We start from the raw sequence: 56297 nt of genomic DNA, 5'->3' as shown, positions 1-56297 counted from the left end.
CCTCGCTGTCTATCGGTACCGTGTTCCACCTCGATTCCATCGCCGAGGAGCGGGCGGAACCCCACGAACTGCTCGACAGCCTGCTCACGCATCCGCTCATGGCCCAGTGGCTCGGCGACGAGTACGACGAGCGCGAGTACAGCGCGAAACTGGTTCCGGACTCGAAGAAGGCGGCACATCCCTCGCCACACAAAGACCGGCTCGTTCTGGTCGGCGACGCCGCCGGCCAGATGCAGGCCCAGGGCCCCATCATCAAGGGAATGAACCACGCGGTCACCGCCGGAGCGCTGGCCGCCGAGGCCTTCGCCGACGCGAGGGCACGAGACGACCCGTCTCAGGCCGGCGACCTGTACGAAAAGAAACTCAACGACGAGGGCGTGATGGACAAACTCCGGCCGACCGGGTACAGGGTGTTCGGACAGCTCGGCGAACTCGGCCCCGTCGACGACCTCTCGAACGCTATCGCCGACTCCGCCGTCGGCCGGTTCGGGGTCCGCGCGGCAGCCGGACTGCTCGAACGGGCCTACTCGTCACCGCGGTTGGTGTCGATGATTCCCGACACCAAACTGCCCTACGTGACGCTCCCGACAGTCATCGCGGAGGAACTGGGTGAGCCCGTAACGGACGAGAACACCGTCTCGCCACCCGACCTGGCCGACCGTATCGGCGACCTGACCTACGACGTGGGCGATCCGCACATCGAACTGGTCGACAAGTCCTTCGAGGCGTCCGGCACCGCTGTCACGGCCTGCCCGGTCAGCGCCGAGGACTTCGGCGGGGGCTGTTACCGCGACGAGATGGTCCAGACCAACGGCAGCGAGGAACACCTCGTGAGCCTCGACACCCAGCCTTGCGTCGAGTGTGGCACCTGTGCCATCGTCGCCGACACCGAGTGGGAACACCCCGCTGGCGGGAAAGGCGTGGAGTTCAATCAGGGGTGACCCGTTCGGTGATGAGTGGCCGGTACGACGACCGCCTTCGGGCGCTCTCCCGCCGAGTGGAGCAGACCCGCGAGTCACTGGACCCTGACCCGCCGGATGAGGAGCGCGCGATGGAACTCCTTCGGGAAGGGTTCGGCCCCACGGTAGCTCTGTACTGTGAGGCCCGGACCGGCGGGTCGTGGGTCCGCTTCTCCGAGGAGGAGTTCAAGCGACTGGAACGGACGATGAACGACTGGCTGGACTGCTATACCGCCTGCTACGGCGTGGAGTTAGCCGGCACCTACAGCGTCAGAACGGCCGCAGAGCTGCTCGTCGATACACACAACGCTCGCGACGTGGCAGTGCTTCTGACCGGCGTTCCGGACCAGTAGTGACCGTTTGCTTAGATATACATGGTTTTTGATAAAGGATTAAGTACTGTGTCGTGGTAGCTAATACCATGGAGTTAACAGAGCCACTGCAGTTCGACCACGAGGATCGACGGGATATCTACGAGTACGTCGAATCACACGGGTCCGTCGAACCGAGAGCGGCCCGGTCGGCGCTGCAGATGGACCCGCGGCCGTTCGGCCATCACGTCGCGATACTCAAACGCGACGGCGTATTAGAGGATATCGACGGGGAACTCCGCGTCGCCTACAACGACACTGTCGAGGAGGAGTTCGAGGCCGACGACATCGAGTTCACCATCCGCCAGGCGCGACAGGAAGACCTGACCGGACTCGTTGGAGCCATCCGGGCCGCAATCGGCGGCGGTGAGTACGTCGACGCGGAGACCGTCGCCGATGTGGTGGACAGCGAGGGTGTGTTGCTCCGACACAACGAACTGGAGTCGCGCATCTTCTTCGTCGCCTGCATCGACGACGACGTGGTCGGGTGGGTTCACCTCAAGCACCCGGAGGTGGAGAAACTCAGCCACACGGCAGAGCTAACGCTGGGTGTGCTTGAACGGTATCGGGGTCACGGCATCGGCTCCCAGTTGCTCGCCCGGGGCACCGAGTGGGCGGCGTCGAACGGCTACGAGAAACTGTACAACTCTGTCCCATCGACGAACGAGGATGCAATCGAGTTCCTCGAAGGCCACGGCTGGGACACCGAAGCTATCCGCGAGGACCACTACAAGTTCGGCGACGAGTACGCCGACGAGGTGATGATGGAGATCGACCTCTAACTCGGCCCCAGCGCCCGAATCGTCGTCCGAGCCAGCTCCCCGTCGACCTGCTGTGGCACAGTTAGCAGAAGCCGGTCGATGACAGCCCTGTCCGCAATTTTATCCCGTTTCTCTTGCGCCTGTTCCGGCGTCCCGGCGATGCCGAGGTCAGCCGTCATTTCGTCAGTGACGAGCTCCGTCGCCTCGCCGCGGTCACCCGCCTGCCAGGCGTCGGCGATGCGCTCCGCTCGGTCCGGATACGTCTCCGCGACCGCCCGGCGGTACCCCTCGCCGTTGCCGACGTAGTAGGCGATGTGCTGCCGGAGTTCTTCGGTGGCTCGCTCGGACTCCTCGTGGACCACTGCCGGCACGTACGGTGCGACGGTGATCTCGCTTGGGTCGCGGTCGGCATCGCGTGCGGTCTCGGCGATATAATCGAACGACGCTTCGAGTTCGGAGAAGGGAACCATGTGTGGGAGCCAGCCGTCGGCGAGTCTGGCGACGACCCGCCTGTTGGCCGGCCCGAGGGCGGCGTGATACACTGGCACGTCACGATCCAGCGGCGGCACGCCGCTGACAGAGACCACCTCGCCATCGTAGGTCACCCGCTCGTCGCTGGTCATGAGTTGCTTGATCATATCGATGGTCTCGTGGGCGCGACGGACCGGCCGCTCGAACTCCATGCTATGCATGTTCTCGATGGACCGGGCTGTACTCGTTCCCAGCCCCAGCACTGCCCGCCCGTCCGAGACCCTGTCGAGGGTCGTCGCTGTCATCGCCAGCACGGCCGGTGACCGCGAGAAGACGTTGAGTATCGCGCTGCCGATCTCGATGTCGTCGGTCCGTGTCGCGATGTCCGTGAGTTCGACGACGGAGCTAGCCCCCCAGAGTTCGTTCAGCCAGACCGAGTCGTAACCGTGGGCTTCGGCTTCGACGGCCAGGTCGATTGTGCTGTGGTCCTCGACGCGTGGCACGACGACTCCCAGATGCATGGTGTGACCGACTGCTGGAAACCTAATAAAGAATCGTGTTGATCCTGCCCTAGCGCTTTATCGCCGCCGCGCTCACTCCTGACCGATCATCCGCTCCTGTTCCTGCCAGTACTCCTCGCGAAGCTCGTACTTCTGGATTTTTCCGGTCGCCGTTTCAGGAAGCGAGTCCCGGAAGTCGATGCCGGCGGGGACCTTGTAGCTCGCGACGCGTTCCCTGAGGAAATCTAGAATATCCTGTTCGGTCGCATCGCTGCCGGCCGTCGGGACGACAATTGCCATCGGCGTCTCGCCCCAGTCCTCGCTCGGAGCCGGAATGACCGCGGCTTTCAGCACATCGGGGTGGTCGTACAGTTCGTCTTCCAGTTCGATCGAGGAGATGTTCTCGCCCCCGGAGATGATGATGTCCTTTCGACGGTCCATGATCTGTATCATCCCGTCGTCGTCCCACGTCGCGAGGTCGCCAGTGTGGAAGTACCCCTCGACGCGGTCGTTGAACGCCTCCTCGGTGATCTCGGGCTTGTTGAGATAGCGGTCCATCACCTGATTGCCCTGCACCACGATCTCACCGATGGTCGCACCGTCGTGTGGCACGTCATCGCCGTCCTCGTCGACGACACGGATGTCGGTACACAGCGCTTCCGAGCCCTGTTTGACTTTGAGTTCACGGCCCCGTTCGGCGATGCGCCGCGGGGAGTTGCTGGTCGTGATGATCGGGGCCGTCTCGGTCAGGCCATAGATGTGGATGATGCGCCAGCCAAACTCGTCTTCGACGCGCTCGATGGTCGCCGTCGCCGGGGCGCTGCCGGCCGTCGCGATCCGTACGTCGCGGTCGCCCTGCGTCACTACGTCGCCATCGTTGGCCCGGTAGTGCTGAATGAGCTTGTTCAGCACCGTCGGCGCGCCACACATGAACGACACGTCGTACTCGCGGACCCGGCGGAAGGTGTCCGCGGCGTCGAAGGTCCGCTGACAGACGTGCGTCCCGCCGGTTCCGGTGATGGCGTAGGTGTGGCCCCAGCCGTTGCAGTGGAACATCGGGAGCGTCCAGAGGTACGTGTCGTCGTCGCGTATCTCCATGTGCTGATTGAGCACCAGCGAGTGCCAGCTTTCGGTCCGATGGGTCCTGACAACGCCCTTCGGGTCCCCCGTCGTGCCGGACGTGTAGTTGATGCTGGCGTCGTCGTCCTCGGTCATGTCCGGCCGGTCCGGTTCGGCTGTCGGCTGTCCGTCGAGGACATCACTGTAGGCGTCCCATTCCCCATCGATACGGTTGGGTTTGTAGCCGATGAACGTCTCTGCAGGGATGTCGTCCCGTACCGGCTGGACTTTCTCCGCGAAGTCGTAGTCGGCGATTACTGTCGCGGCTTCACAGTCGTTCAGAATATACTCGATTTTCGCAGGGTCGAGCCGGTAGTTCAGCGGGACGAACACCGCGCCGAGTTTGTTTGTCGCGTACAGCGTCTCGATGAAGTAGTGTGTGTTCGGCGCGAGGACGGCCACGCGACTCCCCTTCGAGACGCCCCGGTCCGACAGCGCGTGTGCCAACTGGTTGACTCGCTCGTTTACCTCCGCGTACGTGTACTCGGTGCCGTCGTGGGCGACGATTCCGGTCACGTCGTCGTAGATGTCCGCTGCACGGTCGATGAAGTCGGTGGTTAGCATCTCGCGTTTCATGATAACACGCCTCACTTGCCGTATTCAACCCCAATTATTATTATATTTTCTTCGTGAACGTTTGACAGCCCGCCGATCTAGTACCCACGTGTGAACTAAAGAGTCAATTCCGACGACAACGGTCTATGGCCACTCGTCCTCGTGGCCGTCAATCGGCGCTGGGACGACGCCGTCCTTCTGCGTCCAGACGCGAGCGTGGGCCGGACACACGTCTCGGTTCGCGTCCCAGGGGATGTGGAGTTCGACCGCGGCCTCGTTTTCGCAGCCGTCCTCCGCACACTGTGTCATAGAAGCGCGACGGCAATCATGGTGACCAGTATCGACGCGGTCAGCAAGGCCTGGACGACGCCGGAGGCCAGCATTCCGACGGTGGTTACCAGCGCGGCCTTCGCGCTCCCTCTGACGTCCTCCTGCCGATAGAACTCGACGACGAACACCGTCCCGGCGACGCCCAGCAGGATGCCGAGCGGACCGGTAACAAAAAAGAGGACGAGCGCCACCACGCCGGCCAGAACTGCCGTCCAGTTCGACGCCCCGCCGACCCGCGCGGCGACGGCCCCGCCCGCGATGTCGACGGCCCACGTCAGCAGGCCGACTAGCGTCAGCAGGGCCAGGAAGAGCGTTCCGGGTTCAGTCATGCCGCTGGCGACCCAGTACAGATACACGCCGGCGAGTGAGACAAGTGCGCCGGGGACCTGCGGCGTGAGGCTACCGACGACGCCCCCGACCAGCAGGGCGAACGCGAGCACGAACAGCAGCGTTTCGAGGCCGAGCAGGCTCATTGGTGTCTGTCGAGTTCCTCCTGTACCCAAGGGTCGCCGTACAGACGCGTCAACCTTTCGACTATTCCGCCGAGTGTGCGCATACACTCACGCTTGGAAACGAACGCCAGTTCCTCGGCGACAGCCGACCAGGGATGTGCCTGCAAGACCTTTCGGACGAGCAGGCGTTCCTCCCGCGGCGAGAGCGCGGTCGCGTCGGCCGGGTCCGACAGGTGTTGGCGAGTGAGCTGACGGAACGGCTTCGGGTTCGTGTCGAGGACCGACGCGCCGCCGGGGACGCCGGCGACCAGCCGCCACTCCCACTCCGAGAGCGATACCGGCCGCTCGCCGTCGGTCGCTCGAAGCACGGCCCGAACCACGTCAGGGTCACAGTCGTCAAGTGGGTCCGACAGCACTGCGGCGATTCGGTCCTGAAACCATTCCCCGTGACGCGCCGCGAGCGCCACCCCGTCGTCGGAACAGGGGTTGAGCATTACGACGGAGTACTCGCCACTGGTCGCGTTCCGCGAGGTGGCGAGGTGCACAGTGTTGTAGCCGTTGTCCGCCCAGAAACGGACGAGTTCCGGCGTCGCACCGTAGCTGACCCCGAGCCAGTCCACTTGTTCAGCGAACTCCGTTCTGATTTCCGAGAGGAGTTCGGAGCCGAGCCCACGGGACCGGACCGCAGCGTGGGTCGCGATACGGAGGACCCGCTGGCCGACTGGGATTCCGGCGGCTTCGTCACGGAGTTGTGTCGATAGCACGTCCGGAAGCATGTTTCCTCGCACTCGCCTTCCTTCGTACATCGTGGCGCGCGTGTCAGCTGAGAGCCCGCCTTCCTGTGCTAGCAGCGCCACTGCAACGACGTGGCCCTCGTGGGTCAGCGCCCGAACAGCGAGATTGGGTGCGTCGAGCAACCGGGCCAGGTCCGAGGGTTCCGTCCGGTAATGCGCCAGCACGAGCAGGCCGAAGACCTCCCGGAGCAGATGCTCGTCAGCGAGCAGGTCGGCTGCTGAGAGCCGGCGGTACTCGACGGTCTCCGGCGTCGCATCCGTGATAAGCTGATCGACCGGCGGGCGCGCGTCCAGTAACAGCGCCCGGAACGCCCATACTTCGACGGGGTCGGCGTCGCCGTATCGAATCGGCGTCGTCATCGTCACGTCGGCGACGGCGTGGTCGCTTTCCGCGAGTCGATCACGGAACCGGACGGAGAATCCTCGTCCTGCCCCCTCGTAGCCGTGGACGGTCGTCGTGAAGGCAACCGCCGGCGCGTCGAGGAACTGTTCGAGTCGCCGGACCGGCAGGGCCGCGGCCTCGTCGACGATGACCACGTCGGGACCATCCGGAAGCGATGCCGCTTCATCCGGTGGCGCATACCGCACGCAGCCCGCCCCTGCAACGTCGAGCTGCTGGGGGTTCGACGCCCGGTCGCGAGCGAACTCGACGCCGAGCGTCTCCAGAAGATGTCCCGCCCGCGCGAACACCTCGGCGGCGCTCCGGTACTGCGGCGCGGTCACCAGCACGTCTCGCCCCCCGATAGCGAGGTTTCCGGCTGCCAGCCCGGCGGCACTGGATTTCCCTCGGCCCCGGTCGGCCTCGACCACGACCGCCGCACCGTCGTCCCGCAGGGACTCAAACGCCTGGACCGCGTCCCGCTGGTCGTCGGTGAGACACTGAGCGTAGGTCTCGGAGCGGAACCACGCGTCGGTTGGCGCTGTCGGGCTCGAAACCGGGCGGCTCGGTGGCGGGTCCGTCAGGCCGTCCTGCTCGACAGTACCCGTGTCGGCATCGACGATAGCGATACCTCGGTGTGCTCGCAACGTCTCGACGAACCGACGGCGGAAGTGGCCGCTCACGTCTCCGACATCGAACGGCGGGACTGCGAGCGAGGCGTCGAATCCGTCGCGCTCTTCGGGCCACGTCTCCAGCGGCGGCGCGAGGAGGACGTAGAGGCCGCCGCCGTCGACCGCACCGACGGTCCGCCCGACGGCGTCCGGCCGCAGTTCCTCGTGTGCATCGAGGATGACAGCCGTCCGCGTCCGGCCGAGAAGTTCCTCGGCGCGGGACTGCTCGTGATGCTCACAGGCGAGGAACGGCTTCGGGCCGACAACGGTCGTCTCCGCGCTGGGAACAGCCGCCGCGTCGAGCGCTGCTGCCGCTCGCTCCCGCGTCCGGTCGGGGTCGCCCGCCAGAACGAGTAGCCGCCGCTCGTTCGCACGGCTGGCTTCTGCTCGGAGCGAGCGTGCGATATCCATACCGGAGGTGGCGGACGCGCCAGTATGGACCTGACGGTCACGGCGCTCTCCAGGTACGCTTTTTATTCGACCGGACACAGTGGCCGGCATGGCTCCCCTCCAGACCTCGCTCTGTTCCGAAATCGGTATCGACTACCCAGTCGTGCAAGCACCAGTCGGGAGTGTCTCGACACCGTCTCTTGCCGCAGCAGTCGCTGACGCGGGCGGCCTTGGGATGTTGGCGATGTCGTGGCGCGAGGCCGACGCGATCCGCGACGCGTACACGGACGCTGCAAACGCGACTGACGGCGTGGTCGGCGTCAACGTCGTCCTCGACGAGTCGACGGGTGTGCTCTCGCCGTCGGCGTGTCTCGATGCCTGTTTGGACGCGGGCGCGTCGGTCGTCTCATTTTCATTTGGCGATGCCGGGCCGTACATTGACCGGGTCCACGAGGCCGGCGGCACGGCGATGGTCACGGTTGCCAGCGCTGCCGAGGCCAGGGCCGCCGTCGACGCCGGGACCGATGTCGTGGTCGCCCAGGGCCGGGAGGCCGGCGGCCACGTCCAGAGCGACGTGACGACGATGGCGTTGCTCCCGCGGGTAGCTGACGCGGTTCCAGTCCCGGTCGTCGCGGCCGGCGGTCTCGGCGACGGGCGCGGCCTCGCGGCGGCGCTGACGCTGGGTGCTGACGGCGGCTGGTTCGGCACTCGGTTCGTGGCGACCGAGGAATCCGGCGCACACGAGACATATCGGCAACGAATCGTCGACGCGCCCGAGACGGCGACGCGGTTTACCGAACTGTTCGACCGGGGCTGGTCAGACCAGCCACACCGGGTCCTCGAAACCGACGAGGTCCGGCGGCAGGCCGGCTCCTATTCGGACAAAATGGACGACGATAGCGACTCCGAACAGGTCGCACAGATGCCCGATGGCGAGCCGATCAGTCGGCTTGCTGATATGCCCCCGCTTGCGGGGATGACTGGCGATGTCGAGGCCCTGCCACACTACGCCGGCCAGAGCGCCGGCCTTGCACAGGACGTACGGCCCGCTGGTGAGGTGGTGGCCCGTCTCGTCTCGGACGCGCGGGCCGCGCTGGCCGATGCCTCGGCGGCCGCGGAATAGACAGACCCCCCGACAGCACCCGTGTGGCGGGCTGGCACGGGATTTCGGCTTCGAAAGCGCTTTTAGGGCCGGTAGCACAGAATGGGGTACAGCCTGCGCCGAGTTGATGATGCTCCCAGCCTTTTCAGGATACACACCATCACGGTGTGACGGGCCTCGCGGCCCGGACACGGCGGGGGAGCCTGAGCTCGCGCGCAGGAGGTGAACATACAAATGCCAGTATACGTAGATTTCGACGTTCCCGCGGACCTCGAAGACGACGCCCTTGAGGCGCTCGAGGTTGCCCGGGACACAGGCGCAGTAAAGAAGGGTACAAACGAGACGACCAAATCAATCGAGCGCGGCTCCGCCGAGCTCGTCTTTGTCGCTGAAGATGTCCAGCCCGAGGAGATCGTCATGCACATTCCGGAGCTTGCCGACGAGAAGGGCGTTCCCTTCATCTTCGTCGAGCAGCAGGACGACCTCGGTCACGCCGCCGGGCTCGAAGTCGGCTCGGCCGCCGCAGCCGTCACCGACGCCGGTGAGGCTGACGCCGATGTCGAGGACATCGCCGACAAGGTCGAGGAGCTTCGGTGAGGTGACCTCGGATGAGCGCTGAGGAATCCGAAAGCAGCGGTTCCACGCCCGCCGAGGTTATCGAAGTCGTGGGCCGGACGGGGATGCACGGCGAGGCCATGCAGGTCAAGTGCCGCATCCGCGAAGGCGAGAATCAGGGGCGCATCATCACGCGCAACGTTCTCGGCCCGGTCCGCGAAGGTGACGTGCTCCAGCTCCGCGAGACGGCTCGCGAGGCCGACACCATCGGAGGGCAGTAACCATGCCCCGGACACGCGAATGTGACTACTGCGGTACGGACATCGAGCCCGGCACGGGCACGATGTTCGTCCACAAAGACGGCGCGACGACGCACTTCTGTTCTTCGAAGTGCGAGAACAACGCCGACCTAGGCCGCGAGGCCCGCAACCTCGAATGGACCGACACCGCACGCGGTGACGCCGGTGAGGTCGAGGACGAGGTTGAGGATGAAGCCGAAGAAGTGGAAGCGGACGCTGACGAGGCAGACGCCGAAGAGGTTGAGGACGAGGCTGCCGAAGCAGACGCTGAAGAAGCTGATGCCGACGCCGACGAGGCCGAAGACGACGCTGACGAGGAAGCCGAGGAGGCCGAGGCCTGATGTCCGAACACGAGCGTACGTTCGTGATGGTCAAGCCCGACGGCGTCCAGCGCGGCCTCATCGGGGACATCGTCTCCCGCTTCGAGGACCGTGGCCTGAAGATGGTCGGTGGCAAGTTCATGCAGATCGACCAGGAGCTCGCTGAGGAGCACTACGGCGAGCACGAGGACAAGCCATTCTTCGACGGGCTCGTCGACTTCATCACCTCCGGCCCCGTCTTCGCGATGGTCTGGGAAGGTCAGGACGCGACCCGGCAGGTCCGAAACATGATGGGCGAGACGGACCCCGCCGAATCGGCTCCCGGCACCATCCGCGGTGACTACGGGCTCGATCTCGGTCGTAACGTCATTCACGGTTCCGACCACGAAGACGAGGGCGCAAACGAGCGCGAAATCGAGCTGTTCTTCGACGAGGACGAACTCGTCGACTGGGACCAGATCGACTCGTCCTGGCTGTACGAGTAACGTCAGGTCGACCGCTGCGTTTTTTTCGAGCACAACCACCTTGAGGGCGGCGTCCGTACCGCTCAGTATGAGCTTGACGCTCTACCAGCTCGACGGCTGTCCGTACTGCGAGAAGGTCGCCGACCGACTGGACGAACTCGACATCGACTACGACAGCGTCTGGGTCGAGGCGCTGCACTCGAAACGCGACGAGGTGAAGCGGGTCTCAGGCCAGCGGGGCGTCCCGGTTCTGGTCGATGAGGACCGCGGCATCACGATGGCCGAGTCCGAGCGTATTCTTGAATTTATCGAGACGACTTACGCGCCCGAAGCCCAGTCGGCGTAGAGATACCGGGCGGCCGCGCCGAGACTCGCAAATACCAACGGGAAGAAAAACAGCAGGATGAGGAGCCACAGCACCGCCGGTGCGGCCTGTCCCTCGCCCCCGCCATCGAACATGACCGTCCGGACGAACACGAAGCTCCCTGCGAACCCTGTTGCGACATACCCGAAGCCGATGCCGGTCCCGACAAGCGCCGCCTCCTCGAGCAGGCTGTCCGACCGGGTATCGCCGCGATAGCGTTCGAACAGCGCGCCGACGGCGACCAGCGCGACAATCGGAATCAGGAAATAGACGATGGGTGGCACGCTCGCACCCTGTGCGCCGTACAGGACGTTCCGGGCGGCCGAGCCGTACACCTCCGCGTCCGATGCCGTCACCAGCGTCGGCACGTGATGGGCGTTGTACAGCACGAACCCGTACTGGACTAACCGATCCGACAGTTCCGGCAGGTCGATCGACGACGGCCCGACGAGAAACAGCAGTGCGACGAGCAGGTATTCGACAGCCAGCGTCCCGACTGCGACGCCGGCCGCGCGGAGCCACGGAAACGTTCGGAGGCTCTCGGCTAGCAGGTGACTCTCCGGCGGTGGCTGTTCGGCGGTCGCAGTCGGTGGCTCGTCGACCAGCGACTCGTCGACCGATGTTCCGGCCCCGTCGTCGCCCGCCTCGTCGGTCCCGTGTTCAGTCACGTCTAGCCGTATCAACTTCAATGACGGAAAAAAGGGTTCCGGTGGTCGCTACTCCGACTCGAAGTCGAGCGCAGCGCCGTTGATGCAGTACCGCTTCCCGCTCGGCTCCGGTCCGTCGTCGAACACGTGGCCCAGATGACCGCCACACTCGGCACAGACGACTTCCGTTCGCTCCATCCCATGGCTGTTGTCCGCCCGTGTTTCGACGTTGCCTTCCTGATACACGTCCCAGAAGCTCGGCCAGCCGGTTTCTGATTCGAATTTCCTGTCGCTATCGAACAGTTCCGTCCCACAGCCGGCACAGGTGAACACGCCCTCGTCTTCTACGTCGATGAGGTCGCTACTGAACCGCGGTTCTGTTCCAGACTCGCGGAGGATTCGGTACTCCTCGTCGGAGAGTATTTCGCGCCATTCCTCGTCGTTGTCCGGGAGTTCTTCTTCGGATTCACTCATGACATATTGTACGCCCTCCAGCGGTAAAAACGTAGACCTATCTGGTAGCGCTACCCGCGCTGCTGCTCCAACTATATGACATGCAGTGGCCGTCCCCGGCGGCACACAGGGTCTCTGCCAGTGTGGCATCACAACTTCTCGTCGATGTGATCTGCCGTCTTCAGCGCGAGCGCCGCAATCGTGAGTGTCGGATTGTTCGCTCCAGCAGTTGTAAAGACGCTCGAAGACGCGATCCAGAGGTTCGCGAGGTCGTGTGTCCGACATTCTTCGTTCACGACAGTTTCTGCCGGATCCGTACCCATCCGTGTCGTCCCCATGTGGTGTGTGCTCATTCTTCTCCCACTTAGTGTCTCTACCTCGGTGATTTCGGCACCGAGTTCCGTCAGAATCGATTTCTGGACCGATAAACAGTGCTCCATCGTCTCTTGAACGTGGGCTCCGTCAGAGAGATCGATCGACGGTACCGGTCGGCCGTGGTTGTCCGTCTTTGATTTATCGAGCGTGACTCGGTTGTCGGGCCGCGGCAGCATCTCGCCCGCGCCACGTATCGAGAGTGGATACGGCGGCCCCGATGTCGTCGGAAGGTCGAGTGCGTCTCCCAGTTGCATCTCGTTGAGCGGGTCCGTCGCGAGTTCGGCCACCGTATCCGAGGTCGGGTTGCTGACGATGTCGAGCAACCTCGATGGAGATGTCGGTGGGCTTCTGGACTGCGCCCCTCCCGACGTGGACTTCGCAGTGTTGCTAAACGTGAGGTGGTAGCTCCCGGAGCCGGTCTCCTCGTGAGCATAGAACTGATCGCTCCGGCTGGAAACCCAGCCGATATTGCTCTGTCGTGTCGGCTCTTCGAGCGTCCCTGTCGTCGTGACGCTGGGATGGTCCATGAGGTACCGACCGACTGCCCCGCTGGAGTTGGCTAATCCGTCCGGATACACGTCCGAATCCGACAGTAACAGCACCCGTGGTGTCTCGATTCCGCCACACGCGATGACGAAGTGATCGGCTTCTTGCCGGAAGTGACGCCCGTTGGGAGTCGCGTAGACGACGGACTCCACGTAGTCACCTGCTCGGTCGTGCTCCACGGAGAGGGCCTGTACCTGATCAACGATCCGTGCACCCGCTGCCTCGGCCTTCTGGACATGGACTTCGGCGCTGTACTTCGCTCCCGACGGACAGGCGTTGCAGACACCGTATCCGACGCACTCGGAGCGGTCATCGTACTCCTCGGAGTTGATAGCTTTCGGCTGTGACGCCATCGTGATTCCGAGTTCTTCACAGGCTTCGGCAAACAGCGAATCCGAGTAGCTCGGCTCGAACGCCGTCAGCGGATAGGGCTCTTTTCGCGGCGGTCCGTGTGGGTTGTCGTCGGCGCCTGCAACGCCCATCTCCCGTTCGGCACGGACATAGTATGGCCGAAGGTCGGCGTAGCTGATCGGCCAATCCTGTGCCACCCCATACCGCGTGTTCATCTCGAAGTCTTCTTCGTGAAGCCGTGGGGTGTTCGCGTCCCAGTGCAGGGATGTGCCACCGACCGCCTTCACGCGCGTCTCGTTGAGCCGTGCATCGACGTCGCCGGTCGTCGTGTATCTATCCCGTTCGTCGTCGCGCCAGAACGAGTCACGTTCGAAGTTCGGACGTAACCACATCTCCATGCGTCGGTGGTGGTCTGCTGGGGTCAACCGCTCTCCCGCTTCGAGTACCACGACATCGTGCCCGCGGCGTGCAAGCGAGTATGCAGTGACCGCTCCGGCCGGCCCTGCCCCGACGACACAGACGTCGGCCTCTGTCGGGGTTCGGTCGTCTGCGGCCGTCATGGTTCACCGCCCTCCGGTCCTTGCTTGTATGCCTCTCGCCCACCGGGATGCCCGGGCGGATTGTCGACACCAAGCAGCTTGCCACCCATAGGAGACGTAAACAGCACGTACAACAGGTCGCCCACGAGATAAAACCGTACCTGCTCCGCAGTTGTTCCGTCGGCAGTGGGGTGCACTGTCGTCACACCCATCGACTGCAGGACCTGCCGCCGCCGCCCTGCTGAAATGTCAGTAATCCTGCCCCCAAACCGTGCTTTGGCGTGATCGTCGACCGCTTCGATTGCGGTCACGAGCTTGTCAAAATGACCCGGCTCCGGTTCGACCCGTCCAAACACGCGGCTCTCGATGAATGACGGCGTTATCGAGACCGCTGACGGATACACCGCGGTGGCTATCGCGGTTAGCGCTTCGATATGCTCTCCCGATGCTGGGTGAGCGCTAGACCCCGTCACCGAATCGACGGCCACTGACCCGCTGGGCTCGGTGCCATATCCGTAGCCTGCGGCCGCGAATGCCGTGCCACCGAGAGCCGTGAGAAACTGGCGTCTGCTCGGCACACCATCGTCTGATCCGGGCTGGTTTTCAGTCATCGGATGCCCTCGTGCAGATACTTCCAATGCCATGAGCAGTGGACAAGAGCATCTGATCGTGGTAGGTATGCCACCCGAACAGAGCGGCTATCGCAACCGGTGCTGAGAGAACCACTGCCAGTTCACCGTACTTGTACACTCCGAGCAGGGCAGTTGTTACAACGGGCGCTATCGGCGAACCGCGGCCGAGGAAGCCGGTAACGAACGCGCTGAATTCGTTTGCTGTCGGGTACAGCCCCAGGTCGTGGACGAACACATCGAGCACCGAAACGCCAAACAGCCACCCAGCGCCGATGACGAGTACGCCGACAGCCATCACCCCGGTTGACTCCTTCGAGGGTTTTCGTCCGGGCACCTCCGATTCGATCAGCGTGTGGCCACGAGTGTCTGCTCGGCCGATATGTTTGCCGAGACGTTCGATGATTCCAATGGCGACTAGGCCAAACACACTGAGTCCCACAGCCGCGACGACACCCGGAAGGAAGCCAATAGCGGCCGTGTAGAAGCGTTGCGCCCCCAGAACCATCACCAGCCATGCCGCAAACGCTGTTGCGTTGATTCCACCGATCAGTATTACTGCGGCGTAGGCCGGAGCCATCCGGAGCATCGACTTCAGCCCCTGCCTCTTCTGGCCGCTAGAGTGTCCATTAGTGAGCCACACAATCACCCAGGCAAAAGACAGTATCCAGACTGTCGTGCTGACGGTCCAGTACCCGATGATCCCGTGGAAAACATCGTGGATGATGAGCCCAGCGACGCCACCGAGCGGTGCTACGGGACTAATCAGAACGGCCGCTGCGACGAACACGCCACCGATGTACGCCATTGAAATCCCTGTCCGTGTTGCTATCTCGACAATGAGCAACCCGACAACGGCCGCTAGCATAAGTGTCACTTGGACCCCTCTGTCCACCCAAAATTGATTGATTTTCCCCAACACACCCTGAATGGCAATGGGGTTTGTATTGTTAGTTGCAATTTAATCTAAAATACGTCCACAATTGCGGCCCCCTCGAAGCCGGTTCTGCGTCGTATTGAAACATCTCGATGGGATGGTGCCGGGCGAGTTGGACGCGCCGTAGATACTGCTCACGGATCGCGCCGACACGTCAGGTACGATTCGAAAAAACGGTAATTTCGGTTGCCCAGTTGCAGTTCGGTTCCGAACGAACGCGTCGAAGCCAGGGGTGGGATTTGAACCCACGAACTCTCGATTACAAGTCGAGTGCTTGGACCACCCAAGCTCCCCTGGCACGGTTGCATACCTGCGTTGTGTGGGGACCGTTTAGAGAGTATCGTTTTCGGTCGGCTTTTCGAGCTCGATCCGGTGTGGTGCGTAGCCCTGTGCTCGATAGAATTGTCGAGCGGATTCGTTGTCCGCCATCGCCTCCAGCGCGAGGATATCCGCACCGGCCTGGCGGAGTAGTTCTTCCCCCGTATCAAGCAGTTTACTGCCGATTCCCTGGTTCCTGTGGACCGGTTCGACGAAGATGTTCTCGATGATGCCCCGTGTCTCGTCTTGTTCGTACCGGCCGCTGTCGATGGTTACCATGACGAACCCGACGATGTGTTGATCTATACAGGCGATACGGACGTTTTCGGCGACGACGCGCTGTACGACAGTCTCTCGGACCGCAGTCCGGTTCCGATCCCCGAACAGATGTGACCCGTGGGCACGCTGGCTCTCCGCCAGTCGGACCCACAGGTCAACGATGGTGTCCACGTCATCCATCGAGGCGGTGTCGATTTCCACGGTGGTACTCCGTGTCGTACGATGAAAACAGTTCGGCTACGCCGCTGTATCCGTCCGCTGTGAGAGACGGAGACCGGTGGGAGTGGCTCAGACGTCCCGACAGTCCGCACAGAGGAGCTGCCCGTTGAACGACGCCAGATTCCGTGTAAACGTGCTACAGGCGGAACAGATGCCCTGATTATCGAACGAGTCCTCGGCGGCGGACTGCATCCCGTCGGTGGTGGCTTCCTGCCCGGTCGTCGCAACCGTCGAGGGCTGTTCAGCGACATCTGTCGACTCGCTCTCTAACCTTGCAGTCGAGAGGATGTCGTGCTCGGTCAGCGTTCCGAGCGGCTCTCTGTCAGCCGTTACCAGAAGGAACTCGGCGGACCGCGTCGCCATTCGGTCCCGGGCCGCCGGAAGTCCAGCATCGGGGCCGATTGTCGGAATGGATTCACGCATCACGTCGCCGACGGTGGCCGTTTCTGGGTCGCCGCCATCGACGATGTACGCCAGCACGTCCCTGTCCGTCGCGACGCCGACCGGTTCGTTCCCTCGTAACACGAGAATCGGATGCTGGTCCTCTCGGATCAGCAGCTCCGTCGTTTCGAGGAGGTCGTCGGACTCGCTTGCCCCGACGTACTCTCTGTTCATAACCTCCCGCACAGTGACCTCACCGTTCATGCGTATGATTACCACATGGCTGGTCTAAAAGATACCTCCACTACGTTTATATCGTTTGACTCACAAATTACTCAGTTGTCTCGGTTTCGATGGTGACGGCCTCGCCAGTCGCCCGACAGGTCTCTAATGCGTGTTTGGCGTCCATTCCGGCCGTAGCTGCCGTCCGTCCGCGCCCGACACCGACTTTCAACTCCACGTCGACTTCCTCGCGGACGTGGTCGATGGCGTCGTGATAATCCGCTTCGTCCAGGTCTGGACAGACTGCGATGACGTTATCGCCGCCGACGAAAAACGACAGCGAGTCGTGGGCCTCGCGCATATACTTCATGAGTGCCGCGTACCCCTGTTCGATCTGGATGAACGTGTCGAACTCGTTGAGCTGGTCGGTGTACTTCTCGGTGGCGTCGTCGACATCGAAATGCGCGAGTTGTACGTCTGTGGGCTTCCGGAACTGCTCGTCGATCGTCTGGCCGCGTAACACTTCTCGTCGGCCCTTGTCCTGTGCACTCCCGGCCTCCTGTAGCTGCTCCGTCGCCGTTCCCAGCGCAGAGACGGGCGTCGTTCCCGTCGCGACCGAGAGGCTCATCGTCACCGGGTAGCGATTGCCGACGGATTCCTGAATGAGTGCGTGTGCCGCTTCGTCCAGTCCGTTCGTCACGGCGATCATATTGTCGAACCGCGAGAAGAAGATGTAGCCGTCGCGGTTCCCGAACAACTGTGCGAGATCAGCGTACAACCGGGACTGGAGCGTCTGCAAGTCGACTTCACGGCGGGGCTCAGGCGTCACAGTCCACGGCCCGTAGTTGTCAATCTGTATATGGGTGATCTGGGTGTTGGTCACTGTCCATCGTTCGTTTCGAAGCAACGGGTATTGCTCTATCGAAATGTACCGGCAGCGTAGACTGTAGTCCGGTCCGACCGGTGTCGGATCCCGGACATGGGAGCCGATTCAACGGAGCTCAGTCGGTACTGCATCACGTCGCTGAAGCTCGACGGTTCCGATCATCGAATCGTATGCGACGACGTCCGTTGCCGTTAGTTTCGGGAGGTGCTCGGTGAACAGTTCCTCGGTGAGTTCGTCCCTGGCAGTGTCAGGGACTGCCGCTGGCTCGATGTCACGCTTGGCCGCCAGAACCGCCGTCGCGAGGTCTGCTACGACCACTGGTTCACCGCGGTCTGCCAGTATCGAGAGCGCGCGACGGCGAGTGTCGTCCGACAACAGGTCAGCAACAACCTCCTCGGGGAGTCCCTGATCGGCGCGGTCGCCGCTTGAAGATGTCGTCGCCATACGCGACGCTACACCGGCCTCCCACAAGTATGTGTCGTGCCCACACACTACACAATCAAGCCTGTTCGAGTCTGTACGGCCACCAGTCTGCCTCGCGCAGCGCGCGCCCGAGAGATTTGTGGAAGTCCGGGAAGTCCTCGAACTCCTCCTGGTCGACGTACTCGAAGATGTCCGCTACGCTGACGACTGTCTCATAGTCGATCCGAACCGGGTGGTCCCCGTACTGTTCGACGTACTCCTCGGCAGTCAGTGGGAAGTCCTCGTCCTCGTCGACTTTCTTCGCCAGCACAGCGTGGCCGTATTTGCGGCGGCCCTCGCTTCCTTCCTCACCGTCCGGATCGTGTGGCCAATCCATACGCGATTCTCTGGACACTGGCACAAAAAGGGTTTCTCTCCCCGCCTACAGTTCGAAGCCGCTGTCGTTCCGGCTGCCACCCCGTCGGAGGAGCACGATGACGACGCCGAACAGCAGCAACGCACCGAGAAGTCCACCAATGACCAGTACCGTACTGATACCCATGACTGTGGCTGGGAGCGGTCCGAGTCCGCCGTCACCGTCAACCGTGGGTTCGGTCTGGACCGCTGTCTCCGTTCCAGTCGGCTCTGTCTTCGGCTCGGCACCGCCGTTCTCGTCGGTCTGGAGCTGGCTTTCGGTTACCTGAACCTCGCCGGCGTTGACGTCGTTGAAGCCGATCTGGAACGTCCCCGGCGTCGTCACGACCGTCGACAGTGTCACCGTCTGTTCGGTGTCCGCTGGCACAGTCACCGAGGTCTGGTTGACGACTTCACCGTCGACCAGCATCTGCGCGTCATACGTGCCTGGAGAACTGCCGGCGTTTTCGACAGTTCCCCTGACGGTGACACGATGTCCATCTGTCGCCTGTTCGTTGACGACTGACGTTCGTGTGACGGAGAACGACGGCTCGAGTTTCCCAATGGCGTAGGCCGTTGCTCCTGCGGTATCCGCCTCGTAGACGACGCGGTCGGGCTGTTCCGAAGCGACAGTCGTTTCGGCGGCTTTCCAGGATCCGTTGACACGATGATACACGCGGACGTTCTGTGCGGCTATCCCAGCTTGCTGGAGTGTTGACCGGTTCAGTGCAAACTGCATCGACGACGGTTCGACGCCGTCCGACGACCCGACAGTCACCACACCGAACACCGATGCGTCGTCACCGGATGGCACCGAGATGTCTGCCGCACTGGGATCGGTGTACTCCGTCACGTCCTGCGTGAACGCCTCCTGTGACGCGTTGACCGTCCAGGACTGGAGCGCGAACGAGCGGTTCGCTGGCCTCGAGACGTTCATCACGTAGGGTTCGTTCGTCGGGACCATCCCACCGCGTATCTTGAGCTGCCGCGTAGTCTGGTCCATCCGCTTGGTCTCGACTATCGCGGGCTTGACTCTGACTCGTCCGGCCGATTTCCCCGGGCTCTGGACCTTAATCCTGTACGTTCCGGGAGTGTCGAACTTCAGCGCCCGTGTTCGCTCAACTGAGGACCCGGCGTCGACAACTACCCGTTCGGTCGCTCTCGTTGTACCGTTTACTACGTACTCAATGTTCGTCGCACCGCCCGAGCTGCCGGTGTTCTGGACTGTCGCGGTGACGTTCACCGAGTCACCGGCGAGTATCGTATTCGTGTCTTTCGACGCGCCGGACACGAACAGACTCGGTTCAGCAACAGCAGGCCCTGCGGCCGTCACTGCGAGGAGGAGGGCGACGACACACACAGTCAGGAGGCCCGACCAGTGCTGTCTCGGGGACCTATCTTCACGTACCATTACACGGATATAATCCCGACCATCGACATAAAACCGCCTGATTGCCTGAGTCCAGTATACTGTCCCTACGAGTCAGAAAGCGGCGAATTCTGTACCCTCCTTTTGTGCAGTCCTGAACCGGGCCGAATGCCGTGTGGGTCGTGTTCAAACCAGAGTAAGTCGGCCGAACGCACGACGTTGCGTCGGCTACGACTCGCTGGCACCTCATCTCAGTTTGTGCACTCTACAAACAGAATCCAAAACTCGTCTTGTCCGCGCACTCTCCCGTCAAGATTGGTGAGCGGACGGGTCCCATACTCCACTGGGGTAGGGGATGGATTAATGCGGGTGACTTGTATGGGTTGATTAGAGAAGTTGTTCCTATTGGCGTCGCCAGTAGAAGGCAAAGGCAGGGAAACCGGCAGACAATATCAGCATTAAACTAACGCCGACAGTTGACCCAAGGTTCAATTGCGAATATATAACACTCCCTACAACCCCGCCAAGGAATACTAGCCCGAGATACATACTTGTTGTTTGAAACTGTCCCGTATCTCGCTTGCTCCATAAATATACTCCAGACAATGACCCGACGACAATTCCAAATAAATGCCCAAAAACCAGCGCAGAATATAGTAAACCAAGGAATCCGCCGACAATCATTGATATAGGATAACCAATAGTACCGATAAAAGCCTCACCAGTTGACCGAGGCGGCGAAAAGTTCCATGAGCCTTTGTCAACTTCTGTTTTAGGGTTAATCCGAACAGCATCTAACTCGTCCAAAAATTGCCGTTTATATTTTTGTGGAGAAGCAGTTGCGTTCATCCAAATTTCTTTTTCCGCCGTTACCTTTATCGGAATCTCTCCTTCGTCAGTCGGGTCAGAAAAGTCAATATAGATGTTCTCTCCATAACTCCACAGGATTCTTGGAAACGATATATCCGTTTTTCCAACTATCTGGCGTCTACCTTCCTCAATACTCTTGATACCCTCAGTTCTCCAAAGCGCCTCCTTAACTAGTTCTCGTGCCTCATCTAAACCGCAACTAAGTACTAGCCGTGTCACACTCTCTTTTCTATTTTCAAGATGAATAACTTATATCGGTTCTTCGTGGCCCCATTGTGTGTCAGATTCTGCTCACGCTTCAACGCGAAAAAGTTCAGTCTAATTCTAGTAATTATCATGTCTTAGAATGTGGAAAATTTATTTCGTCAAGCCAGCCCCGATTAGCCCCGAGGCTATCGTACCTAGGATTTATCATCATGAATCTAGATTACGTGGGTGTGAACGCTACGGGGAAGGAGCGGCGGCCCACCGAAAACCGCAGTACGCGACGCTATTCACGTAGAAACAAACGGTGAGACTAGGATTTGAACCGGAGCAAGACGATCGCACTCACTGTGTTCGTGCGCTGCGACTTGCAGGGTTCAAATCGCCAGTGCGTACCGATGGCTCCTCGCGTATTCGCTCGGAGCAATACGGTGGGACTGGGATTTGAACCCAGGAATCCGTGAGGATACCTGCTTTCAAGGCAGGCGCAATAGGCCGCTCTGCCATCCCACCGCAGTCAAGCATATTCGGTGGGCCTTCTAAGACCTGTCGGTCTCTCGGACCACGGTCGGATCGCCGTCGTCATCGACAACACGGATTCCGAGGTCATCGAGGAACGTCGCCGTCCGTTGCGGTACGACCCGACCAGCCCGGTTCCGGGCGCGTAGCAGCGGAACCATCGTTTCGAGGTCAGATTGCGTTTCGAGGACGGGCGCTGATGGGAGGAAGTCCACATCGAGACCAGCATCTGCGGCACGCTCGCCGATAGTCTCGACCGCCGGGATGGCGTAGCTGTCCTCGAAATCTATCGGCTCGCCGAAGCCGGCGTAGTAGACGCGGCCGCCCGCAGTGGGGCCGAGCACCACGCCGCTGGACCGGAGTTTCATCGCCGCGCTGTCGATGAGTTGGCGGTTCAACAGTGCTGCTGTCGGTTCGACGGCGGCGACGGTTGCGACATCTTCCCGGTCGAGGAGGTGTGTGACAGTGTTCCCGACCCGACCAGAGAACGTCGAACCGACCTGTACCTCGAATCGGGCGTTGCCCGGTGATTCGAGGGCCGCTGTCACTGGCTCCCGAACCGCGGTCTCGGGGTCGACACCGTTCGGGACTTGGTCCGATGGCCGGTAGTTTACCAACAGCTCGGCACCGCTGATCTCCACCGCACGACAGACGTCGAGCAGCATGGCCTCGTATAGCTCTGCGGCCTCGGCGTCGTCTACGATGCCGCCCGCCAGATCCTGCAACACGAACCCCTCGACTGGTGGATCAGCCAGCACAGTTACCGTAGTCATACTGTCTTCTCGGCCCGACTGTGATTAGTCGCTTGTGTTCCACTGCAGCGACAGAACAATTATAAGATGTGAGCATTATTTGATAACTAAGAGAAACTATATGGAGCAATCTCAGACCTACAGATGCGATGGATGTGGGTCGGAGTACCGTGTTCTTGGTGACTCGCAACCGAAGATCGTGTGTCGTGACTGCGAACGCGAAGCCACGTTGTCCGGGACCGCAGCGGCACAGCGGGCGTACCATGTCGGCTACATGCGGTATCGTGAGGCACGCCGCCAGCTATCCGACGCACTGGCGACCGTCGAAGATGGGGAGATGGCGCTCGCTCGTGGGGGGTTCGACAGTGCCGCAGCGGACTTCGAGGAAAGCGTCGAGGAGTTCACGACGGCTGTTCGTGAAGCGGACGACGACGCGTTGACCGAGTTGTCGGAACGAGCGCGCAAGAAAGCGACCTGTTTCTGGCAAGCTGCCGAGTGGCTCAGCGGTATGACCTACGCCAGCGAACAGGGTGCATCGACACAGGCGAGCCAGTACCGCCACGATGCTGAAAACCGGTTGCAGGCAGCAACGGAGTACGGGACAGTGTCGAGCCCGGACGAGTTGCTCCAGACCGCTGAGGCTGAAGTCCAGTCCGACACCTAATTATCGCCCGCGCCGGCCCTTCGTCTGCCGGTAGTCCTGACCGAGCGTCTCACTGAAGTGCTCTAGAAACGCTGTCCGTTCCTCGTCAGTCTGCTCGTTCGGCGGAATCATCGGGAGGATTTCGAACCCGCGGCCGCGAATCGTCGTCGCGTGTCGCTCCTCGATATCCAGTTCGTCCTCGCTCATCGTTGTGTACTCGAAGGCTAGCTCTTCGAGGGGGCGCTGCCCGACCGGCAGCAGGATTTCGGGGTTTATCATCCGTATCTCACTGTTGAGATACGGCTCGCAGTTGACGACCTCCTCGTCAGTCGCCTCCCTGTCGGGATGGCGACAGCGGGTGACGTAGGTCAGGAAGGTGTTCTGTAGCTGTGGTCTGTCGGCGTCCGGGTCCGAGCACATGTCGACCGCGGCGAGGATGTCGAGCAGTTCGCGCTCGCTTTCCCCGGTGAAGGGGAGACCGGACTCGTCGGCGCCGACTGCGGGTGAGTCGCCGAGAACGATGAACTCTGCACCCACGTCACCGTAGCCATGGACGACGTTCTCGCGCGTTTCACACAGCCCGGGGCAGTTCTGGCACTCCTCGTCCATCCCGAACGGGTTCGATTTGGACTCCTGTTGTGCGTCCATCTTACTCGTCGTCGATAGTTTTCGCGTGGGTGTCCGCGTCCTCCGGATCGTTCTGCGGGCTGGACGGGTGGTAGTCGGTGTCGTACTCGCCCGGCTGGCCGTCGAGCCGGTCGGGGTTGATGCGGCCGCCAAGCAGCATGAAATCGAGCACCGTACAGGCGAGCATGGCCTCCACGACCGGGACCGCCCGCGGCGGCAGGACCGGGTCGTGGCGACCGGTGACGGTGATCTCTTTGCCTTCGTCGGTCTCCCAGTCGACCGTCTTCTGGGTCTTGGGAATCGACACCGGCGCGTGCCACGACACCTCGCCGTAGATGGGCTGCCCGGTGGTGATGCCGCCCTGGATGCCACCGTGGTCGTTCCCGACCGGCGTCGGGTGACCGTCTTCGTCGAACTCCCAGTTTTCAGTGTACTCGCTGCCCCGGGTCGTCCGGGCCTCGCGGCCGATGCCGTACTCGAAGTCGTTGACCGCCGGGATGGAGTACATCGCCTGTCCCAGACGGGACGGGAAGCTATCGAACCGCGGTGCGCCGAGACCGGACGGGACGCCACGACACTCGAAGTAAATCGCGCCGCCGATGGAGTCACCCTCTTTCTGGTGCTGGTCGGCCACGTCGCGCATCTCCTCGGCGGCCGCTGGGTCGGCACAGCGGACTTCGTTTTCCTCGCTGTGTTCGAGCATGTCCTCGAAGGTGACCGGACCGGCTTCTACATCGCCGATCTGGCAGACGTGGGCCTTGATCTGGACGTCGTAGTCGGACTGTTCGAGAACCTGCTTGGCGACGCCGCCGGCGGCGACCCAGTTGACCGTCTCCCGAGCGGAGGACCGGCCGCCGCCGCCCCAGTTTCGGGTTCCGAACTTCGCGGAGTAGGTGTAGTCCCCGTGAGACGGCCGCGGGGCCGTGATGAAGGGCTCGTACTTGCCCGAGCGGGCGTCCTTGTTCTGGATGACCATCCCGATAGGCGTGCCTGTGGTGTAGCCGTCCTGAATCCCGGAGTTGATTGTCACCTTATCCGGTTCGCCCCGGGAAGTGGTGATCATCGACTGTCCGGGCTTGCGCCGGTCGAGGTCTTTCTGTATCTCCTCCTCCGAGAGTTCGACGCCCGCCGGAACGCCAGAGACGGTACAGCCCATCGCCTCCCCGTGAGACTCGCCGTAGGTCGTCATGCGGAACAGACGACCGAACTCGTTGCCGTTCATTACAGTGGTGTCGGGGTTGGGGGCATTTGAACCTTGTAGATGCGCCCCTCAGTCGTCGAGCCACCTGACACGGTCGAGAAACTGCACCGTCTCCGTTGCCTCGATATGTTTCTCGAAGACCGCATCGAACATCTCGCCTGTGTCGTCTTGCCAGGGCTCCCAGGTGTACCGTACCAGCGACGTGTCCGGATACGTCGTGCTGACCGCACTGGCAAAGTCGCCTACTGGGGAGGCAGTACGCCGGCTGCCAACCACCACGCAGTCGAATTCGCGGTCGGCCAGCAGTGTCGTCGCCCGGTCGGTGTTCGATGTCGTTACTAGTTCGACTCCCTCGCGCTCGTCAGCGATATCGGTCTGCAGATCAAGCAACAACTGGTCGTCATCGACGTAGAGGACTGTCGTGGAGTTCGCAGTAGATTGTTCGGAAGCGCTCGTCTGATTCACAACGTGTGTTGTAAATATTCTTCACTGCGTAAAAGCACACCTATCTACGATAGACACAACGTTCTTTCATAACAAAATCTGGCCAAGCGGTAACCTGCTACTCTATTTGCCGACAGCAGCGCCGAGCGATTCGAGCACGTCGAAGAAGTCCGGGAAGGACACGTCGACGTGCTCCGCGCCGGTCACCGTCGTCTCGCCATCGGCGACGAGACCCGCCACGGCCAGTGACATGATGATGCGGTGGTCCGCACGGCCCTCGACGGTCGTGCCGACGAGTTCGCTGTCCGCGCCGTAGACGAACAGTTCGTCCTGGTGTTCCTCCACCTCTGCACCCATCTTCGTGAGTTCCTCGACCATCGCGCTCACGCGGTCAGTCTCCTTGTACCGGACGTGCTCGGCGTCGGTGATCCGCGTGACGCCGTCGGCGGCGGCTCCCAGCGTTGCGATGGTCGGCAGGAGGTCTGGTGTGTCTTCGACACCGACCTCGATGCCAGTCAGTTCGGACTGCGAGACGGTGATTTCGCCGTTTTCCTCGTCCCAGTCGAGGTCGGCACCCATCCGGTCGAGGATGTCGACGATGGCCGCGTCACCCTGCGCGCTCGGGAACGCCGACGTGACGCGCAGGCCGTCCTCGGCGGCGAGCGCGCCGGCTGCGAGCAGATAGCTCATCGACGAGAAGTCCCCGGGAACGTTGTAGTCGCCGCCGGGCGCGTAGGTCTGCCCGCCGTCGACGGTGAACCCGGCGTCGGTCTTCTGGGCCTCGACGCCGAACGCATCCAGCACCTCCAGCGTGATATCGACGTACGGCGACGACTTCAGCTCGGTCGTCAGGTCGATGTCGATGCCGTCCGGCGAGACGGCACCAGCCATCAACAGCGCAGTGATGTACTGCGAAGACACGTCACCGGGGATCTCAACTGCGCCCCCGTCGATGCCGCCGCCAACCACGAGTGGGGCCTGCCCGTTCCGGCGAGTCGACTCGGCGTCGCCGTCCAGTTGCTCGATAGCATCTAGTAGCGGCCCCTGCGGGCGCGACCGGAGGGACTCGTCACCAGTCAGTACCGCGAGGTCGTCCTGCAGTGCGCCCGTGGCGGTGACCAGCCGCATCGTCGTCCCGCTGTTGGCACAGTCGATGACGTCGTCCGGCGTACCCGGCCGGCCGTCGAAGCCCGTGACCTCGACCGTCGAGTCGTCCGCTGCCAGCGAGACGCTGCCGCCGTAAGCCTCGACCGCTCGCATCGTGGCCTTCGTGTCCGCACTCACGAGCGGGTCGTGGACCACTGCGCCGTCCGCGTAGCCCGCGGCCAGCACCGCCCGGTGCGTGTAGCTCTTTGACGGCGGCGCTTGCGTCGTCCCCGCGACCGTCGATTCGGCAATCGTGATGTCCATGCCCGGTCGGTAGCGGGCATTCGACAAGAGACTACCGCTCCCACCCAACCGGGGTGAGAGCAACGACCTTGTGGCTGGCAGCGGTACCACCGCTATGGTCCCAGCGATGGACAGCGCGACCGCTGTCGTCACGGGTGCGAGTAGAGGTATCGGCGAGCAAATAGCCCATGTGGTAGCAGGTGCAGGCGCACATACGGTCATCTGTGCCCGCGATGCCGAGGCGCTTGAGCGGGTCGAAGCTGCTATCCGGGACGCGGGTGGCTCCGTGACTGCGATTCGGACGGACGTACGTGACGAGTACGACGTGGAACGGCTGGTCGAAACTGCCATGCGGGAGGGAGACGCAATACAGTACGTTGTCGCCAACGCCGGCGTCTACCACGGAACCGCCGGTGAGACGCCGCTCACCGAGGAGTCCTACACCGCCTTCGACGACCACATTCGGACGAACGCTCGCGGCGTGTTCTCAACGATCCGTGAAGCGGTCCCACACCTCGGTTCGGACGCCCGCATCGTCGTCCCGACGGGCGTCGTCGCCCGTGAGGGGATGCCCGGATACGGCTCCTACGCCGTTTCAAAAGCTGCTGCGGAGGCTGTTGCTCGCGGGTTCGCGGCCGATCTCGATACGCCGGTCGGTGCGGTCGACCCCGGACAGGTCGCGACGGACCTCTCCGGTGACGGCGGACGCGACCCGGAATCCGTCGCCGAAATGGTTCTCTGGGCCCTCCGGGATGCGGACCCGTCCACACTGGACGGCGGTGTCCTCGACTGGGGTGACTATCGGTCAGCGACGCGGTGACCGCCACCGATGGGTTTATTGGCAACAGACCGGTGAATGTAGATAATGTCTATTAACTCCAGCTCAGTTTTTAATAACACTGGGCGGGTGTCCACTGCCGGTATCGCGAGCGTTGTCGGCCTGGTGGTCCTGTCAGCCGTCGCAGCCGCTGGCGGGGCGAGTAAGGTTCTGGTTATCTCCTGGGTTGCGTTCGTGGCGATGGGACTCGGCGCGTGGTTCGGTGCCCGGGCCGACGAGACGAACCCCTACCGACTGGTCTGGGGCTACGGGCTTGCGAGCGGGGCGATGGTCACGTCGGCGGCCATGTTCCTCGTCCCGCAGGCGATGGGACTGGGCGGCCAGGCCGGCGCAGCGCGAATCGGCGGCGTTGGCATCGCCGCTGGACTGGTCACCGGCTACGGTACCCACACTATCGGCCACCGGCTGACCCACATCGAGACTTCCTTCGACATAACGACGCTCGCCATCGCCGCCCACGCGCTCTCGGCCGGACTGGTCATCGGGCTGGTCTACGCTTCGATGCCGGAACTGGGCATTCTGCTCGGGCTCGCTATCGTCTCACACAAAGGGCCGGCCGGCTACGCTGCCGCCCGGCGGCTCGGACGTAGCGACAAGTCCGCCACGGCACTGTTGCTCCCCGCGGCCGGTGTTGGTCTGACGGCGATCCCGTCCGCACTGCTTCCGATCCCGGAGTCAGCACTCCTCAACGCAGTCATCTTCGGGTTCGCCGCCGGCATCTTCCTCCACGTCGCGATGGACTTCCTGCCCAATTGCGAGGCCGGCAGCGAAATCGACGAGGTCTGTGAACTGCACGACCACTCCCACGACCTGCTCGACGAACTCCGAACGCACGCCGTCGGCTCGACGGTGGTCGGCGCTGCCGTCATTGTGCTGGCGTGGGTCGCTATCTGACGTTCGCGGTCACCGCACGGGGATCGTCACGGAGATGCTCGTCCCGTCGGCAGCGGTCTGGATGTCGATATCGCCACCGACGTAGCTGATAAGCCAGTACGCGAACCACAGCCCCAGCCCGGACCCGTGTTCGAGCGGCTTTTCCTCCGCTGCCTCGATGACCCGTTGTTCCTGATCCGGGATGCCCGGTCCGTTGTCCGCAATCGTCACTGTCACTGTCGAGTCGTGGCACTCTGTCCTGACAGTGACTTGCGGTGCTGACGCGTCGGAGTGCTTGATACCGTTCTCGATGAGTTCCTGCAACGCCGGGACGACCTTTGCGTCTATCGTGGCTGACAAGCTGGGGCCGACCTCGACGGCGAACTCGGCATCGGGATATGCTGCGGCTAGCCCGTCCGTGATGTCACTGAGAGCGTCTTCGAGTCCGCGCTCGACGTCGTCGGTAAGCGAGTCCGCGAGCAGTTCCTGTACGTGGTGGGCTTTCTCGCTGATATCGAGCAGGGACTGCACGTTCGATTTGATCGTCTCAAGATGGGCGAGAGCGTCGTCGTCATCGACTAACTCTGACAGGATATCTGCACGGCCGCTGATCGTCGTGCCGTTGTTCCGGAGATTGTGCCGGAGAATCCGATGAAAGACGGTGAGCTGTTGCTCGCGCAGCCGACGACCGGTAATTTCGTCCTGCATCCCGACAAATCCCTGAATCGTCCCGTCCGCGTCCTGGATCGGAGCGATAGTCTGGTTGATGATGAACCGCTCGCCGGACTTGCGCTCGTTTACGATCTCGCTCGTCCAGACCTCGCCACGACAGATCGTGTCCCAGAGCCGTTCGTAGAACTGTTCGCCCTGTTCACCGGACTTGAGTATCCGCGGCGTTCGACCGATCGCCTCGTCGGCGCTGAACCCGGTGAGTTCCTCGAACGCCGGGTTCACGTACTCGATGACGCCGTTAGTGTTCGTAATCAGAATCGCGTGCCCCGCGTGTTCGACGGCGTTCCTGAACCGCCGGAGTTCGCTGTTTTGCTCCCTGAGGTCCTCGACGAGGTCTTCTGTGTGGCTACGTCGCGCGAGGAGGTTCGCGATGGTTCGAAAGAGTGCCTGCGTGTCAACTGGCGCTGTCACGATATCGTTCACGACGAGTGGCTGCTCGGCAGCGTCGATATCGGGGAGATCGACCCGTGTCGGCGTCTCCTCACGACGGACCAGAATAACGGGGCAAAACACCGGATCTGCCCGGTGTTTGTACGCCTCTATCGCTTCTCTGTACTTCGGAAACGACGACTCGTCGACGATGTGGAGATCGGCCTCCCGGAACTCGCTGTCCGTGATCGGCGTGTGGTGTTCGGCGACGATGGAGGCGAGTGCGTTCCGGTTACCATCGCCGGCCAGCAGTAGTTGGATGTCGGCCATCGGTGGTTAGCGGGTGGTCGAGCGTCCGTCGCTGTCTCCATGCTGTTCGGGAACGCCCTCGAACACACCGTGCATCCCTGAGACGGGGTCACCGACCTGTAGGCCGTCGGCGGTTATCTCGAACCGGCGAGGCACTGTCTCGAACCCACCGACGCGCTTTTTCAGCGCGCCGACGACGCGCTGGAGTTCGCCCGCAACCTCGATGTAGTTCTCGAAGACGATGTTGTCGGCGAGGTAACTGACGTTCTCGCTCGTCGGTTCGTGCAGGCCCGTCACGTCTCTGCGCTGGTCGATCAGAATCACCGCGGTGTTCCCGCGCGTGAGATGCTGCGTCAGGGCATGGAGCCGTCGACGCAGTTCCACGTCGTCCTGTCCGTGCTTGATCGCGTTTTTGTAGCCCGCGATGCCGTCGATAACGACGAGTTCGGCCCCACGCTCCCCGGCCTGTGTCTTGACGCGGTTTGCGAACTCCTCGGGTGACAGCGCCAGCGACTCGACCTCCTCGACGAGAAGTGTCCCCTCGTCACGCAATCGCTGGAGCGGCATCCCGAACGTCTCACAGCGGTGTGTGAACGTGTCGATCGATTCGTCGAACAGGTAGGCGAGCGCCGGGGACCCGTCCGCCGCTGCGGAGGCCAGGAACTCCGTCGCCGTCGTCGACTTGCCGACGCCGGAGGGGCCGCTGAGAATCGTCACTGTCCCGCGTTCGAGTCCGCCATCCAGAAGCGAGTCCAGCTCTGGGACTCCTGCGGAAAACTGCGTGGGATCGAACGACCGTGTCCGCCGTGCCGGTTCGAGCGCCGGGTAGACCTCGACACCGGACTCCCGGATCTCCATCCCGTGTGAGCCGTCCTGTTGTCCGATGCCGCGATGCTTGCGCAGTCGAATACGCCGGCCTGCCTTCTCGTCGCCGTAGCTGAGTGAGATAATGCCGTCGCTGAGCGACCTGAGCTGGCTGTCCATCTGATTGCTCGGCGTCTTGGTTGCCAGCACGGTCGTCTCCCTGTCCTGTAGAAAGCGCGCGAAGGAGATGACGCGCTTGCGAAACTGGTACTCGGTCGGTTCGAGATATTGGAAGTGCGTGATGGGGTCGATGAGAACGCGGTCCGGGTCGACCCGCTCGATAGCCTCGCGGATATCCGAAATCAGGTGGCCGTCCTCGATGTCTTGGGGCTTGACCACGTCGTACGACTCGGCCTCCTCGAAGAACTCCGAGTCGGGGCCGACGTCGAGAAACGTCGCGTCGCCGATATCGATGCCGAGTTCGGCAGTGTTCGCCAGCAGATCGGCGGCAGACTCTTCAGCGTGAATGAACAGCACGTCGTCATCAGCTTCGAGTCCCGCTTCGAGAAACTGCGTACCAAGCAGTGTCTTGCCGGTCCCGGGCGGCCCGATAACGAGATAAAGTCGCCCTTCTACCAGCCCACCTCTGAGAAGCGAATCAAGGCCAGAGATACCGCTAGAAAGCTGCGTGAACTGCCGCTCGGAAGAGGACATAGTAGGAGTATCGGACGGCCAGTAATAAGCATCTCGCGAGAATACCGGCGTGACAACCGGGGACAGTCCACGGATCATCGATTCGGTCGCCTCGCTTTTTCGCCCACTCGCGTCGCTCGTGGTCGACCTAGTCCTCACTGAGCAACTGCTCGGCCAGAATCGGCACAAAAGTCCACAATCCACCTTTTGATCTTCGGGTGTGCTCCCTGTGGTCGCACACCGCTCGGCAAAAACGTGGGCGAAAAGCGCCCGCTCGCTTCGCTCGCGGCCGTCTCACTCCTCCAGCAACTGCTCGGCCAGAATCGGCACAAAGGTCCCGATGTCGGTGACCATCCCGACTGCCTGTGCGGAACCGCGGTCGAGGAGTTGCGTTACCGTCGCGGGGTTGATGTCGACGCAGACGACCCGGGTCGTCGAGGGAAGGCAGTTCCCGACGGCGACCGAGTGCAGCAGGGTCGAGAGCATTAGCACCATGTCTGCCTCGTGGGCCTGCTCCCGGATGGCGTTCTGGGCTTCGACGGCGTCGGTGATCGTGTCCGGGAGCGGGCCGTCGTCACGGATAGAGCCCGCGAGGACGAACGGCCGGTCGTTGTCGATACACTCGTACATTACACCGGACTCGATGGTTCCGGATTCGACGGCTTCCTCGATGCCGCCCTCGCGAATGACCTCGCTGATAGTGTAGATGTGGTGTTTGTGGCCGTGGCGGGGATGGTCAAGGCTCTCGGTATCCATTCCGAGTGAGGTGCCGTAGATGTCCCGCTCAATGTCGTGGACGGCGAAGCCGTTGCCGGCCGAGAGCATATCGACGTAGCCCTCCCGGACGAGGCGAGCGAGGTCCTCACGCGCCCCGGAGTGGATGAGCGCCGGCCCACAGACCGCCATCACCTTGCCGCCTTCCTTCTTCGTCTCCTCGATTGCGTTCGCGATTTTGCGGATGGTCGACTCAGAGGGTCGCTCCGATGAGACGCCGCCCTGCATGAAGCCGAACGCGCCGCCGGAGTCCCGTGGTCGCTCCGGGGGCTGGACCTTGATGCCGGTTTCGTCGGTGACGACCAGATCGCCCTCCTCGATAGCGTTGAGGACTTTCGTGTAGGCCCGCGGGGAGTCGCCATCCTCGACAACCACGGCGCAGTCCATCTCCATGTCTTCGACCTCGATCCACTCGCCGTCGTGACGGATGTACGTCGGGTGGTTCGTCGTCGAGTAGAACCCGTGCGGGACTACTTGGTCGTCGGGCGCGGGGACGAGCGTGGCGTCTTTCGGGTCCGAGGGGTTGACGCCGTGCTGGTGGAGTTCGTGGACAATCGACTGCAGTTGGTCCTCGTCGTCGGCCTCGACGAGCATCCGGGCGTAGGACTCCTCGTCTTTGTGGCGGCCGATATCGAACTCCTGAACGGAGAAGGAGCCGCCCAGGTCCATGATGATGCCGAAACAGGACTGCATCATCCCGGAGTCGATGATGTGGCCCTCTAGCTCGACTTCGCGAGAGACGGTCATGGCCAAGACATGGAGGCAGGTGTGTAAGACGGTTTTGGGTCCGTACGATCCGGCGGCCGGCTACTGCCCGTCGACGTGTCGCTGCACCGCCCACGACTCTCCTCCGCCCGTCTCACACAAGCGATCAAAGAAGCGCTGTAGCCCGTCGGACTCCGTGGTTGGCAGGACGTGCAGTCGGACCGTCCCGTCGCGGACCGCGACGCGGAACACGTCGGTTGTCTCCTCGTCGCGGACCAGCCACAGCGGCATCGGCAGGTCGTGGAAATCACCGAAGCGGTACGGTCCAGCCTCGAGGATATCGACGACTGTCTCGGCGAGGTCCGGCGTCGCCTGCTCCTGTTCCGGGATGAGTCGGAACTCCGTCCCGCCCTCGTATTCGACCCCGCTTCCGTGGGGAAAGCGCCGCTGTGGGTGTGCGGGGATGCTGAACGAGGGGTCCGTGGTCATCTGTCACGTAGTTGGGCGCTTTCGGATTTAAATTCGCGGGCCATGCAGGGCTTGGTACCCATACTCTTGGGACTGTGGCGGCCCGACGCGGTCTCGGGTCTAGCATGACCGGTGGCGAACTAAAGTCATGAGAGTGAATTGTCTTCGGAGTGAGGAATCAGTATGCGCGTTAGTCTGGCGGTGGTAGACCGTCTCGTCGCGAACGGTATCGATACCGTCTTCGGAATCCCCGGAAAGCAGTCCCTCCCACTGAACGAGGCCATCGGCAATCGGGACGATATCCGCTTCGTCGTGGCACGACACGAAACTGCGGTCTCACACCAGGCCTGGGGCTATGCAGAAACGAGCGGGGAGATAGCAAGTACTGTCGTCGTCCCCGGCCCGGGCGATATGAACGCGATGAACGGCCTGAAAAACGCGCTGAACGACTGCACGCCGCTGGTGCATTTCGCTATCGAAACCGAGCCGGCACTCCGGGGCGGTGATGCGATTCACGAAACCCCACCGGACACCTACGACAACGTCGTCAAAGAGAACATACTACTGAAAAATCCCGAAACGACAGCGGCGACGATCGACCGGGCGGTACAGGTCGCGCAAACACCCCCGAAGGGCCCAGTCAGAGTCGGGCTTCCGAAGAACTACCTGCAGATGGACGTCCCGCTTGCCGGTGCAGGCACATCGTCGGCTCCGTCACCCAGCACCGTCCCGGAGCAAGAGGTTTCGACAGCCGCCGAGCATCTGCTCGCGGCCGAGCGGCCGGTTATCCTGGCCGGCGGTGGTGTGCGAGCGTCGGGTGGGACGGCGGCGCTCCGACGCCTCGCCGAACGACTTGACGCGCCTGTCGTAACGACGTACAAGGGCAAAGGCGTGCTCCCTGAGGACCACGACCTCAGTGCCGGCGTGCTGGCCGGTAGCGCGAGCCCGGAGCTACTGGACTGTCTCGCCGATTCCGATGCTGTGCTCGCCGTCGGCTCCGACCTTGACGCACACGGGACACGCGGGTGGTCTGTCGAACTGCCTGAAACCCTCGTTCACGTCACCATCGACGCCGATGACCTCGGCACGGGCTACGACCCGACCGTCGGCATCCTCGCAGATGCCGCGGACGCGATGACGGCGATCGAGGACAAAATCGCGGCGGCTGACACCGCTCCGGCCTCGAAGGCGGACGGTATCGACCGCGCACAGGCTGTCCGTGCTGCCACTGCGCGTCGAATCGAACCGCTCGTCGACTCGGAACCACCGCTCACCTCCGTCCATGTGCTGCAACTCCTTCGAGACGCACTCCCTTCGGACGCCATCACGGCCGTCGACGCCGGGGGATTCCGCGTCTGGGCGCTGAACACGTTCGAGGCGCACGGACCACGCAGCTACGTCAACCCCGGGTCGTGGGCGACGATGGGAACGGGACTGCCGTCGGCGATTGGGGCACAGCTAGCGAACCCGGACACGCCGGTCGTTGCGCTGACCGGTGATGGCGGCCTCATGATGTGCGTCCACGAGCTTCACACCGCGGTCGCTGAAGACCTCCCGATCACCGTCGTTGTCCTCAACAACGACGATTACGCGATTATCAGCGAGGAGGCGGGGCGCAGCTACGACCTCGACCAGCAGGCGTACGGATGGGACAGGACGCCGATTGATTTCGGAACCGTCGCTGCCGGGATGGGGATGGAAGCGATGCAAGCCGACATGCCGTCCGAGATCCGTACGACGGTTCGCGAAGCGGTTCAGACGGACGCGCCGACGCTCGTCGAGGTCAGGACCGACCCGACGGAGCCACAGGCAAGCGAGTGGATGCGCGAGTAGTGGATTTATCCAGTGGGAACGCCAAGCACAGGTTATGTGTGGTCGCTACAGTCTGTTCTCCCCTCGCGAGGAAATTGAGACGCGGTTCGACGCCGAGTTTGCCTTCGACTACGACCCCCGATACAACGCCGCGCCGAGTCAGGACCTGCCGGTCATCACCGGCGAATCGCCCGGGACAATCCAGCTGATGGAGTGGGGCCTGATTCCGACTTGGGCGGACAGCAGAACGGACCACGGGCACATCAACGCCCGCGCCGAGACGCTGGCCGAGAAACGCTCGTTCGCCGATGCCTACGAGTCCCGGCGCTGTCTGGTTCCCGCTGATGGGTTCTACGAGTGGGTCGAGACGAGCGACGGCAAGCAACCGTACCGCGTGGCGCTGCCGGACGACGACCTGTTCGCGATGGCAGGGCTGTACGAGCGGTGGGAGCCGCCACAGCGCCAGACCGGGCTGGGCGAGTTCGGCGCAAGCGGCGGCGATTCGGGCGACGAAGACGAGATCGTCGAGTCGTTCACGATTGTGACGACCGAACCGAACGAGGCCGTCGCCGACCTCCATCACCGGATGGCCGTCATTCTGGACCCATCAGAGGAGTCGACGTGGCTCCAGGGTAGCGCTGACGATGTGTCGGCGCTGCTCGACCCGTTCGACGGACCTATGCAGACCTATCCGGTTTCGTCAGCGGTCAACAGTCCTGCTAACGACTCGCCAGAACTCATCGAACCGGTCGGGTAGCGACGGCGTTACTCGCTCGGCGTATTCTGGCGCTTGAACTGGTGCAGCATTTTCCAGAGCGTGTCTTCCTCGACCTGGTCTTCGGCGGCGGATAGCTGTCGGTACAGCCCCTCAGAGACGGTAATCTCAGGCATTACTGAGACGATTGGATGGAGACAACATAAGCTTCTGGAGACTCGGAACCGAGTGAATGTATTCGACCCGCAGTATTCGGGGAACCCTGTTACGGGGATCAATCGTCTTCTCCCGGTGTATGCAGTCGTATGCCCAGCGAGATGACGGTACTGTCGCGTCCAGTGTGACTGCGCTCATCGGCGACACGCCGCTGGTCTGTCTCGATAGCTTTGCGGACAATCTGCTCGGCAAGGTCGAAGCGGCGAACCCCTACTCGGTGAAGGACCGCATCGCGCTGTACATGGTCGACGCGGCCGCCGAGTCCGGTGCCCTCCCCGACGACGGAACGGTCGTCGAAGCGACCAGTGGTAACACCGGCATCGGGCTGGCCGCCGTCTGCGCCGCGCGAGGGTACGACTGCGTGCTGACGATGCCCGAATCAATGAGCGAGGAGCGCCGGCAGTTGCTGTCGGGGCTCGGCGCGGACCTCGAACTAACACCAGCTTCCGGTGGTATGAGCGGCGCAATCGAACGCGCGAACGAACTCGCGGACGCCCCGGGCACCGTTCGCGCTCGGCAGTTCGAGAATGAGGCGAATCCGCGAGCACACCGCGAAACGACGGGTCCGGAGATCTGGAACGACACCGACGGCGACGTAGACGCCGTCGTCGCCGGCGTCGGGACCGGCGGCACAATCACCGGCATCTCGGAGTACATCGAAGAGGAGGTCGGCGCGAACCTCACCTCCGTTGCTGTTGAGCCGGAACAGTCCAAACTGCTCTCGGCGGATGACCCTGATAGCCACGACATTCAGGGCATCGGTCCCGGGTTCGTTCCGGACATTCTCCGGCGTGACCTTATCGACAAGGTGCGGACTGCGAGCAAAGCGGAATCTATCGATGCGACCCACCGACTCGCCAGCGAGGAGGGCATCATGGTCGGCATCTCCTCGGGTGCGGCGCTGCACGCGGCGACAGAGTACGCTACCGAGAACCCCGACGAGACGGTGGTCGCCGTCCTGCCGGACACCGGCGAGCGATATCTCTCGACGGATCTCTGGGAATAAGCGAGAACCGTAGTTGCGCGGCGGAGAAAACAGCCCTCAGGCGACTCGGCCGAACGCTAGCGTGCCGCTGATGCTCTCGATGTAGGCTTCGACGACCTGCCCCTCGCGCGCTCCGGAGACGAAGATGGTGTACTTGCCTTTTTCGGCAACGCCGTCGCCCTCGCGGCCGGTGCCGGTGATCTTGACCTCGTAGGTCTCGCCCTCTTCGAGCGTCGGTCGGTCCTGCTGCGTATTCGAACTCGCGCCCTTGGCAACCGGGCGGAACGCACCACAGGCCTGACAGCGCAGCATGTCGACGCCGTCCTCATTCTTGAGGACGGTGTCGGGCAGGCCACACTCGGAACAGGTGACGTACTCGGCGATGTACGCGTCAATAGCGGCCTCGAAATCGCTGGTGTCGAACGAGCCGTTGTAGCGGGCTTCGCCGCCGTCGAACTGGCCGTTGGTCCCGAACTCGCGCTGGATGGCCCGGTGGAGGTGCTGTGCGTCCCGCGAGACCGCATCGGCAATTGTCTCTAAGTTCGTCAGGCGTGTGAACGCCCCGTCTGTCTGGCCTTCCGGGTCCGGAATCGAGAGCCGTTCACCCGCCTCCCGGGGCTGGTCTGGTAGCACGTCGTACGCACGCTGTAGAGCGGACTCGTAGTTCATACATTTTAGACGGTGCTGGCACGTAAATGGATTCCGTCACATCTGTGACTAACTACTGGCCAATGATATTAATACCGAGAGTGGATAATTGATTGACATGGATCAGCACGAACAGCCCGTGGAGACGCCGGGACTCTCGTCCGAGCGGCTCGATACGCTATTACGCGCGCTGGCAGCCGAGCCCCGGCGGATGATATACACGTACCTTGCCGAACACGACTCGGCCTCAATCTCGGAACTCACTGACGTGGTCGTGGGCTGGTCAAGTGCACGTGGCCGAGACACCGACGCCTCCAACTGGGACGATACCCGCACTGCGCTCCACCACCGCCACCTTCCCGTTCTCGATGACGCTGGCGTTATTAGCTACGACGCTGTCCAGCGGACCGCGACGCTGGTGTCGCTGTCGCCATCTACGGCCGAGGTTCTGGCGACGATAACCGATCTGGATGCCGCCGAGACAGACCACGAGGACTGATCGTGGGCCGATGACAGTTCGTACCCTCCTCCGGCGCTTCGAGGACTCGGACGTGGCGATAACTGTGTACGGTCCGCCCGCAACGAAGACTGTGGGCGAGCGGCTGGCAACTCAGGGGATCGACGCCACTTGGCGGAAACTCCCGACCGGACACCAGAACGCGTTTGCCGTCATCCGTCGGGACGGTGTGTTCGCCGAGGCAGTCCCGCTCACAGCGATGGAGACGTTCCTGTGCGATCCGATGGCTGGTATCGGCGACAGCGGAACCCTTGACAGTGACCCGGGCAGACAGCTTCTTCACTCGGCGCTCGCGAACACGCTCCTGTCATCGCTCACGCCGGCACAGTTGCTCGCAACGTCCCACGAGTTCGAAGACAGGGCCTACCGCGTCGGGGCGGGAACCCTTCGAGTGAGCTTCCAGTCACTGTCGATATTCCGCTCGCAGCGCACCCGATACGAGTCGCTTAGCAGCGACACGGCCCTCGACATCCACGTGTACGGACAGGACGACTGGGAGCCGCCGGCGATTCCCGGAATCTCGTTCCATCCGCTCACAGACTCCACACTCGAACAGGTGTGGTTGCTGGCGTTCGACGCCGACGGTGACGACCAGAACAAGTGTGCGCTCGTCGCCGAAGAAACCGAGGACGGAGCGTTTCGGGGCGTCTGGACGTACAACCCACGGCTGGTCGACGAGATCATGGCGGCGGTTGTGGCTGTCGACGAGTAGCAGCCGACGACGAGCCGCCCCGGAAACACACACAGCGGATGCTATGCCGGACACGACAGCGGGATTCGAAGTCCCCGGCCGTCGCGCTCTATAGTCGTTCCGAAGGGCCGAGAGCGTTCTCGTACTGTCTTACGAAGCCACTCAGCCACCGCCTCGTCGGCGTATCCGACCTGTGTGTACGCGTTCTCGACCGGCGTGAGTTCGAGCGCGGCCAGCCGCCCGTCCTCGATGTGCAGTTCGAACAGGAAACTCCGGTCGTTTCGGTAACCGGTCTTGATCGCGTAGTCGTCGACGAAGTTGCCGGTGTCGTACATGATGGGGCGACCGCGGTACACCTCGATACCCTGGACGACGTGGGCGCTGTGGCCATGGACCACGTCCGCACCATTGTCTACCAGCCAGCGGGCGAATGCCTGCTGTGTCTCGCTGGGCTCGGTCACCCAGTTCGGCCCCCAGTGGGCGGTGACGGCGAGCAGGTCCGGGTCGGCGTCACGGGCCGTCGCCAGCGCGTCCCCGACGCGGCGGCGAGTCAGCGGGTGGTTCGGGTCCAGCGGCGCGTAGGCCGTGCCGGGGCTGTCGCCGTCGGCGGCGTAGCTGGGCGACTGATCGGTGACTGCGACAACGGCGACCGAGAGGTCGGCGATGTCGACGACCGCTGGCTCGAACGCGGCATCTCGACTCTCCCCAGCACCTGTCGAAGCGATACCGCCGTCGGCAAGGTGGGCCGGTGTGTCGGTGAGCGCCGCCGGTCCGAAATCGAGCAGGTGGTTGTTCGCCAGTCCAGCACAGGAGACGCCGGCGCGGTCTAGTGCGGCCACTGCCCATTCCGGGCTCGCTCGGTAGTGGAACGTCCGGCCGGGCCGTGGTTCGCCGCGGTCCGAAACACAGCATTCGAGGTTCGCCACCAGCCCGTCGAGTGACTGGAGTCGGTCGAGCATCGACTCCCAGACGGCAGTCGGTCCGTCGGGGTCATCGTGCCAACGTTCGTCGACGCTCCGGCCCAGCATCACGTCGCCGACGAACCCGATGCGTAGCGACGCGTCGGTCGGGACCGACGGCGGACACGCCACGTCCGCGTCGTCGTCGGCACCTAAACACCCTGAAACTGCGGTGAGGCTTCCGAGAGCGGGGCCGCCGCTGGCGAGGACGGTTCGGCGAGTCGGAGCCACAGTAGGTTCACTGTTGACTGCGACCGTCTTGAATTTCGGTGCCGTATAAAGCCACCCGTGGTGTGTCGTATCGAGACACACTCTAGCTGGTTACTTTTGGTTACCGCCACTCTGTCAAGGTATGTCAAGCGATACTACGCGTGACTACGACGCGGACGAGGAGTGTACGACCACGGAGTCGTTCGCCGACCACGGCCTCGACGACGGCAGCGTCCTCATTAGCCGGACGTACAACCGAATCGCGGCGGACGGCGAACCCAAGTTTGAACCGACGCCGGAGTTCTTCGACACGCTGGAGGCAGCGTTCATCTGGGCCTACATTGGGACGATTGACGAACCCGGTGTTCCGCCACACGTCGAAGCGGCTATCGAAGACGCGCGGGAGTTCACGCGCCGGGAGTTCGCTGACGACTCTGATGCGGACCTACAAACGGACGTGATTCCGACGTTCTACCAGCAGATCGCTGGCTTCCACTGCGCTTACCGGGACTGAAAAATACAACCGCTCGGAGGTGGTGGTATGGGTCCGATCTATTCGAGGTGGTGGTAGTCGAGTTCGTACCCCACGTCGACCGCCTCACTGACTTCCTCGCTCGGCTCGGCGACGCCGCGGGTCGTCAGCTCGAGTCTGGTGTCTCCCTGGTCCACGAGGATGTTCCGCTGCCACTCGGGGTCCACGTCGGGCGCATCAGCTCGGTAGTGTGCGCCACGGGACTCGTCACGCTTGCGCGCACCCAGCAGTAGCGCTTCGGCCACCGTGAGGCTGAACGAGAGGTCGACAGCGAGTTCGAACGACAGACTGGTCCGGTCGCCGTCGACGCTGATGTTCCCCGTCCGCTCGCGGAGGTTTCGGAGCTTCTCCAGCCCTGCCGACACCGACTCGTCAGTGCGGAGGATACCAGCGTGCTCCCACAGCAGGTCGCCGAGGTCTGCGAGGAGCTGCTCGGGCGTTTCGTCGCCATCCGAGGCCTCTAGTTCCCGCAGCGACCGGAACTCACGCTCGGCGATAGCGCGCTGTCCATCCGGCAAGGCCCCGTTGCGGTCGTCGCCTGTCACCTGCGCCGCGACGTGGTCGCCGACGAGCGCGCCGATGGCGACCGTCTCCGCGAGCGAGTTTCCGCCGAGGCGGTTCGCACCGTGGACGCCTGCGACCGTCTCGCCGACGGCGTAGAGCCCGTCGACGCCGGTTTCGCCTGTCTCGAAGTCGATGTCGACGCCGCCCATCGAGTAGTGGGCAGTCGGCGCGACTTCCATCGGCTTCTCGGTGATGTCGACGCCGAGGTCCATGAACCGCTCGTACATCCGCGGGAGCCGCGATTTGATGTACTCGTCGTCGCGGTGGGAGATGTCCAGATAGACACCCCCGTTCTCTGTTCCACGGCCCTCGCGGAGTTCCTGCGCGATGGCGCGGGCCACCACGTCCCGCGCGTCGAGTTCCATCTGGTCCGGCGAGTACTCCTCCATGAACCGTTCGCCATCTACGTTGAGCAGCCGACCGCCCTCGCCACGGACCGCTTCGGTGACGAGGCGGCCGTCCCAGTCCTCGCCGTAGCGGTCGCCGACCATCCCCGTCGGGTGGAACTGGACGAACTCCATGTCCATCAGCGACGCGCCGGCGTCGAGCGCCAGCGCCGGACCGTCGCCGTTGTTCTCCTCGTCGCGCGAGGAGTGGCGGTTGTACAGGGCTGAGGAGCCACCCGCCGCTAGGACGACGTGGTCCGACTCGAAGAGGACGAACTCGCCGCTCTCCATGTCGTAGCCGGCCGCCCCGTACACGCGGTCGCCGTCGGAGAGCAGGCGGGTAATCATCACGTTGTCGCGGTAGGGGATTCCGAGGCTCTGGGCCTTGTCGACGAGGGTATCCAGCATCGCTTCGCCCGTGCGGTCGCCGACGAAGCAGGTCCGCCGGAACGACTGCGCGCCGAAGTACCGCTGATTGATCTTCCCGTCTTCGGTGCGGTCGAAGGGCATCCCCCAGTCGTCGAGTTCCCGGATGCGGTCGGGCATGTGCTTGGCCGTTAGCTCGACAGCCTTCGGGTCGTTGATGAAATGGCCCTCGTCCAGCGTATCCGCCGCGTGGATGGTCCAGTCGTCCTCGGGGTCGAGCGACCCCAGCGAGGCGTTGATACCGCCGGCCGCCCACGTGGTATGGGCGTCGCCGTGGTCCCGCTTGCCGATGACCAGCGGTTCGACGCCGTTTTCGGCGAGTCCGATAGCGACCCTCGCCCCGGCAGCGCCAGCGCCGACGACCAGCACTGGGACCGACACCGTCTCGTAGTCGACCGCCGGGCCTGCGTCGCTCGCCCGACCATCGGCGGTCTGCTCGCCGTCAGCGGATGGCTTCTCTGGTGTCATCACTGACAGTAGGCGCTGTGGACTTATCAGGGCTTCGCGCACACGCGCACGCACGACCGAACAGCCTCCATCACAATCCGGTTCCAGTCATCACCCTCTACTGTCGGTAGTGCAAGACCGCTTAGTCTTCGCCAGCGGTCACCGACCCAGTGCCACCGGACTGCACGGCGGGATCGTCGGCATCAGTCCGGTCCGCATAGACGATCTGCCAGCCGGTCACCCCCATGAACAGGAGCACGAGCGGCGAAAGAAAGCCGAAGAAGTAGTACGGTGCGTATTCCAGCGTCGAGACGCCGAGCGTTCCGGCCATGAACAGCCCGCCGCTACTCCACGGAATAAGCGCACTCGTCGTCGTTCCCGACGCTTCGATGGCCCTGGAGAGGTTCTGACTCTTGAGCCCCTGCTCGTTGTACAGATTACCGAGTGTCATCCCCGGCACGACGATGCTCACGTACTGTTCCGCCGCGAGAATATTCATCGAGACGGCGGACACAGCGGTGACGCCCGTGAGGCTCGCGACGCTGTGGCAGAGTCGCCCGAGATGGTGGGAAAGCACCGCGAGCACGCCGGCCCGTTCGAGCAGTCCGCCCAGCGCCAGCGCGGCAATCGCAATCGTCACAATCCACGCGCCGCCGGTCAGTCCGCCGCTCTCTAGGAGTCCGTTCACAAGCTTCATGCCCGTTTCCGGGGCTGTCCCCGATTGTGCCGCTGACCAGGCTGCGCCGAATCTGGTTCCCTGCACGAGCATCGCGGTCCCGACGCCTGCAAAGACTCCCGCTCCCAGCGTCGGCAGTGCGGGGACGCCACGCAGCGCGAGTCCGAAGGTCACGACGACCGGCAGAAACACGAGCGGCGAGACAACGTACGTACTCTCGATAGCAGCCTGAATTGACGCAACGCGGTCCGCGGGGATGGTTCCGGCGGCCCGCAGTCCGAGGCCAGCATACAGGAGGGCGGCAATAGTGAACGCGACGAGCGTCCCGGCTCGCATCGCGTTGATGTGTTCGTACAGGTCCGTGTCTGTCACCGCGGCGGCCAGATTCGTCGTATCCGAGAGCGGGGACTGCTTGTCTCCCGTGTAAGCCCCGCTGAGAATCGCGCCGGCAGTCATCGGTTCTGGAATACCCAGTCCCGACCCGATCCCGATGAGTGCGACCCCGAGCGTCCCGGCCGTCGTCCACGAGGAGCCGACGGCGAACGAGATTATCGCGGAGAGGATCGCCGCTACCGGGAGAAACACTGTCGGTGTGAACAGCTCCAGTCCGAAGTACATCAGGCTGGGAATCGTGCCCGCCTGAATCCACGATGCGATGAGCGCATAGACGGTGAACATGATGAGAATTACCCGCATGCCCATGAGCAGGCTACTGGCAATGCCGTCGTACAGGTCTTCCCACGAGAGCCCGAGATGGTACCGGGCGAACAGACCGGTGAAGGCAATCCCCCAGAACAGCGGGAACTGTGGGTCTAAGTCGAAGGCAATGAGGCCCACGCTGAGGAACACGATCATTCCCGCGATCGGCACGAGTGCGGCACCCAGTGACGGCCGCTCAGACGGGTCGATCTCGTCGAACAGCCGAGGTTCGAACTCGACCATCACTGACCCCCGTCGCGCCTATCTGGCCGGACTCCGGCGTGGCTCCAGTCTGGAAACGCCGACTCCCGCCATCCCTGTCGACACGCTCCGATACGCCCGTTTCGACCACTTGCGACGGCACCGCGTGTCATATTGATATCGGCGATAACCACAGGTGGGTTAAAACAGACACCATTCCGGTGTCGGCGTGGGGATTGGTAGCTTACGACCGTCTGTCGACAATGTGTGCGTCTGTCGGGGCAAAGCCCACTGCCACGGTGTCGGTCGGCGGATCTTCGGCTCGTAACAGGAGTTCTCGCCCCTCCCAGTCGAGGTGAACACGCGTCGTCTCCCCGAGGAACTCCGCGCTCGTGACCGTCGCCGTCAACGGGTTCCGGTCGGCGTCGACAGCAAGTCGCTCCGGTCGCACACAGAACGTGAGCCGGTCCCCGGGCGAGACAGCCGAGGTCGGGTCACTGTCGGCTCCCAGGGCTACTGAGAGCGTCGCACTGTCGACCGTCACGTCCGCGATGGTTTGTCCACTATCAGCGTCCGCGGCATCAGTCGACCGTACTGCCGTTACCGCACCACTGAGAACGTTGTTGTCGCCGACGAAGGTGGCGACGAACTCCGTTGCCGGCTCTCGGTAGATAGTCCGTGGCGGCGCGACCTGCTCCGGCGTCCCGTCGCGCATGACCGCCACGCGGTCGGACACGGCGAGGGCTTCCTCTTGATCGTGGGTGACGTAAATCGTCGTAATACCCAGTTCCTGCTGGATCTCGCGGACCTGCACGCGGAGGCGCTCCCGGAGCTTTGCATCGAGGGCGCTCATCGGCTCATCGAGCAAGAGCACGTCAGGGCCGGGAGCCAGTGCCCGGGCCATCGCCACTCGCTGTTGTTGGCCGCCGGAAAGCGTGTCCGGGTCCCGGTCCGCCATGCCGCCGAGGTCTACCAGCTCCAGCAGTTCCTGTACCCGTGCCTCGGCGCTGCCGCCGCCCGGCGGGTCGGTGAACGAGAGTCCGTAGGCGATGTTCTCCCCGACGGTCATGTGCGGGAACAGCGCGTAGTTCTGGAAGACGACGCCCACGTCGCGGTCCTCCGGCGGGACGCCGGTGACAGACGTACCGCCGAACCGGACTTCGCCCTGTGTGGGGTCCTCGAAGCCGGCAATGAGCCGGAGCGTCGTTGTTTTCCCACAGCCGGAGGGCCCGACCAGCGTGAAGAACTCGCCCTCCCGGACGGCAAGCGACAGGTCCTCCACAGCGGTCGTCTCACCGTAGTGTCTGGTGACGCCATCGAGTTCGACGGCCGGCGGACCAGTCCGGTTCACGCCAGCACTGTCTGCTGGGGCCTCCTTAGAACCCAACGTCGTCACCTCCCAGTCGATCGATGAGTAAAAAGCTCGCGCTGGTGACCACGAGCAGGACGACCCCCATCGCCGTTGCGGGACCGAGCCGCCGGCCGATGAACCGCTCGATGGCGATTGGCATCGTGAACTGGTTCGTCCCGGAGGCAAGCACAATCGTCGCCGAGAACTCCCCGATAGAGATAGCGAACGCGAAGGCGGCCCCGGCGATGACGGCCGGCCATACGAGCGGCAGTTCGATGTCAAGCAACGCTCTGGCACGCGGCGCACCGAGCGCGCGGGCGGACTCGACCAGCGTGTGGTCGATACTTTCCAGGCCGGGCGCGACCGTCCGGACGACGAACGGGTAGCCGGCGACGGCGTGGGCGGCGACGATGGCGAGGCCACCACCGACGGCGAACCGGGAGCCTCCCACCTCGACACCGAAGACGAGGCCACGAAGCAGGCCGAGGCCGACGACGATGCCCGACACGGCCAGGGGGGCCATCGCGACGGCGTCGACGAGCTTTCGACCGCGGTAATCCCGTGTCGTGAGGACGGCCACGACGACGCCCATCGGCAGGGCAACGGCGAGCGAGGCGACGCCGAATAGCAGTGAGTTCCGGACGGCGTCCCACGGTTGGACTTGGAACGACGCGCCGGTCGTCTGGCGGTCGATGAGGAACTGGTAGTTCGCCAGCGTCAGCCCCTCCGGCCCACTGAAGCTCGCCACAAGCATGCTTGCTATCGGCGCGATGAACACCGCCAGCGCGACGAGGGCGTAGACGGCGAGTCCCATTCTGGGGAGCAGTTCACGGACCGAGAGCGACGGCGGCCTGAGTGGTCGGCGGGGCAGCGGTCGAATCCCCCGCGACCGGACGGTATGCTTGGCCTCGTAGCGGAGATACGCGTACAGCAAGCCCAGCGAGATGCCAAGCTCGATGAGTGCGAGCGCGGCCGCCTCGGCGTACTCCAGGTCGCGGATGAGCCGATAGACGAACACCTCGACGGTCGCAAGCCGGAACCCGCCCAGCGCCAGGACGATGGGGAACGTGCTGAAGGTGAACACGAAGGTCAGCGCCGCGCCCATCAGTACTGACGGATACAGTTGTGGGGCAACCACGTCGCGGAACGCTCGGAAAGGACTCGCGCCGAGGCTCCGGGCCGTTTCGACCGCGCTGGCGTCGACGGACTCCCAGGCGGCGGTGGTCACACGGGCGACGAGCGGGGCGTTGTAGAACGCGTGAGCGATGACGACGGCCTCCAGCGTGAACAGGAGCTTCACCTCACCTAGACCGAGCGCGCCGAGTACGGCATTGAGCGTTCCGTTCTGGCCGAATGTGGCGACAAAGCCCACGCCGACCATTATCGATGGGAGGACGAAGGGCAGAATCGTCAGTGACCGGAGCGTCCGCCGGCCGGGGAACTCGTAGCGCGCCAGCAGATACGCCGCCGGCAGGCCGAGGGCGACGCTGGCGACCGTCGACAACGCCGCCTGATACGCCGTGAAGCCGATGACGCCCAGCCGTCGGTCCGGCGACAGGACCCCTTCGATGACGCTCGCTATCGGCTCACCGGCGAGGAACCGCGCCGGCTCCCCGAAGTAGAACTGGTCCTGCAGTATCGAGATGAACACCCGCCCCGTCCAGCGGCCGTCGACGAGGACGCTGTCGATAAAGACTGTCGCCACCGGGTAGTAGAAGATGCCGAGCAACAGCGCGATAGTGGCGACCGCGAGCCCGACGATTGCCCGACGCTCGATAGTGTCGCGGACGGTTCGACCTCGCTTGCGGGACGGACTGCCCGCTGTCTCTGTCGCCTTTTCGCTGTGGTCACTGCCGGCACCTTTCGCATCGCCGTCGTGATCTCGGGCCACAGTCCGTGGTCGTTAGTTCGAGGCGAACTGCCGTTCCCAGTCAGAAATCCAGCCCGAGACGGAGCCCTTGAGTTCGTCGTAGCCGAACGTGACCGGTTCCGGCGGCTCCTGAGCCAGTTTGGCGTAGTCCTCGGGAAGCTCGGCGGAGTCAGTTGCCGGGAACTGGACGTTCCGGACGGCGATTTCGCCCTGAATCTCCGGGCGCAGCAGGAAGCCCATGAACTCCCGGGCGAGGTCGGGCGTGTCAGCCCCGTCGAACACCGCCATTCCCTCCGGGTTGGCGTAGCCCTGGTCGTTCAGGAAGCGGATCTGGTGTTTCTCCATGTTCGCGTCGTTCTGGTCGGCAAACACCTGGTCGGTGGAGTAGGAGACGACCATCGGCGCTTCGCCGCCCGACCACGCGCTGTAGGCATCGCTCCAGGAGCCAAGCACCCGAACGTCGTTGTCCTGCAGGTCGCTCCAGTAGTCCAGATAGCCGTCCGGGCCGAACTGCTTGATCGTGTGTAGCAGAAACGCCCGCCCGGTCGCTGAACTGGCGGGGTTCTGCGTGATGAGGTCGCCAGCGTGTTCCTCGGCAAGGAGGCCATCGAAGGTCTCCGGTGCCGTGGTCGCTGTGCCGTCGAACACGAGGCTGATGTAGCCGGTATCGTAGGGAATCGCCCGGCCGTCGGGGTCGAACTGCAGGCCCGGCTTGATGTCGTCCTGCCCAGCCACGTCGCCGACATCGGCGAACAGCCCGTCATCGAGGTTCTCGTCGACTCGGACGAGGTGGTCCGTGTTCAGCCCGAGGTACATATCCGCCTCGATGTCGACGCCGGCGTTCCGGCGCTCGATGTAGTGGTTGACCTCGTTGCTCGGCGTCTGCCAGATCAGGCGGGCGTCGAACTCCTCCTCGAAGCGCTGTTTCACCCACGCGCCCGGACTCGTCGACGGCGAGTCGACGAACGCGCTGTAGGTCCCGACGACCAGCGTCTCGTCGGCACCGCCGGCGTCGCCGGTACTTGTCCCGGTGGCGGTTGACTCGTCCGTGTTCGACGCTTCGGTACTTGCCCCGTCGCTGCCGCCCAGTCCGGCACAGCCGGCAAACGAGACGGACACCGTCGCGCCGGCCGCTGTCAGGAAGGAACGTCTATCCATTACCCCGTGGTCACACCCAGTGGTACTTAATCCCGCTGTTCCTGAATTCTAAGGCTTCAGCCCTTCAAATACCCGCAGCAGCCGTTATTATCCCGCGGTACTGCAGGATGGTGACTGAGTTGTAGGCGACGACCGTGAGTGTCACCACGGCGAACAGGGCAAGAAAGACCGTCGCGTTGCGCTCGGAAAGCAGTCGCCACCCCGCGACCAGCCACAGCATCGCCCCGAACTTCACCAGCCAGAGGCCCGCCAGCCCGAACTCCGCAAGCATCGTGCTGACGACGACGTTGCCCTCCTGTAGTCCGACCGTGAGCCCGGTCATTGTCAGGAGGATATCCCCGACTGTTGCGACGAGGATGACGGTCCAGAGCACTGCATGGGTGTGCGACAGGTGGTGGTCCCGCCAGAGCGTCACCCGCTCACTGTCTGCCGCTGGACCTTCTTTGTCGAGCATCATGGGTACGTTGGGCGGAAACGGCATGAATACTCGGGCTCGATTGGGCTGCTGACACAGCCGCTAGGTAGCTACTACCTATTGGTCAAACCCAGTTGCTCGCGCTCAACCCCAGATCGATTCTGGAACCGAGATGAGGAGGACAACGAAGACGACGAGGGTACTGAGGCCGAGTATTCGCAGGACTCCCGCTGAACGTCGTCGACTCGGAGGCAGGAATTCCGCGACCCCAGAGAACGCGAACGCGATACCCAAAAAGAGCATGTTGTGAGGGCCGTCGAGTACAATACCGAAATATACCCATCCAAGGATGCAAACGAACGCGAAGAGTGAGAACAGGAGACCCTTCTGCCGCCCGTCTGGCTCACGAAATAACATTCGCCGAATTGTCATTACCTGTACTGACAGACGGTTGATTTAATAAATCGTTCGGCTGTATCGATCACAATCGGATCAGGATGTCTCATCTGGGGAGGGGTCAACAGGGCTTCGCGCCACAAAACACTGCCACCCGAGCCGAACACAGCTTTTTGACGGTCCTCTCCGAGTGTAGGGTACGAAATGACACAGGACGTTCTCAATCGGGCACCCGACGATCAGGTGCAGGCGCTCGATTCAGATGGCGAGATCGTTGACCCGGACCTCATCCCGGACCTGTCTGACGAGGCACTGGTGTCGATGTACCGCGATATGCGTTTCGCCCGCCGGTTCGACGAGCGGATGATAAGCCTCCAGCGACAGGGTCGGCTCGGGACCTACTCATCGCTGGCGGGCCAGGAGGGGTCACAGATCGGGTCAACGTACGCACTGGCCGATGAGGACACGATCTTCTATCAGTACCGGGAACACGGTGCACTCGTCGCTCGTGGACTCCCCTGGGAGTACGTCCTCTACTGGATGGGTCACGAGGCGGGGAACGCCGCTCTCGGCGACGTGAACGTATTCCCGCTGAACATCTCCATCGGCGCGCACCTGCCCCACGCTGTCGGCTGGTCGTGGGCGGCAAAGAAAAAGGGCGACGAGCGGGCGGCCGTCGTCCACTTCGGCGACGGAGCCACCAGCGAGGGGGACTTCCACGAGGCGATGAACTTCGCCGGGGTGTTCGAGACGCCGACGGTGTTCTTTTGCAACAACAACCAGTGGGCCATCTCCGTCCCGCGGGAGCGCCAGACCGCCAGCCAGACGCTGGCGCAGAAAGCCGACGCATACGGCTTCGACGGCGTGCAGGTCGACGGCATGGACCCACTGGCGACCTACTCCGTCACCGAGGCTGCCCGGGAGCGGGCCGTGGGAGCCGACGGAGCGGAGCAGGAACCCATCTTCATCGAGGCCGTCCAGTACCGCTTCGGTGCACATACGACCGCCGACGACCCGGACGTGTACCGGGACGATGCAGAGGTCGAGGAGTGGCGCGAACGCGACCCGCTGGACCGTATGGAGGCGTTCCTCAGAAACTGCAATCTGCTGGACGATGGCAAAATCGATGTGATGGACGATACCATCGACGAACGCCTCGGCGAGATTATCGACAACGCGGAGGCCCACGCCGCCGACCCGACGGACCTCTTCGCCGACGTGTACGCCGAGTCGACGCCGAACATCGACGAGCAACGTGAGTACTTTGAAGCCCTCCGCGAGCGCCACGGCGACGACGCCTTGCTTGAGTCCGAGTAGCCGACCGAGCCTGTTATTATCGTCCCGGCGCTTCCGTCTACCGTGACTGAGTGGCCACCGGTGGACCCCGCCGACGCAACGGCCGTTGCACAGCAGCGTGACGAACTGGTCGCGGCGGTCCGGGACCACGCCGGACAGGTCGCCTACCAGCTCGCCCGGCTGGAAGGCGGCGACTACGGACAGGCGGACATCGAGACCGACCGCGGCGAGTGGACCGTCAAGTACGAGGGTGGCGACCTGGAGTACCTCCGGTTCTCACCCTCGCGCGGCTCCGACACCTACGTCATTTCGACCAAACAGCCACCAGAGCCGGAGCCGCTGGCGGCCGCGCTTGCCGACTACGACGCCTTCGTCGAGGGGTTCAACGACTACGTCGCGTCGCTCGACGGCGTGCTCGACGACGTGTCGACGGAGTTCCCGGAAATCACGACGACAGATGGCGTCGTGGCCGAGCGCGACCGCGTCCTCGGCCGCATCCGCGAGATCTGTGACCGGATCGCGCGGGAACTCCAGCGCTACGAGGGCGGCGACTACGGCACGTTCACCGACCGAATCGGCGGCACGCGCTGGGAACTCAAATGGGACACCGACGGCGCGTCGTACCTCCGGGTCGGCGGCAGCAACGGGCTCTATCTCCTCTCGCAGTACGAACCCCCGTCGGCGGCCGACATCCGCGAATACACCCCGCAGTTCGCGGATTTCGTCGACGCGTACAACGACCACGTCGACGAACTGGAATCGGACCTCGGGACCGTCGAACTCTGAGCCGGCGCAGTCTGTACTCCTTCTGGTAGCGTTCCGCCTGATGAGCGTGTAGTGCGTCAATTCTGCCAGCGCTGTCATTTTCGCATAATCGCTGTACAGCGGTTGAATTACCGCAGAATACCACCGAACGATATGTCGGCAGTATTTTCAGGAGGCCTCACCCAAGCCGGAGGTATGAGTTCGACCGAAACCGTCGACAGTTCGGCTGTGAGCAAAGGCACGCTCGGCGACTACGTCGAAGCGATGGGACCGTCCTGGATCGCAGGCGCAATCGCCGCCGGCCCAGCGACGATAGCCAGCCTCGTTACCGCGGGCGGTGCGTTCGGCTACAGTCTTCTGTGGGTCGTCGTCCTCTCCGCGGGGGCGGGAGCGCTGGCGCAGTATCTAGCGATGCGGTTAGGACTGCTAACCGAGCGGGGTATCGTCGCCGTCGTCGAGGACCACCTCGGCGAAACGTGGGCGTGGTTGCTTGTCGGCGACGCAGTACTCGCTGCCGGCGTAGCACAGTTAGTCATCATGAAGACCGTCGCCACGGTTTCGGCGACGGTGACCGGTATCGACGCGCGTATCTGGGGCATCGTCTGGGCGCTCATTCTCGCAGCGGGGCTGGCGGGCGGGGGCTACCGGTTCCTCGAACTGGCCGCGAAAGTCCTCGTCCTGCTGGTCGTCGTCGCGTTCGTCGCCAGTCTGTTCGTCGTGCCGATCGATGCCGGCGCGGCGGTGACCGGACTGGTCCCCTCGATCCCGTCCGGGAGCGCGCTGGTCGCGGCCGGCATCCTCGGCGGCGCGGTCCACATCACGCTCATCACGATGCACTCCTACACGATGCGGGCACGCGGATGGACCCGTGAAGACTACGACCTCGCGACGGTCGACGTGGGTGCGTCGATGCTGGTGGCATTCGGCATCTACAGCCTGGCCATCTTTCTGGTGACGGCAAGCGTGCTCACCTCCGGCGACCTCACGACGGTCGGCGCTGCTGAAGCCCTTGGTCCGCTGGTCGGTGACAGCGCCCGCTGGCTGTTCCTGCTCGGTCTGTGGGGTGCTGCCGTGTCGACGCTTGGCGGCAACACCATCGTTCCGCCGTTCCTGCTGGCTGACAAACTCGGCTGGGGCACCACTATCGAGGACAGCCGCTACCGCGGCCTGCTCGTCGCCGTTGCGCTGCTGTCCGCGCCGGGCGCGTTCATCGGGGGGAACGTCCTCGGGCAACTCGTCCTCGTGCTCGCGCTCGGCACGGTCGGCACACCCTTTGCCATCGCCCTCGTCCTCTATCTCCTGAACTCCAACGCAGTTCCGGAATCAAATTCACTCGTGGCCAACCTCGGCGGGCTAGCCCTGATCGCTGTTTCGGGTGGGCTGGCCGCGAACTTCGTTGTCGAGCAGCTCGGCGGTGGCGTCGGCCCGCTCTCCGGGTTCGTGCTGGCGTTTGCTGTCGCGCTTGGCCTCGCTATGGTCGGCCTCGGCGGGAAGTTCCTCCGGGAGGAACTCCTCGCGTGACCGGCCTCCAGTTCCCGCTCTCGGGGTCGACGCTCGTCACCGGCCCCTCCAACGTCGGCAAGACGCGGACGACCGCGGACGCCCTCGACGCCTGGCTTGACAGCGAAGGGGCCGCCGGCGTCGTCGTCCTTGATTTCGCGCCCGAACTCGAACGCGACGGGACAATTCTGGGCGGCCGCCTCGACCGATTCATCACAGTACCGGAGGCGGTCTGGATCGCTCGGATCGACGCCAGTGCACCGCGCGCTGAAACCGAGACTGACGATCAGGCGGTCGCGCTCGCCCGGAAGAACGCCCGCCGTGCCGAGCAACAGATGGACGCGCTCCCGGAGAATCCCCGTGCGGTGTTCGTCAACGATGCGACGATTCCGTTCCAGCACGACCTCGCATCGGTCAGCCGGCTTACGGAATACTGTGAGACGGCGGACGTAGCCGTCCTCAACGCCTTCGACAGCGACGAACTGGGCGTCGATAATCCGGTGTCCCGGGCCGAGCGCGACGCGCTCGGTCGGCTCCGACGCTGGGCCGACCGGACCGTCGACCTGTCGTAGCGACCGTCCACCGCTGCCCGGACGCGTCAGCGGCTTGCTACTGTCCGCCGCGTTTCCGGAACCAGACGCGTTCGCCGACCGGGCTTTCGTCGTCGCCGATCTCCAGCCGACTGACGAACAGGTCGCGGATGGCCAGCGTGACGACGAGTTCCGTCGGCTCGCCGGCCCCGTCTTCGACGGTGACGACGCAATGGCCGTCCCGCTCAGCTATCCCGGTAATTGTGCCGACTGTCCAGCGGTCGCGGTGGTGTGACGGCTCTTGCGCGTGAATGCGGTCGTGATTCATCGATACTCCTGTGAGTTATCTCACCGGTTCCACTCGTAGAACCACCATGCGCCGCCGAGCACCATCAGGCCGATCCCAAGTGTCGATGTCGCAGGCTCCGGGATGATAAACAGTACGAGTCCAACGAGTACCATCCCGACCGGTTCGAGTTCGTCGAGATACTGGGTGATGTCCATACGTGACGCTTCACCCGCTTGCGGTATAGAGGTTCGTCCGGTTATCGGGGAGAGAGAATGAACGAAAAAAGCAACCAGATCAGCGGAAGCGGAACGTTTCGAGGTTCTCCGGCGCGAAGGTCCGGATGTTCTGGTCGTGATACAGCGACGAGGAGAGGTCCTGCGTCGCGGACTCGTCGCCGTGGACACAGAGGATCTTCTCGGGCCGTGGGTTCATCGTCTTCACGAAGTTCTCCAGTCCCTGCCGGTCGGCGTGCCCGGAGAAGCCGTCGACCGTCTCCACGTTCATCTCCAGTGGAACCGTCTCGCTGCGCCCGCTGCCGCCGACGGGTACCTCGTCGATGCCGCGCTGGATTCGCTTGCCGAGCGTTCCCTGCGCCTGATAGCCGACGAAGGTAAGCGTCGAGTCAGGATCGGGGCCGAGCTGTTCGAGCCAGGACATGGCTGGGCCGCCAGTGAGCATCCCGGACGTGGAGAGGATGATCGAGGAATCGCCGTCGGCAATCTCCTGTCGCTCCTCGTCGCCGCCGTCGATAGGGTTGAACTGGTCGGCCAGGAAGGGGTTCTCGTCTTCGTCGAAGATGCGGTCCTGTAGGCCATCGCGGAGATACTCGGGATAGGTCGTGTGAACGGCCGTCGCCTCCCAGATCATCCCGTCGAGGTGGACCGGCATCTCGGGGATGTCGCCGTTCCGCATTGCCTCTTCGAGGACGAGCATGAGTTCCTGCGACCGACCGACGGCGAAGGTCGGAATAAGCACTTTCCCGTCGCGGTCGTAGGCGTTCTGAATGATCTGTTTGAGCTTTCGCTCCGAGTCTTCCTGATCGGTCTGGTAGTCGTTGCGGCCGCCGTAGGTCGACTCCAGCACGAGTGTCTCCACCCGCGGGAAGTCGTTGACAGCGCCGTCGAACAGACGCGTGTCGTCGTAGTGGATATCGCCGGAGAAGGCGACGTTGTACAGCCCGTCGCCGACGTGGAAGTGACACACCGACGAGCCCAGAATGTGGCCGGCGTTGTGCAGTGTCAGCTTGATATCGGGCGCGATGTCGGTCACGTCGCCGTACTCCAGCGGGATGGTGTGTTTGATCGCCTCGCGGACCATCTCGGAGTCGTACGGCGGAGTCCGGCCGTCGTCCGCGGCGGTATCAAGGTGATCGAGCGTCAGCAGTCCCATCAGGTCTCGCGTCGGCTCGGTACAGTAGATGGGGCCGTCGTAGCCGTACTCGAACAGCAGTGGGACCAGTGCTGAGTGATCCAGATGCGCGTGGGTCAGAACGACAGCGTCGATACCGTTTGTCCCGGCCCCGAACGCCTCCGGGATGTCCAGATACGGCTTCTCGCCGTTCGCGCCGGGCTTGTTCCCACAGTCGATGAGGATTCGCGTGTCCGGCGTCGAGAGGATGAACGCGGCACGACCGACCTCACGACAGGAGCCCAGCGTCGTGATGCGGACGTACTCGTCGTCCGACATCGGCTCGCGGTGGATCTGCCGGCCGACGCGTTCGAGGATGTCACGGCGGTCCTCGCGCTCCTGTTTGAGGAAGTTCCGGACGTTGTCGACCGTCGAGGATTCGATTGGTGGCGTCCGAACGACTTCGGGCGTCCACCCGACTTCCTGCGTGATTTCGCGCAGAGTTGCGCCACGGCGGCCGATGACGACGCCGGGCTTCTGTGCCTGAATGACGACTTCGCCGGTGTCAGTGTGGAAGTTCAGGTCCATGACGCCGGCTTCCTCCGGGATGAGTTCTCGAATCGCCGATTCTGCTTCGGATGGCGGGGCCAGTACGTCCGGGTCCGGGCGGACCGTGATGCGTTTCCGGAGCTTCGATGCGAGCCGGCGAACGAGGTCGCTGTTCGCGGCGAACTCCTTCGGGTCACGCGTGTATATGACGAGTTCCGGTCCCTCGTACGTGACATCCGAGACGGAGATACGGCGCGGGACTTCCTCGTCGATCGTTGCCTTCACGTCTTCGAGTTGCTTGTCTACAGTGCTCATAGCTCAAAACGGGTCATCCCGGTAGCGGGGCCGTCCACGGCTGGTGCGGGCCGACCTGGTGCCGCGGGATGTACGCTCTCTAATAAAGTCATCAGTTATCGGTGAGTTGCCTCCGGACGTGGAGAGATGTCCGGAAAACCGTCCTCTATTTCTCAGTATTCCCCTCGTATTATAAAAGCCTTCGCAATACGGAGGTCGGGACTGTCCGTAGTTGGCGCTGTGTGTGCCCACAAGCGGTAAGCGGCCGCCACGTGAGACGCCGCCATGCGACTGACGCCTGAAACCGTCCACGAGGAGTATGAGTGGGTACAGGAACGGGCTGACGACGTTGTCCCGCTAATAAACGAAACGCGAGCGTATCTGGGCTCGCAGTTCGATGTCGACGTTGACACGCTCACAGACGACGCCTACACGGCTGCTATCGACGAGGTGTTCGCCGACGGCGACCGGGCGGTCAACGTCGCCGCGCTGGTCCGTTTGCTCCGAGAACTGGACGTTACAGGCGATTACCCGGGCTTTGTTATCGACGAACTCCTCGGCCGGGAGCTGGCGGCTATGATCGCCGGTGAGCAACCGCTCCGACTGCTCGCAGAGGCGACCTTCCATGTCGCGGACCTGCGAACTCACGGTGACGACACGGCCACTGCAGGCGCTGACGACCTTGACGCCGCGCTCGCGGCCGGGGTCCAGACACGCGTCCCGGGCTGGCCGTGGCAGCAGACGGAGAGTCCGTTTGCTGTGGAGTGAAATCGGGTAGACTGTTACTGTACCGGTCTGTTATATTTTCTGCCAATT

Annotated in this window: 61 protein-coding genes and 2 tRNA genes (1 of these 63 cut by a window edge); 23 read left to right on the top strand and 40 right to left on the bottom strand. The window is 63.2% G+C overall.

What is annotated here, in order from left to right:
• The 3 genes from C443_RS08430 to C443_RS08420 form a co-directional block, all read left to right on the top strand.
• Positions 1–941, top strand: the 3' portion of a protein-coding gene (locus C443_RS08430; protein WP_005535561.1) for an FAD-dependent monooxygenase. Its footprint begins 721 nt before the window's first position; 941 of the gene's 1662 nt are visible here — the last part of the coding sequence; the start codon falls outside the window, past its left edge; it ends in the stop codon at positions 939–941.
• Positions 942–952: 11 nt separating this feature from the next.
• A complete protein-coding gene (locus tag C443_RS08425; protein WP_005535560.1) occupies positions 953–1312 on the top strand; it encodes a hypothetical protein in 360 nt (119 codons plus the stop codon).
• A 68-nt stretch (positions 1313–1380) separates the two neighbouring features.
• A complete protein-coding gene (locus C443_RS08420) occupies positions 1381–2112 on the top strand; it encodes a GNAT family N-acetyltransferase (RefSeq protein ID WP_005535559.1) in 732 nt (243 codons plus the stop codon).
• Here the strand turns inward: C443_RS08420 and C443_RS08415 are convergent.
• The 5 genes from C443_RS08415 to tmcA form a co-directional block, all read right to left on the bottom strand.
• Positions 2109–3083: an LLM class flavin-dependent oxidoreductase gene (locus C443_RS08415; protein ID WP_005535558.1), complete on the bottom strand. Its 975-nt coding sequence runs from the start codon at positions 3081–3083 to the stop codon at positions 2109–2111. The two genes, C443_RS08420 and C443_RS08415, sit on opposite strands and share 4 nt — an antisense overlap.
• Before the next feature lie 72 nt (positions 3084–3155).
• Complete coding sequence (locus C443_RS08410) at positions 3156–4757, bottom strand: class I adenylate-forming enzyme family protein (protein ID WP_005535557.1); 1602 nt, start codon at positions 4755–4757, stop codon at positions 3156–3158.
• A 123-nt stretch (positions 4758–4880) separates the two neighbouring features.
• On the bottom strand, positions 4881–5045 hold the full coding sequence (locus C443_RS21665; protein WP_005535556.1) for a hypothetical protein: 165 nt from the start codon (positions 5043–5045) through the stop codon (positions 4881–4883).
• Positions 5042–5539, bottom strand: coding sequence for a DUF456 domain-containing protein (locus C443_RS08405; RefSeq protein WP_005535555.1), 498 nt, complete (start codon positions 5537–5539; stop codon positions 5042–5044). The genes C443_RS21665 and C443_RS08405 overlap by 4 nt, the downstream gene beginning before the upstream one ends.
• Positions 5536–7863, bottom strand: a complete 2328-nt coding sequence (tmcA, locus tag C443_RS08400) for a tRNA(Met) cytidine acetyltransferase TmcA (protein ID WP_193363479.1) — start codon at positions 7861–7863, stop codon at positions 5536–5538. Before tmcA ends, C443_RS08405 begins: the two co-directional genes overlap by 4 nt.
• Here tmcA and C443_RS08395 point away from each other — a divergent pair.
• From C443_RS08395 to C443_RS08370, 6 genes are all read left to right on the top strand, one after another.
• Positions 7862–8875 carry an NAD(P)H-dependent flavin oxidoreductase gene (locus C443_RS08395; RefSeq protein ID WP_005535552.1) on the top strand — a complete coding sequence of 338 codons (1014 nt, stop codon included), beginning with the start codon at positions 7862–7864 and terminating at the stop codon, positions 8873–8875. The genes tmcA and C443_RS08395 overlap by 2 nt on opposite strands.
• Before the next feature lie 213 nt (positions 8876–9088).
• Complete coding sequence (gene rpl7ae / locus C443_RS08390) at positions 9089–9451, top strand: 50S ribosomal protein L7Ae (protein ID WP_004593501.1); 363 nt, start codon at positions 9089–9091, stop codon at positions 9449–9451.
• A gap of 11 nt (positions 9452–9462) precedes the next feature.
• Positions 9463–9690, top strand: coding sequence for a 30S ribosomal protein S28e (locus C443_RS08385; RefSeq protein ID WP_004516764.1), 228 nt, complete (start codon positions 9463–9465; stop codon positions 9688–9690).
• A 2-nt stretch (positions 9691–9692) separates the two neighbouring features.
• On the top strand, positions 9693–10049 hold the full coding sequence (locus tag C443_RS08380) for a 50S ribosomal protein L24e (protein WP_005535545.1): 357 nt from the start codon (positions 9693–9695) through the stop codon (positions 10047–10049).
• Entirely contained in the window at positions 10049–10513 is a 465-nt protein-coding gene (gene ndk / locus C443_RS08375; RefSeq protein ID WP_005535544.1) for a nucleoside-diphosphate kinase, read from the top strand. The genes C443_RS08380 and ndk overlap by 1 nt, the downstream gene beginning before the upstream one ends.
• Before the next feature lie 67 nt (positions 10514–10580).
• Positions 10581–10838 carry a glutaredoxin family protein gene (locus C443_RS08370; protein ID WP_005535542.1) on the top strand — a complete coding sequence of 86 codons (258 nt, stop codon included), beginning with the start codon at positions 10581–10583 and terminating at the stop codon, positions 10836–10838.
• Here C443_RS08370 and C443_RS08365 read toward each other — a convergent pair.
• The 15 genes from C443_RS08365 to C443_RS08300 form a co-directional block, all read right to left on the bottom strand.
• A complete protein-coding gene (locus C443_RS08365) occupies positions 10811–11524 on the bottom strand; it encodes a hypothetical protein (RefSeq protein ID WP_005535540.1) in 714 nt (237 codons plus the stop codon). The genes C443_RS08370 and C443_RS08365 overlap by 28 nt on opposite strands.
• 48 nt (positions 11525–11572) lie before the next feature.
• Positions 11573–11977 carry a peptide-methionine (R)-S-oxide reductase MsrB gene (gene msrB, locus C443_RS08360; RefSeq protein ID WP_004593495.1) on the bottom strand — a complete coding sequence of 135 codons (405 nt, stop codon included), beginning with the start codon at positions 11975–11977 and terminating at the stop codon, positions 11573–11575.
• 128 nt (positions 11978–12105) lie between these two features.
• The gene (locus C443_RS08355) at positions 12106–13788 is read right to left on the bottom strand and encodes a GMC family oxidoreductase (RefSeq protein WP_005535538.1); all 1683 of its coding nucleotides are present in this window, start codon (positions 13786–13788) and stop codon (positions 12106–12108) included.
• Positions 13785–14378 (bottom strand): gluconate 2-dehydrogenase subunit 3 family protein, encoded by a 594-nt coding sequence (locus C443_RS08350; protein WP_005535537.1) that lies wholly within the window; start codon positions 14376–14378, stop codon positions 13785–13787. Before C443_RS08350 ends, C443_RS08355 begins: the two co-directional genes overlap by 4 nt.
• Positions 14371–15264, bottom strand: a complete 894-nt coding sequence (locus tag C443_RS08345; RefSeq protein WP_005535533.1) for a hypothetical protein — start codon at positions 15262–15264, stop codon at positions 14371–14373. The genes C443_RS08350 and C443_RS08345 overlap by 8 nt, the downstream gene beginning before the upstream one ends.
• A gap of 293 nt (positions 15265–15557) precedes the next feature.
• Positions 15558–15631: transfer RNA gene (locus C443_RS08340), tRNA-Thr, on the bottom strand.
• Positions 15632–15663: 32 nt separating this feature from the next.
• Positions 15664–16131, bottom strand: coding sequence for a GNAT family N-acetyltransferase (locus C443_RS08335; protein WP_005535531.1), 468 nt, complete (start codon positions 16129–16131; stop codon positions 15664–15666).
• A gap of 87 nt (positions 16132–16218) precedes the next feature.
• Entirely contained in the window at positions 16219–16794 is a 576-nt protein-coding gene (locus C443_RS08330) for a CBS domain-containing protein (RefSeq protein WP_005535529.1), read from the bottom strand.
• Positions 16795–16861: 67 nt separating this feature from the next.
• Positions 16862–17635, bottom strand: coding sequence for a GTP cyclohydrolase III (locus C443_RS08325; RefSeq protein WP_005535527.1), 774 nt, complete (start codon positions 17633–17635; stop codon positions 16862–16864).
• A 108-nt stretch (positions 17636–17743) separates the two neighbouring features.
• Positions 17744–18082, bottom strand: coding sequence for a DUF7344 domain-containing protein (locus C443_RS08320; RefSeq protein ID WP_005535525.1), 339 nt, complete (start codon positions 18080–18082; stop codon positions 17744–17746).
• 55 nt (positions 18083–18137) lie between these two features.
• Positions 18138–18437: a DUF5785 family protein gene (locus tag C443_RS08315; RefSeq protein WP_004593490.1), complete on the bottom strand. Its 300-nt coding sequence runs from the start codon at positions 18435–18437 to the stop codon at positions 18138–18140.
• 45 nt (positions 18438–18482) lie between these two features.
• A complete protein-coding gene (locus C443_RS08310; protein ID WP_049943976.1) occupies positions 18483–19745 on the bottom strand; it encodes a PGF-pre-PGF domain-containing protein in 1263 nt (420 codons plus the stop codon).
• Between the two features lie 480 nt (positions 19746–20225).
• Positions 20226–20912, bottom strand: coding sequence for a hypothetical protein (locus tag C443_RS21185; RefSeq protein ID WP_152423029.1), 687 nt, complete (start codon positions 20910–20912; stop codon positions 20226–20228).
• Between the two features lie 414 nt (positions 20913–21326).
• Positions 21327–21410, bottom strand: a tRNA-Ser gene (locus tag C443_RS08305).
• 26 nt (positions 21411–21436) lie between these two features.
• Entirely contained in the window at positions 21437–22189 is a 753-nt protein-coding gene (locus tag C443_RS08300) for a hypothetical protein (RefSeq protein ID WP_005535522.1), read from the bottom strand.
• Positions 22190–22289: 100 nt separating this feature from the next.
• On the opposite strand from C443_RS08300, the gene C443_RS08295 reads away from it, so the two are divergent.
• A complete protein-coding gene (locus tag C443_RS08295; RefSeq protein WP_005535521.1) occupies positions 22290–22832 on the top strand; it encodes a hypothetical protein in 543 nt (180 codons plus the stop codon).
• Here the strand turns inward: C443_RS08295 and C443_RS08290 are convergent, their stop codons facing one another.
• The 4 genes from C443_RS08290 to aroA form a co-directional block, all read right to left on the bottom strand.
• Entirely contained in the window at positions 22833–23459 is a 627-nt protein-coding gene (locus C443_RS08290) for a uracil-DNA glycosylase (protein ID WP_005535520.1), read from the bottom strand. It abuts the gene before it with no gap.
• Between the two features lies 1 nt (position 23460).
• Positions 23461–24660, bottom strand: a complete 1200-nt coding sequence (aroC, locus tag C443_RS08285; RefSeq protein WP_005535519.1) for a chorismate synthase — start codon at positions 24658–24660, stop codon at positions 23461–23463.
• A 48-nt stretch (positions 24661–24708) separates the two neighbouring features.
• Positions 24709–25104, bottom strand: coding sequence for a hypothetical protein (locus C443_RS08280; RefSeq protein ID WP_005535517.1), 396 nt, complete (start codon positions 25102–25104; stop codon positions 24709–24711).
• Positions 25105–25206: 102 nt separating this feature from the next.
• Complete coding sequence (gene aroA, locus C443_RS08275; protein ID WP_005535514.1) at positions 25207–26493, bottom strand: 3-phosphoshikimate 1-carboxyvinyltransferase; 1287 nt, start codon at positions 26491–26493, stop codon at positions 25207–25209.
• A 94-nt stretch (positions 26494–26587) separates the two neighbouring features.
• Here aroA and C443_RS08270 point away from each other — a divergent pair, with 94 nt between their 5' ends.
• Complete coding sequence (locus C443_RS08270; protein ID WP_005535513.1) at positions 26588–27292, top strand: SDR family NAD(P)-dependent oxidoreductase; 705 nt, start codon at positions 26588–26590, stop codon at positions 27290–27292.
• 45 nt (positions 27293–27337) lie between these two features.
• Positions 27338–28204: a ZIP family metal transporter gene (locus tag C443_RS08265; RefSeq protein ID WP_049943963.1), complete on the top strand. Its 867-nt coding sequence runs from the start codon at positions 27338–27340 to the stop codon at positions 28202–28204.
• A 9-nt stretch (positions 28205–28213) separates the two neighbouring features.
• On the opposite strand, the gene C443_RS08260 is transcribed toward C443_RS08265, so the two are convergent.
• From C443_RS08260 to C443_RS08245, 4 genes are all read right to left on the bottom strand, one after another.
• On the bottom strand, positions 28214–29614 hold the full coding sequence (locus C443_RS08260; RefSeq protein ID WP_005535509.1) for a PAS domain S-box protein: 1401 nt from the start codon (positions 29612–29614) through the stop codon (positions 28214–28216).
• Positions 29615–29620: 6 nt separating this feature from the next.
• Complete coding sequence (locus C443_RS08255) at positions 29621–31111, bottom strand: ATPase domain-containing protein (RefSeq protein ID WP_005535507.1); 1491 nt, start codon at positions 31109–31111, stop codon at positions 29621–29623.
• A 273-nt stretch (positions 31112–31384) separates the two neighbouring features.
• Entirely contained in the window at positions 31385–32611 is a 1227-nt protein-coding gene (locus tag C443_RS08250; protein ID WP_005535505.1) for an ornithine cyclodeaminase, read from the bottom strand.
• A 60-nt stretch (positions 32612–32671) separates the two neighbouring features.
• Positions 32672–33058, bottom strand: a complete 387-nt coding sequence (locus C443_RS08245; protein WP_005535503.1) for a hypothetical protein — start codon at positions 33056–33058, stop codon at positions 32672–32674.
• 162 nt (positions 33059–33220) lie between these two features.
• Here C443_RS08245 and C443_RS08240 point away from each other — a divergent pair, with 162 nt between their 5' ends.
• Both C443_RS08240 and C443_RS08235 read left to right on the top strand, forming a co-directional pair.
• Complete coding sequence (locus tag C443_RS08240; RefSeq protein ID WP_005535501.1) at positions 33221–34870, top strand: thiamine pyrophosphate-binding protein; 1650 nt, start codon at positions 33221–33223, stop codon at positions 34868–34870.
• A gap of 34 nt (positions 34871–34904) precedes the next feature.
• On the top strand, positions 34905–35606 hold the full coding sequence (locus tag C443_RS08235; protein WP_005535499.1) for an SOS response-associated peptidase: 702 nt from the start codon (positions 34905–34907) through the stop codon (positions 35604–35606).
• An 8-nt stretch (positions 35607–35614) separates the two neighbouring features.
• Here C443_RS08235 and C443_RS22120 read toward each other — a convergent pair whose 3' ends face one another.
• Positions 35615–35740, bottom strand: coding sequence for a hypothetical protein (locus C443_RS22120; RefSeq protein ID WP_005535496.1), 126 nt, complete (start codon positions 35738–35740; stop codon positions 35615–35617).
• A 119-nt stretch (positions 35741–35859) separates the two neighbouring features.
• Between C443_RS22120 and cysK the strand changes: the two genes are divergently transcribed.
• Entirely contained in the window at positions 35860–36786 is a 927-nt protein-coding gene (gene cysK / locus C443_RS08230; protein ID WP_005535495.1) for a cysteine synthase A, read from the top strand.
• Positions 36787–36822: 36 nt separating this feature from the next.
• Here cysK and C443_RS08225 read toward each other — a convergent pair whose 3' ends face one another.
• On the bottom strand, positions 36823–37434 hold the full coding sequence (locus C443_RS08225) for a translation initiation factor IF-2 subunit beta (RefSeq protein WP_005535493.1): 612 nt from the start codon (positions 37432–37434) through the stop codon (positions 36823–36825).
• Positions 37435–37531: 97 nt separating this feature from the next.
• Between C443_RS08225 and C443_RS08220 the strand changes: the two genes are divergently transcribed.
• Together C443_RS08220 and C443_RS08215 are read left to right on the top strand one after the other, a co-directional pair.
• Positions 37532–37912, top strand: coding sequence for a DUF7344 domain-containing protein (locus tag C443_RS08220; RefSeq protein WP_005535490.1), 381 nt, complete (start codon positions 37532–37534; stop codon positions 37910–37912).
• A 10-nt stretch (positions 37913–37922) separates the two neighbouring features.
• Positions 37923–38642: a DICT sensory domain-containing protein gene (locus C443_RS08215; RefSeq protein ID WP_005535488.1), complete on the top strand. Its 720-nt coding sequence runs from the start codon at positions 37923–37925 to the stop codon at positions 38640–38642.
• 41 nt (positions 38643–38683) lie between these two features.
• Here C443_RS08215 and C443_RS08210 read toward each other — a convergent pair whose 3' ends face one another.
• Positions 38684–39811, bottom strand: coding sequence for a CapA family protein (locus C443_RS08210; protein WP_049943975.1), 1128 nt, complete (start codon positions 39809–39811; stop codon positions 38684–38686).
• 121 nt (positions 39812–39932) lie between these two features.
• Between C443_RS08210 and C443_RS08205 the strand changes: the two genes are divergently transcribed.
• Positions 39933–40304, top strand: coding sequence for a hypothetical protein (locus C443_RS08205; protein WP_005535484.1), 372 nt, complete (start codon positions 39933–39935; stop codon positions 40302–40304).
• A gap of 38 nt (positions 40305–40342) precedes the next feature.
• Here the strand turns inward: C443_RS08205 and C443_RS08200 are convergent, their stop codons facing one another.
• The 6 genes from C443_RS08200 to C443_RS08175 all read right to left on the bottom strand — a co-directional run bounded on the left by C443_RS08200 (position 40343) and on the right by C443_RS08175 (position 48557).
• Positions 40343–42166: an L-aspartate oxidase gene (locus tag C443_RS08200; RefSeq protein ID WP_005535483.1), complete on the bottom strand. Its 1824-nt coding sequence runs from the start codon at positions 42164–42166 to the stop codon at positions 40343–40345.
• A 121-nt stretch (positions 42167–42287) separates the two neighbouring features.
• Positions 42288–43763, bottom strand: coding sequence for an arginine/ornithine antiporter ArcD (arcD, locus tag C443_RS08195; protein WP_005535482.1), 1476 nt, complete (start codon positions 43761–43763; stop codon positions 42288–42290).
• A 202-nt stretch (positions 43764–43965) separates the two neighbouring features.
• Complete coding sequence (locus tag C443_RS08190; RefSeq protein WP_005535481.1) at positions 43966–45072, bottom strand: ABC transporter ATP-binding protein; 1107 nt, start codon at positions 45070–45072, stop codon at positions 43966–43968.
• Positions 45073–45097: 25 nt separating this feature from the next.
• Entirely contained in the window at positions 45098–46963 is a 1866-nt protein-coding gene (locus tag C443_RS08185) for an ABC transporter permease (RefSeq protein ID WP_005535480.1), read from the bottom strand.
• 12 nt (positions 46964–46975) lie between these two features.
• Positions 46976–48100 carry a thiamine ABC transporter substrate-binding protein gene (locus C443_RS08180; RefSeq protein ID WP_005535479.1) on the bottom strand — a complete coding sequence of 375 codons (1125 nt, stop codon included), beginning with the start codon at positions 48098–48100 and terminating at the stop codon, positions 46976–46978.
• Between the two features lie 64 nt (positions 48101–48164).
• Positions 48165–48557 carry a hypothetical protein gene (locus C443_RS08175; protein WP_005535478.1) on the bottom strand — a complete coding sequence of 131 codons (393 nt, stop codon included), beginning with the start codon at positions 48555–48557 and terminating at the stop codon, positions 48165–48167.
• A gap of 558 nt (positions 48558–49115) precedes the next feature.
• Between C443_RS08175 and pdhA the strand changes: the two genes are divergently transcribed.
• From pdhA to C443_RS08150, 4 genes are all read left to right on the top strand, one after another.
• The gene (gene pdhA, locus C443_RS08165) at positions 49116–50228 is read left to right on the top strand and encodes a pyruvate dehydrogenase (acetyl-transferring) E1 component subunit alpha (RefSeq protein ID WP_005535475.1); all 1113 of its coding nucleotides are present in this window, start codon (positions 49116–49118) and stop codon (positions 50226–50228) included.
• A gap of 60 nt (positions 50229–50288) precedes the next feature.
• Entirely contained in the window at positions 50289–50993 is a 705-nt protein-coding gene (locus C443_RS08160; protein WP_049943974.1) for a hypothetical protein, read from the top strand.
• A gap of 174 nt (positions 50994–51167) precedes the next feature.
• The gene (locus C443_RS08155; RefSeq protein ID WP_005535474.1) at positions 51168–52493 is read left to right on the top strand and encodes a divalent metal cation transporter; all 1326 of its coding nucleotides are present in this window, start codon (positions 51168–51170) and stop codon (positions 52491–52493) included.
• On the top strand, positions 52490–53044 hold the full coding sequence (locus tag C443_RS08150; protein WP_005535472.1) for a hypothetical protein: 555 nt from the start codon (positions 52490–52492) through the stop codon (positions 53042–53044). The genes C443_RS08155 and C443_RS08150 overlap by 4 nt, the downstream gene beginning before the upstream one ends.
• Positions 53045–53081: 37 nt before the next feature.
• Here the strand turns inward: C443_RS08150 and C443_RS08145 are convergent, their stop codons facing one another.
• From C443_RS08145 to C443_RS08140, 3 genes are all read right to left on the bottom strand, one after another.
• Complete coding sequence (locus C443_RS08145) at positions 53082–53330, bottom strand: DUF7861 family protein (RefSeq protein WP_005535471.1); 249 nt, start codon at positions 53328–53330, stop codon at positions 53082–53084.
• Between the two features lie 20 nt (positions 53331–53350).
• Complete coding sequence (locus C443_RS21660) at positions 53351–53506, bottom strand: hypothetical protein (RefSeq protein ID WP_005535469.1); 156 nt, start codon at positions 53504–53506, stop codon at positions 53351–53353.
• 79 nt (positions 53507–53585) lie between these two features.
• Positions 53586–55502 (bottom strand): beta-CASP ribonuclease aCPSF1, encoded by a 1917-nt coding sequence (locus tag C443_RS08140; RefSeq protein ID WP_005535468.1) that lies wholly within the window; start codon positions 55500–55502, stop codon positions 53586–53588.
• Between the two features lie 264 nt (positions 55503–55766).
• Between C443_RS08140 and C443_RS08135 the strand changes: the two genes are divergently transcribed.
• A complete protein-coding gene (locus C443_RS08135) occupies positions 55767–56249 on the top strand; it encodes a hypothetical protein (RefSeq protein WP_005535466.1) in 483 nt (160 codons plus the stop codon).
• Positions 56250–56297 lie beyond the last annotated feature (48 nt).

This window comes from Haloarcula argentinensis DSM 12282 (assembly GCA_000336895.1).
Lineage (GTDB): Archaea > Halobacteriota > Halobacteria > Halobacteriales > Haloarculaceae > Haloarcula > Haloarcula argentinensis.
The sequence above is the reverse complement of the archived record's forward strand: the minus strand, read 5'-3'. Positions and strand labels throughout refer to the sequence as shown.

Bases quoted from the DNA above. Each gene is read 5' to 3' on its own strand.
- C443_RS08425 (WP_005535560.1), top strand. From the start codon at position 953: ATGAGTGGCCGGTACGACGACCGCCTTCGGGCGCTCTCCCGCCGAGTG.
- C443_RS08420 (WP_005535559.1), top strand. From the start codon at position 1,381: ATGGAGTTAACAGAGCCACTGCAGTTCGACCACGAGGATCGACGGGAT.
- C443_RS08415 (WP_005535558.1), bottom strand. From the start codon at position 3,083: ATGCATCTGGGAGTCGTCGTGCCACGCGTCGAGGACCACAGCACAATC.
- C443_RS08410 (WP_005535557.1), bottom strand. From the start codon at position 4,757: ATGAAACGCGAGATGCTAACCACCGACTTCATCGACCGTGCAGCGGAC.
- C443_RS21665 (WP_005535556.1), bottom strand. From the start codon at position 5,045: ATGACACAGTGTGCGGAGGACGGCTGCGAAAACGAGGCCGCGGTCGAA.
- C443_RS08405 (WP_005535555.1), bottom strand. From the start codon at position 5,539: ATGAGCCTGCTCGGCCTCGAAACGCTGCTGTTCGTGCTCGCGTTCGCC.
- C443_RS08395 (WP_005535552.1), top strand. From the start codon at position 7,862: ATGGCTCCCCTCCAGACCTCGCTCTGTTCCGAAATCGGTATCGACTAC.
- tmcA (WP_193363479.1), bottom strand. From the start codon at position 7,863: ATGCCGGCCACTGTGTCCGGTCGAATAAAAAGCGTACCTGGAGAGCGC.
- rpl7ae (WP_004593501.1), top strand. From the start codon at position 9,089: ATGCCAGTATACGTAGATTTCGACGTTCCCGCGGACCTCGAAGACGAC.
- C443_RS08385 (WP_004516764.1), top strand. From the start codon at position 9,463: ATGAGCGCTGAGGAATCCGAAAGCAGCGGTTCCACGCCCGCCGAGGTT.
- C443_RS08380 (WP_005535545.1), top strand. From the start codon at position 9,693: ATGCCCCGGACACGCGAATGTGACTACTGCGGTACGGACATCGAGCCC.
- ndk (WP_005535544.1), top strand. From the start codon at position 10,049: ATGTCCGAACACGAGCGTACGTTCGTGATGGTCAAGCCCGACGGCGTC.
- C443_RS08370 (WP_005535542.1), top strand. From the start codon at position 10,581: ATGAGCTTGACGCTCTACCAGCTCGACGGCTGTCCGTACTGCGAGAAG.
- msrB (WP_004593495.1), bottom strand. From the start codon at position 11,977: ATGAGTGAATCCGAAGAAGAACTCCCGGACAACGACGAGGAATGGCGC.
- C443_RS08355 (WP_005535538.1), bottom strand. From the start codon at position 13,788: ATGACGGCCGCAGACGACCGAACCCCGACAGAGGCCGACGTCTGTGTC.
- C443_RS08350 (WP_005535537.1), bottom strand. From the start codon at position 14,378: ATGACTGAAAACCAGCCCGGATCAGACGATGGTGTGCCGAGCAGACGC.
- C443_RS08345 (WP_005535533.1), bottom strand. From the start codon at position 15,264: ATGCTAGCGGCCGTTGTCGGGTTGCTCATTGTCGAGATAGCAACACGG.
- C443_RS08330 (WP_005535529.1), bottom strand. From the start codon at position 16,794: ATGAACGGTGAGGTCACTGTGCGGGAGGTTATGAACAGAGAGTACGTC.
- C443_RS08320 (WP_005535525.1), bottom strand. From the start codon at position 18,082: ATGGCGACGACATCTTCAAGCGGCGACCGCGCCGATCAGGGACTCCCC.
- C443_RS08315 (WP_004593490.1), bottom strand. From the start codon at position 18,437: ATGGATTGGCCACACGATCCGGACGGTGAGGAAGGAAGCGAGGGCCGC.
- C443_RS08300 (WP_005535522.1), bottom strand. From the start codon at position 22,189: ATGACTACGGTAACTGTGCTGGCTGATCCACCAGTCGAGGGGTTCGTG.
- C443_RS08295 (WP_005535521.1), top strand. From the start codon at position 22,290: ATGGAGCAATCTCAGACCTACAGATGCGATGGATGTGGGTCGGAGTAC.
- C443_RS08290 (WP_005535520.1), bottom strand. From the start codon at position 23,459: ATGGACGCACAACAGGAGTCCAAATCGAACCCGTTCGGGATGGACGAG.
- aroC (WP_005535519.1), bottom strand. From the start codon at position 24,660: ATGAACGGCAACGAGTTCGGTCGTCTGTTCCGCATGACGACCTACGGC.
- aroA (WP_005535514.1), bottom strand. From the start codon at position 26,493: ATGGACATCACGATTGCCGAATCGACGGTCGCGGGGACGACGCAAGCG.
- C443_RS08270 (WP_005535513.1), top strand. From the start codon at position 26,588: ATGGTCCCAGCGATGGACAGCGCGACCGCTGTCGTCACGGGTGCGAGT.
- C443_RS08265 (WP_049943963.1), top strand. From the start codon at position 27,338: ATGTCTATTAACTCCAGCTCAGTTTTTAATAACACTGGGCGGGTGTCC.
- C443_RS08260 (WP_005535509.1), bottom strand. From the start codon at position 29,614: ATGGCCGACATCCAACTACTGCTGGCCGGCGATGGTAACCGGAACGCA.
- C443_RS08255 (WP_005535507.1), bottom strand. From the start codon at position 31,111: ATGTCCTCTTCCGAGCGGCAGTTCACGCAGCTTTCTAGCGGTATCTCT.
- C443_RS08250 (WP_005535505.1), bottom strand. From the start codon at position 32,611: ATGACCGTCTCTCGCGAAGTCGAGCTAGAGGGCCACATCATCGACTCC.
- C443_RS08245 (WP_005535503.1), bottom strand. From the start codon at position 33,058: ATGACCACGGACCCCTCGTTCAGCATCCCCGCACACCCACAGCGGCGC.
- C443_RS08240 (WP_005535501.1), top strand. From the start codon at position 33,221: ATGCGCGTTAGTCTGGCGGTGGTAGACCGTCTCGTCGCGAACGGTATC.
- C443_RS08235 (WP_005535499.1), top strand. From the start codon at position 34,905: ATGTGTGGTCGCTACAGTCTGTTCTCCCCTCGCGAGGAAATTGAGACG.
- C443_RS22120 (WP_005535496.1), bottom strand. From the start codon at position 35,740: ATGCCTGAGATTACCGTCTCTGAGGGGCTGTACCGACAGCTATCCGCC.
- cysK (WP_005535495.1), top strand. From the start codon at position 35,860: ATGCAGTCGTATGCCCAGCGAGATGACGGTACTGTCGCGTCCAGTGTG.
- C443_RS08225 (WP_005535493.1), bottom strand. From the start codon at position 37,434: ATGAACTACGAGTCCGCTCTACAGCGTGCGTACGACGTGCTACCAGAC.
- C443_RS08220 (WP_005535490.1), top strand. From the start codon at position 37,532: ATGGATCAGCACGAACAGCCCGTGGAGACGCCGGGACTCTCGTCCGAG.
- C443_RS08215 (WP_005535488.1), top strand. From the start codon at position 37,923: ATGACAGTTCGTACCCTCCTCCGGCGCTTCGAGGACTCGGACGTGGCG.
- C443_RS08205 (WP_005535484.1), top strand. From the start codon at position 39,933: ATGTCAAGCGATACTACGCGTGACTACGACGCGGACGAGGAGTGTACG.
- C443_RS08200 (WP_005535483.1), bottom strand. From the start codon at position 42,166: ATGACACCAGAGAAGCCATCCGCTGACGGCGAGCAGACCGCCGATGGT.
- arcD (WP_005535482.1), bottom strand. From the start codon at position 43,763: ATGGTCGAGTTCGAACCTCGGCTGTTCGACGAGATCGACCCGTCTGAG.
- C443_RS08180 (WP_005535479.1), bottom strand. From the start codon at position 48,100: ATGGATAGACGTTCCTTCCTGACAGCGGCCGGCGCGACGGTGTCCGTC.
- C443_RS08175 (WP_005535478.1), bottom strand. From the start codon at position 48,557: ATGATGCTCGACAAAGAAGGTCCAGCGGCAGACAGTGAGCGGGTGACG.
- pdhA (WP_005535475.1), top strand. From the start codon at position 49,116: ATGACACAGGACGTTCTCAATCGGGCACCCGACGATCAGGTGCAGGCG.
- C443_RS08155 (WP_005535474.1), top strand. From the start codon at position 51,168: ATGAGTTCGACCGAAACCGTCGACAGTTCGGCTGTGAGCAAAGGCACG.
- C443_RS08145 (WP_005535471.1), bottom strand. From the start codon at position 53,330: ATGAATCACGACCGCATTCACGCGCAAGAGCCGTCACACCACCGCGAC.
- C443_RS21660 (WP_005535469.1), bottom strand. From the start codon at position 53,506: ATGGACATCACCCAGTATCTCGACGAACTCGAACCGGTCGGGATGGTA.
- C443_RS08140 (WP_005535468.1), bottom strand. From the start codon at position 55,502: ATGAGCACTGTAGACAAGCAACTCGAAGACGTGAAGGCAACGATCGAC.
- C443_RS08135 (WP_005535466.1), top strand. From the start codon at position 55,767: ATGCGACTGACGCCTGAAACCGTCCACGAGGAGTATGAGTGGGTACAG.